Source organism: Nostoc sp. FACHB-280, assembly GCF_014697615.1.
Taxonomy (GTDB): Bacteria; Cyanobacteriota; Cyanobacteriia; order Cyanobacteriales; family Nostocaceae; genus Nostoc_B.
In genome coordinates, this window is the sequence record NZ_JACJSD010000011.1 from 115,343 (window position 1) to 173,013 (window position 57,671).

Here is a 57,671-nt window from a genome sequence, read left to right on the forward strand (position 1 = left end):
GTAACCAACGGTATCAGGAATATTGATTGTGGTTGCACCTGCGGCGATCGCAGTTTCTAACACCTGATACAAAAACTCTGGTTCTGTCCGACTAGCATCCATTGGCGAAAATTCAACATCATCGACAAAGGATTTGGCATAAGCCACCATTTCTTGAGCGATCGCCAACACTTCATTACGAGACTTTTTCAACTGATATTGCAGATGAATATCAGATGTCGAAATCATGGTGTGAATGCGCGGATGGGCGGCAGGTTTTAAAGCTTCGGCGGCGGCGTGAATATCTTTGCGGGTGGCTCTGGCTAAACTGCAAATAATTGGCCCGTCTGCTTTTCCGACTTGTTCTGCAATGGTTTTGACGGCTTGAAAATCTCCCGGACTAGAGACAGCAAAACCCGCTTCTATCACATCTACACCCAAGAGAGCTAGTTGATGAGCGATCGCTAATTTCTCTTCTGCATTTAGGGTTGCACCAGGGGATTGTTCGCCATCCCGCAAGGTGGTGTCGAAAATAATAACTCGGTCTGTTGTTTGAGATGCAATGCTCATAACTAGTCTCCCGTTTGGTTAAGGGAATTATCTGTAACTTTGGATATTGTATACAATATTTCCTAAATTGTATACAATATAAAATATGAACTTAAATGATTTAGCTGCCAATGTGCTGCAACAACAACGTAGCACCCCCGATTTAATTGCCGATGCTTTGCGGGAAGCAATTTTACGCGGCATTTTTCAAGAAGGACAATCTCTCAGACAAGATGAAATCGCCACACAATTTGGTGTGAGTCGCATTCCTGTGCGGGAAGCCTTGCGTCAATTAGAAGCAGAAGGCTTAGTAACACTGCATCTGAATCGTGGTGCGATGGTATCGGTACTCAAAGCCAATGAAGCGCAAGAAATTTGTGAGATTCGCAGTGCTTTAGAAGTCCAAGCCATACAGTTAGCGATACCAAAATTCAGCACAGCAGATTTAGAAAAAGCTGCGTTAATTCTAGAAACTACTGATCAAACCACTGATGCAGGTTTGTTAGCGCAACTTAACTGGGAATTTCACGCCGCACTTTACACCAGCGCAGAACGTCCGCGACTATTAGCAATGATCAAAAATCTGCATATAAATTGCGATCGCTATGTGCGTATGCAAATGGCACAAATGGACTATCAAGAACGTTCCCAAAAAGAACACTATCAACTTTTAGATGCTTGCAAACAACGAGATCCAAAAACTGCCGTGCGGTTACTAAAACGCCATATCGATACCGCAGGTGAACAGTTAGTTATGTATTTGTTGCAAAAATCATGAAAGTAATTATGCTATTTACATCTGGAATGAGCAGAATTTCACTTAAAAATCAGTTTACTTGCGGAGAGTAAACCCAATTTTATGAAACGTCGAAAACTAATTCAGTATGGTGCTATCAGTAGTACTTCTTTTTTCGTCCACACTGGGATTCTCAATTCTTCAGCACAATCTTCTTTAGCATCAGCCAGTAAAAGTGATCCGCCACACTTTGACTGGATAATTTTATATTGGATGCCTTATGACAATGATTTATGGGAAGTTGGCAATCCGATTATTGAAATGCTGACTCAAGGCATCCAATCTCCAAATATATTGGTGTTAGTGCAAGCAGATTTTAGTGGTAAACGGCAGCTTTCGAGATATATCATTACTCAAGCTAAAGTTGATGTGCAGCAAATAAATACTGCTAACAGTGCTAGTGATGAGGTTTTTGCAGAATATCTTGATTGGGCTAAATCGAAATTTCAAGCTCAAAAATGGGCGATCGCAATTTTAGGACATGGTGGACGTTTAGATGAAATTAGTCCTGATGAACATCCTATTTTTGGCTTGAGTCACCAAACAAAGTGGATGAATATTGAAAAACTCAGTCAAGTGATCACCAAGTTTAATAACAAATTAGGTAAGCGTGTAGAATTACTTTTTTTTCAAAACTGTAATAAAGGAACGATAGAAGCTCATTATACTTTTCGAGACACAGCAAAATATACTTTGTCTTCCCAACTAACTTTAGGAGCGCCGAATTATTATTATGTTTCCTTATTAGAATTTTTGGGGCGTTATCCAGCAATCAACGGTGGAGAATTAGCAACCAAAATCATAGAATTTGAACAAAGTGATATGTATTATAGCTACACTGTCACTCATAATCATAGATTGCGTGATTTACCAAAAATCATTAATCCTTTGATTGATTCAATTATGGCAGCAAATACAAAAGCCATTAACTTAAATGAAATCAAATTTTATTCTTATATGGAAGATAAGCTAGTTGATTTGGTCAGTTTTTTAGCAAAAATCACTGAACAATCAGGGGCAAATCAAACTTTATTGCAAAATTTTCGAGAATTTATACAAACATCAATAATTTATCAATATAAAAATAACGGCAGACTATTTAGTCTATCGCAAAGAAAAGAATATAATAATTTTTACGGATTGGGTTGTTTTTTCCCAAAAAATCAGCAAGAAATTCAGAAATATAGTTATCTAGAAATATTTAAAGATGTGAAAATGATGGCACTTTTTACCAAAATCCTCTCCCCATCAAGTTAATCAGTACTAATTTTCAATTGGGAAGTTGTGCAGTGTTCCATAGCTTATGCAGATATTAATTTCTTGCAACTTTACTCATGGCAACAAATATCTGCACAAAATATCGATTTTATTTTTGGAAAACTGCACAACTAATGGTTATTTATTATTACTAGCAAACAAGAACAATTAATCAATTTATTGTGGAATCCAGACTGTCCTTTATCTCAAGAGTCTGGTTACTCTAACATCATATTCAGTGCCTTTTGGATGTTCAGTTCTAGCCTGAATTCTTGCCATACCATCTGCTTTTTCTTTTGACTCAGCACTAATCTCGTATCTTGACGTTCCGCATTGATAGGCACTGTTAGCTTGATCGGCATATTCCTTAATATCAACCAACACCTCAAAAGTATGAACCATTGGAACCCCCTAGTGCAAATCGCACAGTGTGGAAATTAATATCCAGTATAGGAATAGCCATAAGTATATGCTGATTCAACAATACAATTCTTTATCAAAACTATTAATCAATAATGCCTGAGAGTGAATACTGATAAGCAACTAATAGCGATACTGCTCCAAATTAATGGACGAAGTATTATTAATAGAATTGGTTAACAAATATTGCAAAGTTAATACATAAATAACGAAAAGATAAGAAGAGGTGACAGGTGACAGAACTGAAAATCATCCAGATTTTGTTTGGTTTTGCGATCGCTTAAACAAAGCTACTAATTTATGTCATTCTGTTGTCTGATGATGGAGAATTACTGTTAATCTCAGTTCTCTATAAATCTTGTAGAGCAGTTGTTGACAACCTATAGAATAAATCTGTCTCTCTTGTCTCCTTCTTATGCCAATCTCAAATAGGGACACTTAGCGAGAAATGTAGCTGCTTTGTTTTCAGCATCTGGGTTGTGAATATGGGCTGGTGTTGGTCGAATAATGCCAGAAAACAAGTCATCTAGTCCGTAAGGTGTCAAAAACTCCCATTCGCCTTGGTTATTTAACCTCACACCAACAGCAGTAGCGGTGTGTAACCAATCTTGTATACCATCCTCAGTACTAGTATAAGTACGCCTACCTGGTCGCCACCGCGCAAAACTAGCCTGATTTTTGACATCAAACTTATAGTTGGGGAATTTCTCTGTAAGACTGGTTTTGGCTGCTAATTCCTGAGAGCGATCGCCATCTGCATCAAAAAAGCCAATATCAAAGTCATTGATGACTAAGGCGCAGTTTTCGCCAAACATTGACCGCCAAACGCTGTTGCGGACTGCACCTCCCGCTAACCACCAGTTAGGTAAGTTGACTTGGGCGATCGCGGGTAACACAGTTGCGATCGCTGTGTCAGTTAAAATTGCTTGTAAACGAGCATTCGTATTCATCGGCAACTTAAAGAATTCTTCGCTTGAATGTGAAGATATTATGAGTTATATGCGACACCGAGAAAACTCTGATCGAGATTTTTTGATAATTTTCATAATTCCCCAACTAAACCTACTGTTATTTGCGGAAAAGTAACGTTTACTTCAGTAGTTTACTGGGTGAAATTAAAACCCTATCTTACCCATTCACCGTACATTTCCCGATTACAACTGTGCTAGGCATCAGTGTAGGCTTGAGTTGCCAAACCCAGCTAATTGGCTGGTTAGTTCCATTCTCTGCCTATTGTTTATTCTTTTTATGTAAAAAAAATATTCCCGATTGTGCTAGACTTGACAAAATTACTGATAAATTACAGTTCTTTCACAAAAACGTGCCAATGCTCCAGATCAACCTCAAGAAAATTGCGGGTAATCACGTAGAGCAAAGCTCATTTACTGCTAATTATCACCAGTATTGTAAGCGATCGCTCGTTGATGAAAAGGCTCTAAAATTACGTTTCAGTCCTAAGCATAATCACAGATTAACGCTACAGTGGTTATCTGCCTGTAGGAATACAAGCTGAGGCGATCACTGTGTAAAAAATAGCCCTGATTTCAGCAAACAACATCTATCATCGTGATTGACAACTGTTGCACAATTACACTAGCTTTCTATTTCAGTACACATTGTGAGTTACACAGGTGCAATCAATAGCGTATCAATCACAAATTGTTTAAATATCTAGCATTTGTCCAGATAAAAATATCACATTTAAGTAAATTTTTCAGGAGTAAAAAGTTTTGATGAAATCAATTAATTCGGCAATAAATAAACTTAAAGAAGAAAATTTTCTCCCAAAACAAAAACTTAAAGAAAAGTAAAGTATTCAAGCTTTTACTCAATGTTAAGAACTGGTTAACTTGTTCTTAATAATTAATAAGAGACTGAATATATATCATGAACTTGGTACATAATTTTTATTATATGAATCATCATTTGTGATAAATTAACATGGTTTTCCCACAACAACAACAAACTTTTTTTAAATAACTAAGGAAACTCACAAATGTTTAGACAGGGTTATCGAGCAGACAACATTCGCAAAATTGACAATCAGAATGCTGGCAATAAATTTCCTAATATCAAAGAAAAATTGGAATTTTGGCGGATTACCTTTTTCGAGTCAGTGCCATTTTTGCTGGCTTGCACTGTATTTTTGAGTGTGATTAGCTTACACAGCCCTGTACTGCTTTTTTGTTTATTAATTGGTAGTTTAATTGTTATATCGATACAACAAATTGGGCAATTAGTCAACTTACCCAGTCGTTGGCGGATTGCCTTACAAATCTTGGCACCAATCGTAATTTTAAGCTTATTTTGGTTAGATTACTTGGCTGCCCCAGCCCAAGCCCAATTTTTTGGCAAAGCCGAAAGATTTTTCAAAACTAATCTGACACAAGGTGCTAATACGAATAGTGCTGGTACAGAAACAGCTGTTAGTTTAATATTCAATGTTCTCAGAGGAATTTATCTGCTTTATATTGCAGTTTCGTTGATTGGGGTAATTAATGCCGTGCGAAAAGATGAAGACTGGCAAAGTATTGCAAGAACCCCATTATTAGTTGTTTTGGCTGTCACAATTGCCGATGTCATGACAGGCTTCGTGATTGGTAATTAATGGTATGTCTGAAGAACGAGAGCAAGATTTTCGACCAGTCAATCAGATTTTAGGCGCACAACCATCATTAGGGCCAATTCCTGCCGATCAAATTTTTCCTTGGTTAGTAATTGCCCTAACTTCCTACTTTATTATCAATGGCGTTTTTGGTGGCTTGTTCACCGATGAATTTCAAAAATGGTTGTGGACATTTTTAATTGCTGGTTGGGGAATCGCAACTTGGTGGATATTATCTGGTGGTAGGAGTTGGCGTTTTTTAAGTAAATTTATCGGAGTTCCCACTTGGACTAGAGGCTTTGCTCGTTATCAAAGCTTGCTGGAAATTAATCATGAAGCAAAAAATCGGAAAAAAGAGCATCGGCACCCCAGGAAACGAAAGTAGATTAACGCCATTTGAAGACGCTTTACACCTAGCAACAATGCTCCGTATTGCAGTGGATGGACGTGATCTTGGCGCTTATATTTTAGCGAAAGGCACGCAAAGAGATAGATTTTGCTTTGTCTTTGGTTTTGAATGTAAAGGCATCCATACCACTTTAAGAAGTGAACAGATAAATACTATATTTAATAATATTGAATCTGGGCTAAAAGATATCCCTGAAGGCGAAAGAATGACCTTACATATAGGGTCTTTTAGTTCTGATAAACAGCGTCAGCAAGAACTAGCTGATTTAATTAAAACCACGCCATCGAATGACATTAAATATTTAATTATGGCAGAACGAGCCAGAATTAGAGAGTTAACTAATTCTGGCATTCGCAAACCAAAATTTTTACGTATTTATGTTACTTATACCGTAGAACCACATTCTACTAATGCCGATGATTGGATTGAAAAACTATTGGCTAGAGCAGAATCTTGGTGGTTGAAATTTAAAGGCGAACTGGAAGAAATCGAGAATCAACGCCTTGAAACTGTAATTACCGAGGCTTATAAACAAGGTTTTAGCCGTTGGGAACAGTTGTTATCTAACAAAATGGGGTTAGATATTAAACCTTTAAATGCAGAAGAACTTTGGGAAGAAGTTTGGTTGAGATTTAACGATACAACCCCCATAGAAATTCCGCAATTACTTACATTAGATGAAACTGGATTACATGAACAAGTTAACTCTGATTTAGCGAGTAGCAAATTGTTGGTCGAGAATGTCCACAGTACAACTTTACTGATGGAATCCAGTGTACCTCGTGCCGATCGCCGTTGGGTATATATCAACAATCACTACGTCGGCGCGATGACATTTCTGGAAAAACCCGGTGGTTGGCCGAATAAATTTTCCCAACTGCGGTACTTATGGGAATTATTAGCGAGAGAAAGCGTAGTTGATACCGAAATATTTTGTCAATTAACCGCCGCCAATCCTGCCATAGTCAAAACCACCTTACAACGAGTGCTGAAACAGTCAAATGTTTCAGCACTTTTGGCACAAGAAAAAAGTAAAACAATTGATGTCAATGCCCAATTAAAATTAAAAAAATCGGTCGCAGCCCAAGAACAATTGTATGAAGGAGCCGTACCGATTCATACAGGGATTGCCATTTTTGTGCATCGTCCCACCCAAGTAAAATTAGATGAAGCCATCAGATATATTGAAAACTGTTTTCAACGTCCAGCGCAAGTAATTCGAGAAACAGAATATGCCTGGAAAGTGTGGTTACAATCTCTGCCAATTGTTTGGGAAGGTTTGTTAGTTAAACCCTTTAACCGTAGACAATTGTATTTAACCAGTGAAGTGCCGGGATTAATGCCTTTAGTAATGACCAAAGCCGGCGATAAATATGGCTTTGAGTTAATAGCTGAAGAAGGTGGCACACCCATACATTTAGATATGTTTCACCAACACAAAAACTTGGCGTTGTTTGCTACTACCCGCGCCGGAAAATCTGTGTTGGTATCGGGAATTTTAACCCAGGCTTTAGCTCATAATATTCCTGTGGTGGCTCTAGATTTCCCCAAACCAGATGGGTCATCGACCTTTACCGACTATACCGAGTTTATGGAAGGGAATGGGGCGTACTTTGATATTTCCAAACAATCGAATAACTTATTTGAACAACCAGATTTGCGATCGCTCTCTGCGGAAGAACAACGCGATCGCCTCCTGGATTATGTCGCCTTTCTCGAATCAGCCTTAATGACAATGGTCTTAGGCTCATCCAGCGAAAATCAACTCCTCTCCCAAACTGTACGTTCTCTCCTCAACCTTGCATTAGGAGCCTTTTTTGCTGATGAAGGTATTCAAGAACGCTATCGCCTCGCCATCAACGGTGGATTTGGCAGCCCAGAATGGCAAAAAACCCCAACTTTACAAGATTTTCTCTATTTCTGTTCACCAGAACATCTGCGTCTCGATTCTGTGAGTGGTCGAGTCGAAGATGCACTCAGCCAAATTCAACTGCGCTTGCGGTTTTGGTTATCCAGCCGCGTTGGACAAGCTATTTCTGCACCATCCAGCTTTCCCACCGATGCTCAACTTTTAGTTTTTGCCCTGCGAAACCTCGCTGACAACGAAGATGCCGCCGTCCTTTCTTTAAGCGCCTATTCCGCCGCCTTGCGCCGCGCCTTAAGTAGTCCCGCTTCTATATTCTTCATTGATGAAGCGCCTATTTTGTTTGAATTTGACCAAATTGCCGACTTAGTAGGCAGAATTTGTGCCAACGGTGCCAAGGCGGGTATTCGCGTTATCTTATCAGCTCAAGACCCCGATACCATTGCTAAATCCAAAGCCTCATCCAAAATTCTGCAAAACTTATCCACCAGACTCATCGGACGGATTCAACCAGTCGCCGTTGATAGTTTCATCAATATATTGAAATATCCCCGCGATATTATTGCCCGTAATGCTTCTGAAAGCTTTTTCCCGCGCAAAGAAGGAGTTTACAGCCAATGGTTATTAGATGATAACGGCATCTATACATTTTGCCGCTACTATCCAGGTTACGAACAATTAGCGGTAGTTGCTAATAACCCCCATGAGCAAACTGCCCGCAGAAAAGTTATGCAACAACACAGTGATAAATACGAAGCTGTTTCTATTTTTGCCCGTCAATTATTAGCCTCTCTGCGCGGAGGATAAACTGTTAAGCATATAAGAAAGTACATTGGGACAGCAGGGAGCAGGGGGCAGAGAGCAAGGGAGAAAATTTACTAATTTTAATTTGCCTAAATTCAATTCCTCACACAATCTCAGGTAAAATTTATGCGGAAAACAACTTTATTCACATTCATCTTTTCTAGCTTATTAATTTTGCCAGCAATGGCACAACTCGGCAAAGTTTGGACTGATTTTCAATATTATTCTGTAGATTTACAAAACTATCTCAGAAGTAATGTTAATGAAACTTTTAGACCGCTAGATATTAGAACTCAAGGGGCGCTGAGTAATTACAGTGGTGACTTGAATTTACCTGATCCAGTGTCGGCTGGGAGACAAGTACGCAACGATATTATTATCAACTCCATCTCAGGAAGATATGAAAATAATTCCGCAGTCAATGGTGCAGGTGTGAGTAATGAAGTTAATCGCGTAGTTACTCGCGGTGCGGTAGTTGGGGTGCTAGGTAGAGAGGGACAAATACGCTTAAAAACTAAATTAGAAGATACAGAAAGAAGTATTGAAACTATTGCCCAGACTATTGAAGATGGTGATAGTTTTCTTGACAAAATTAAAGACCAGGTGTGTCAAGCAGTAAATAATCCAGCAATGCCCACTAGTCAAGCTTTATGTCAATCGAGTATACAACAAGACACAACTGTGAAAATTCTCCAAGAACAAGCAAAAATTAACGCGGAAAATCTTGCTCAAACTATCCAAACAAATCAGTCAATACAATACACTAATTTAAATTTAGCGAATATTTCTCAGCAAGTTGAAGAAGCAAACCGTTCTCGGCGTGTTGATTCGGCTACAGAAGCAGCCAGACTTTTACGAACTGCTTCACAGACAGATTTATTTGGACGCGAACCATAATCATTTATCATCAAAACAATGTGATTTAAAATGCAGCTTTATCTTGCACAAGTTTTTCCCGGCATTACAGATACTCTAGAAAATGGAGCAACAACAGCTAAAAGTATCGCTGAAAGCTGGGATAATCAATGGGTGAATTTATTACAAAATAACACTAGTAATAACTTGTATGGAGCCATCACCAATTTAGGTGTATTTTTTGCTGTTGGAACACTGTTGTTTTTTATGGTGCAATGGCTGAAAGATGTCATTTACAGTGAATATTCTCGCCCGATATCTGGGTTAATTTGGCCGTTTGTAGTGGTAGTTTTATTAAGTAACCCTGGCAATGGTAGCGCACTTTCTAACCTGACTTTGGGTGTGAGGAATTTTATTAATACAGTAAATCAACAGGTAGTCACCACAGCCGATGCTGAACAAACTTATCAGCAAGCCATTAGCATGAGTGTGGCGGAAGAAGTTGCAGGTTCCTTACTGCGTCCTTGTCAAGCACTGACTGGTCAACAACAAACTGACTGTTTAAATAAAGCAACTGAACAAATTGATGACCTTTGGCAAGAATATAGAAATAGATATGGTAATCGAACTTGGATAGATAGATTAGAAAATCAAGTTAATCAAATTAAGTTCGGTACAGGAATTATCACTGATGCAGCATTTAACGCTCTGTTAGGTAATACAGGACAAACAACTATTAAAAACTTTTTAATTTCATTACAATATGCTTTTCAAAATTTGCTAGAAGCTACGATGTTGCTGATAGCAGCTTTAGGCCCTATAGCCGTCGGCGCTTCATTATTACCTGTAGCAGGTAAGCCGATTTTTGCTTGGATTACCGGATTTTTAGCGGCGGGAATTGCCAAAATTTCTTTTAATATTGTGGCTGCATTAACATCCGCAGTGATTATTAATGGCCCAGGACAAGATATTAACACCAGTCCTGATTTAATGTGGTTTATTATCTTTTTGGGAATTTTAGCGCCGTTGTTATCGTTGTTCTTGGCTGCGGCTGGAGGGTTCGCAGTTTTCAGCGCGATTAATAATACTGAAAGTTTAGTGAGGAATAGAATTTAGCAAAAAAAGTATGAAGTCTGAAGTCTGAAGTATGAAATGAAGAAACTCTGATAGTAAATATAACCTTTCTTAACCTAGTGAGGTACAGACAAAAATAATTAACCGCAGATAAACGCAGATGGACGCAGATAGATTTTTTTCGTTAGTTAACTAGTAAATGCTATAAGGCTTTCAAGCAATTTAAAGACAGACTTTCTTCCCCTACTCACCACTCCCTACTCCCTACTCCCCAGATCGTATGGTCAATTTACTTAAAAAAAGACAAGCCAAACAAACAGGAAGTGTATTGACAACTTTTGCGATCGCCACTTTCAGTTTGCAAATCTTAGTGTTAATTTTATTTATTATTCAAGGTTTAAATATCCGACAACTGAGTCTGAGAAAACCACCTAACTTTGTACAGATGATTGATGGTAAGACACCCACCGCCACTGATGAGTTAGAACGGCACACGGAAAGCATCAGCCTGTTTGTCAGTAAAACCATGACTGCTATGTTTAATTGGTCAGGAAACTTACCACCCCAAAATATTGAAGAAGTTGCCAAACCTAAACCAGATCCAGGAATTCAAGTGCGAACTCTCAAAGGTGGTAACAGAAACGTCACCACTAGTACTTGGATAGCGAGTTTTGCGATTTCCGAAGACTTTCGTAAAGGTTTGTTAAGTGCGATCGCCGAACTCACACCCCCAGAAGTTTTTGCTAACAACAGCCAAAGCATCACCGCCCAACTAGTAATCAAGCGCCTTTATCCGCCCCAAAAAATTGCCCCTGGTAAATGGCGTGTCAGCATGGTAGCAGACTTAGTACAAACCAAACGCTCAGATAATCGCCGCAAAGTTACAGCATTTAATAAAGATTTATTAGTCCGTGCAGTTGATTATTTTCCCTATCCCTTGAGTGAAAATAGCACAGACTTACAAAAAGCCATATACAGTACCCGCACAGATAAATTAGAAATTTATGAAATTCGGAACTTATGTTTAATAGATGAATATAATTCACCAGATGATCAAACTAAGCAATGTCTTAATAATAAATCAAACAGTAATTTTCTCAGATAAATCTGCTAAATAATTAAGGCTCTCCCAGACTTGGGTTGATAAATTAACACTAAAAAATGGCTCAAATGATTGATATAACAAGGTTTCGCTAATATAAAAACAATGATTTAATAAAAATTTACTTTATTACTCCTGAATCCCAGACTATGTAAGGATTTAACCTGATATTAAGTATTAATTTGCTATAGCTAGTCTAGGAGAGCCATAATTAAATCCCATTACCTAATCCCACTAAGTAAGTCGAAGAAAAAAACTATATTAATAAAGATTAATTAAACTAAAATCCTCTTCCCTCCTTGGTTGGTGAGCGTAGCCGAACCACTGCCTCCTGCCTTTTCCAAACTACAAATATTTACGTCGCTCTACTTAAATATTATTCATGCAAATACTCAAAACCGAAAATAAAAAAAGCAACATTCTCCCCTTATTTGCCGTCGCTACTTTTGGGTTAAATATATTTGCCTTACTGCTGTTAATGTTTCATGGGTCAATGTTACAAGCTCTGAAACAACAACTAACGCCCCAAAGTTTGGTACAACTAATAGATGGTCAAGCCGTCACAGTAGATCCTAAACCCAGCTTTGAAAGATATCCCGAAACCATTCGGCGGTTTGTGGGCGAAACCGTGAGTTTAATGCTCACTTGGTCAGATCAACAACCACCGCAAACAGCTTGGGATATCAGTTCTCAGATGGTATCCAATAACATTAAACAAAAATTACTCTTAGAAATCACCAGTTTAAAATCTGGTTCACAATTTCAAACTATTAATAAAGGTAGTGAATATGTATTAGTGATTGATAGTATTTCCCAACCTACCAAAATCACAGAGGGAACCTGGAAAGTAGAAATGTATGCTCACCAATTAAGTTTTACTAATTATGACAAATTAGGAGTATCCAGTCCTTTTAATAAACAAATTCTCGTTCAGGTTGTTGATGAACCTTTAACATCATTACCCGATAAACCGCTATCCTGGCATTTAGCTGCTTACCGTCTTGGCGAAGCAAGGCTACAAATTTACAATATATGTGACATAAAAGACAAAAATTGTTCTTAAACATTTTTACCAAAGCCATATACCATGACTTCATATTCCATTTCTTCAGAAATAAACCCTCAAGGTCTCACAAATCGCGCTCATTCCGATTCACAAAAACAGGCAGAATCTGCTGATTGGGAATCAAAAATTGCCAGATTGGTGGGTTTTGAAGATGAATCAAAAACGGTGAACGTCGAAGCCACCGAAGAACCAGACATTCCCGAAGCTTTAATCGAAGAACCACAAGAAGTTAAAACCACCCAACCCCTATCATCAAATCCTTTTGCTAAATTAACTTTAGTTGGCTCTGCCACCTTAGTAGTAGTTTTGTTAGCTGGGGGCTTTTTATCGCAAATTATGAGCGGCGGTGGTCAAAAATCAGCAACTCGTCCTGTTTCCGTTCCCACTCCAGCCGCAGCCAATGCAGCACCCCGCCAGCAAGACTTACAACAACAAATCGAAGATTTAAAAACAAAATTAGCCCTATCCGAACAAGCCGATGATGTCGCCGCATCGCAACAAAGCTTGCGAAATCCAGCTAGATTGGTGTCATCGGTAGATAGTAGACCTGAGCGTACAGCTATCAGAAATGTCCGCCCAGCAGTCCAAGCACCAGCCCAGGTAGTGTATGTTCCACGTCAAGTTAATCAACCTCTAGCCAGACCTGCTGTTGTGCCACCGTTTATCCCCGAAACTCGCTCAGTCCCAGAATTACCACCACAAGCAGTTGTGACAACTCCACCTGCTCCACCAGACCCGCTACAAGAATGGTCAAAGTTAGCTAAATTAGGCAGTTATGGTCAAGTTTCCACCACTGGAACATCGGGAGTAAATATCAGTCAAGTTCCCCCAGTTGACAATAACGATAGAGTTACCTCACCAGAAGTCACACCGCCCCAAACCCAACCACAACCTCAAACACCTCCTGGGCTTGGTACAACCCAAACTCAAGGGCCGAAGACGGTAGCAGTTGGTACTAGTACTAAGGCTGTAGTTGCTACAGCGATTTTTGGCGAAACTACCAGAAGCAGAGGTAATGACAGAGATGATGATGAAGATAAAAATGTCTTTGTTATTCAATTAAAACAACCTTTAAAATCTATCGACGGTCAAGTTGCAATTCCGGCAAAAACAGAGTTATTAGCTGAAATTAAATCTTTGTCTGATCAAGGTTTGTTACAGTTGAATGTGACCAAAATTGTCTCGCAAAAAGACGGTGTTTTAACAGAAACAACCTTGCCTAAAAATGCGATTATTATTCGTGGTGTGAAAGGTAGACCTTTAATTGCAAATAAATTTCCTAATGCTGGTGGTGCGATCGCAAGTATGGATTTAGGGTTATTTGTATTGGGTGGTATTGGTAAAGCCGCAGAGTTATTTAACCGTACAGAGGCTCAAGTAGTCACAACAACTGCTACAGGTACGATTGTGAGTAATACTAACCCCAGACGTAACATTGCAGCTGGGATCTTAGAAGGTGGTTTTAACTCTGTCATTCCCCAAATTTCCCAACGAAACCAGCAAGAAATTGCTCGATTAACTCAACAAACTAACGTCTGGTTTATCTCTGCGGGTAAAGAAGTGGAAGTCTATGTCAATCAGCAATTACAGTTTTAATTTTGACTTAGTTTAGCGATCGCAGTCATGAAAAATGTTAAATTTCCTCCTTTCTTCTCTCTGGCCTCCTTAATTGTTTCCACCGGAGTCATACTGTTAGCTGGCCGAGCCATAGCCCAGAATACCGTTTTGCGCTCTATGCTTTCTTGTCAAGCACAAGGTTTAAGTGGTATAGAACCAACTATTACCGTATCTTATGTGCAAGGTACAAACTTAAGCTTTTTACCGGCTGGTGAAACAATTAAAAAAGTCTGGTTAAATGATCCATCACAAGTAACCATCGACTTTGACGGGCCAGTTTGTACCCAGTTCGGACAAAATCAAAATTTCAATTCTGGAGATTGTAAAAACTCCGCCGCCAATGTAATTCAAATGCGACGCATTCCCAAGTTAAAAATTCCTGGACTTCCCAACACAGATAAAACACTGTTAACCGTGATTACTGAAGGGCAAGGCAAAAGTAAGCTTTACACATTTCGCGTGCTGTATACAGATTCTGACCCTGGATATCATACCTTGGCAATTTATGGTGATGAAGCCACCACAGATAATAAATCGCCTTGTCTCAGATATCCACGCTAAAAACCAACACGGTTCAGATAAAAAAACAAAATTACAACAAAACCAGCAAATGATATGGCAGGGGGCAGGTAACAAGGTGAAAAGCTTTGTGGTGTCTAAGTTTTATGATTTATCGATGTCCTAACCAACTTAGCTACTGCTATAACTTAACAAAAAACGAAAAAGTAGTTTTGGAGGGGGTTTGGGGGACGCAACCGTCACCCAATCGGGGGCTGGGGGAGAATCCCCCAAATCTTGCTTATAGAAATCAACTCTCATCACCTTAACTGAACCGTATTGAGATAAAAATAGCAAGTCAATCATGTAGAGGCCAGACACTTATCCAACCTCACCCCTAACCCCTTTCTATTGCTTAGACTCCCCAGGCGCAGCAGCAGGGGCAGACTCAGATGATGGTCGAGAACGGCGCAGCGCATTCCTCAACTTACTAGCACTATCGGATGTGGTAGCAGAATCTGGACGACGACGGCGACGCACTCGTGGCGCGTTATTTTCACCACTGGATGTTGTTGCTTGACTCGGACGTGATGCTGGTGCAGCAGTTTCAGTACGTGGACGTAACCGACGACGCAACGGAGTACTTTCGGATGTGGTGGCTGCTTCTCTTATCGGTCTTCTTTCTGGGGGAACATCAACAATAGTTCCAGAAGTTAAACTGCGCCTACGTCTAGTAGTTTCGCTGGTTGTACTTTGATTAGCCGTGGCTGTCGCTTGATTTCTTTGTTCGGTTTCTCTAGCTTGTCTTTGTCGTTTACGTTCTTGGGCTTCTCGATATCTTCGGGAGCCACGAATTGCATAATCGGTAGAAATTGATACGCCTTGTCTACCGCTTTCACTTGGCTTCAACTTCCAATCACGAGCTTGTCTCAGGTGGGCTTCATCTAACTCTCGATTACCACTCGAACGAGTTAATCTCACATTAGTAACATTACCGTTAGCATCAGTATCAACGGCAACCTCTACCTTGCCTTCAATACCTCTGCGTCTGGCTTGTTCGGGATACTTGTTATCGCACTGACGGCAGGCGGCACGGCCATTACCGCTACTACGATTGGTCGATGCTGGCGCTGGTGCTTCGATTTTTGGCTGACTGGGAGCAACAGCTACTGGATTAGGATTGCTTGTACCAGTACCAGTACCGTTACCAGTTCCCGTACCTGTACCATTGCCACTCCCAGTCCCGGTGCCAGTGCCAGTGCCTGTACCGTTACCAATGCCAGTGCCTGTACCGCTGCCACTTCCAACACCTACACCTATACCACTACCACTCCCAGTTAAAATTCCCGTACCACCACTTGATCCTGAACTACCACCGTTATCAGTACTGCTTGATTCAGATGTAGTACTAGTGCTGGTCGATGTCTGGGTAGTTCTAGCTGTGGTAGCTGAAGGTTTATCTGATGAGACAGGCTGTTTTGGTTGTTGAACAGGCTGAACTTGAGGCTTTTCAACAAATTTTTGGACTGGAGCAATTGCTACTGACTGTTGTTGAGGAATAACAGGCGACCTTTCAGGAATCTGAGTTTCAGACTGAGATACAACTTGATCAGGCGGCTCCTTTTTTTCTTCTATCGGAGCTTTTTCTATTTCTGGTTCTGGAGTAGCTGGAGCTTCTACGATCGCTAATTCTATTGGTTCGTTATCATCAGCAGGTAATCTTGTCAAAAAGTTACCTATCCCAGAACCCAGCAATGCAACATGCAACGCCAGAGAACCCACCAAACTGTAACCCAGAACAAACTTCAGAGCCTGAGCTTCTTTAGAACGTTGCTCAATAGCAATGCTGGAAAAGCTCATAGTTATTGCCACCTATTATCACTAAACTATGTCATCTTATAATGACTCCTGACAAATATCAAGCTAAAAGAGTTTTGAGAAATAATGTCATTTGGTAGAGAAAAATAAAAAATTGGAGTAGGTAGTGCTACTCCAAAAAATCACGCGGTACGGTACCTGGGAAATTCAAATTTAGAAAGGACGGCTACCTGCGAGGCTAACTCGCTTCATCACGCGGCGTTCATTGGGATCAAAAGCTTGACGGTAGTGTAAGGTAGCTTGATTGTCCCAGTAAACAATATCGCCGACAGACCATTTGTGTTGGTAGTAAAACTGCGGTTGATTTAAATGTTCTCGCAACTGTTCGATGAGTTCTGCACCCTCTTCTGGTTCTAAACCAACAATTTCAACTTCTGTGGCGTAGTCCAAATAAAGAATTTTCTTACCACTTTCTGGGTGTGTTCTGACCAACGGATGGGGGAAAACAGGACTAATTAACGGAATATTGCGGTCAAGACGATATTTGGTTTTAGGTGCGTTACGTTCCCGTAAAAATGGATTGTAGGTAATTAACTGTAAATCTGCAATTCGGCGTTTAGTTGCTTCATCCAAAGTTTCATAAGCCAAATTCAGGTTTAACCAATAAGTATCACCACCTTGGCTAGGAACTTCCAAAGCATAAAGCAACGAACCAGCAGAAGGACGTGGAGTCCAATGGTGGTCAGAATGGAAGGCTAATTCTCCCGTACCTGTATAGCCACCATCAACATTAGAAACGTTAATTACTACTGGTGTGACACCTGGTTGAGAAGCCAACACAGGAACATCATCTGGGGGAACATATAAATCGCCAAAATAATAGGCAAAATTCACCAGTTGGTCATCAGTCAACTTTTGATTTTTGAAGATTAAAATGTGGCGATCGCGCAAAGTTTGTTTCAGTTGTAAAATTACTTCCGGTGCAACAGGTTGACTCGCATCCAACCCAGTTACTACCGCCCCCAAAGGTGCATCAATTTGGGTAATTTTTACTTCTGTTAACGTCAATGTTGGCATAATATCTCCTCACAGTTGCACGAAAAATCTCTACAAAATTCCCTATTCCCTATTTCTCACTTTTTCGCCAACACATCCGCAGGAGTGATTTTGGCATATTCTTCAGGAGTTAAAAATCCTTCTCTCACATTTACTTTTTTCGGTATTTGACCTAATGCAAACCATTTATCTGCAACTTCTTGTTGTTTAACAATTACTTGTTCGGTAATTGGTTTCAAGCCATAGTCATACTTTTCGTGCATAATTTCTAAAGTAGGCGCATCAAGCTGAGTCACTGGAGCTAGTAATTTTGCGACTTCTGCGCGATTCTCCTTAGTCCAGAGTTCTGCTTTTTCTAGCTCCTCAAAAAACACTTTAATGACATCAGGATGCTTTTGATAAAAATCTCTTGTGGTTGAATAAAAATTACCTGTATCGCGTAAATTTCCCCCATCTAAAAGTACGCGACCAACTTTCTTTTGTACGGCTCTAGTTACAAATGGTTCCCAAATAAACCAACCATCTACTTTGCCTTGGCTAAATGCTACGTTAGCATCAGGTGGAGGTAAGAATACAGACTGTACATCGCTTAATTTTAATCCACCTGATTCTAAGGCTTTAACTAAAAGATAGTGACCAATTGAGGCTTTTTGAAAAGCAACTTTTTTACCTTTCAAGTCAGCAATAGATTTCACAGGGGAGTTACTTGGAACCAACAGCGAGACAGCTTTACCACTAGGTTGCGTAGTACCTAGATAGACCAGAGGTGTGCCTGCGGCTTGGGAAAATACTGGTGGTGATTCTGCGGTTGATGCAATATCAAGTCCACCCGCATTTAACGCTTCTAATTGTTGTGGCCCCGCAGCAAATTCTGGCCATTCTACTTTATAACCTAGTGTTTCTAATCGTTTTTCTAAATTACCTTGTTTTTCTAAAACAGCTAGTGCTGAAAGTTGTTTTGACCGCACAATTCGCACCACTTTTTTTTCAGTATTAGTATTTGTTGGTGCAGCATTATTAGGTGCAGATGCTTGCGGTTGATTATTGTTAGATGGTGCATTGCAACTAAACAGAGTCGTTGATAATGCTAAAGAATAACCAGCTACAAATAGTAGAGAACGACGGTTAATTTTGAGATGTTTCAGGAAGTTAAATTTTTCGGGTGATATTGACATAATTCGCTGAGTAATGCCTGGATAAAAATTAAGAAATAGGGTGGATATTAATTACCCACCCTGTATTGACTCGATGAGGGACTGAAAACTCAATCAACTGTTAGGAGGCAACTTTTAAAAACTTATATTCTGGAAGGTTGTAGATTAATCAAAATCTATGACATTAACCCTCTTTTTAACTTGGAAATTTTACTTGGTTAATGCTTCCAAACCACATGAATATTAGCTGTAATTTCTTCTGTAAATTCTCCAGAAGGTTCAACTGCTAATAATGTCTCTTGTAAATCAGCTTCAAATGCTGGAGCATTATCACCAAAGAAAATCTTTAAGGCAAAAGCTGTTGTGTATAAATAGCCAAGGTAACTAGAGACTGTCCAAGTTTTTTGAAATGGAACTTCAAACACTTCTTGACGAGCAAAAGCAGAATTAGCAATTACCACTTCATGGGGCGGATCTACTGGTTTACGAACACCTTGTCCTCTTTGTCCAGTCCGACGTTCTTCACCTAGCCATTTTTTGACAACGCTAATAGCAGCTTGTTTCCAAGGAAGATTACTTGACCAAGGGTTTTCGTTAGTATTAATGAGGGCTATCCCACCATCATCAGCCAGTAACTCATAAAGTTTCTCTAATACTAATTCTCGCTCCATCCAATGAAAAGCTCTACCGATGGTAACTAAATTAAATATTCCTAAACTAGAGTCAATAAGTTCTGCACCTTTTTCTATCCAAGTAATATTATTTGCTCCTTCTGCTGCTGCTTGGCGTTGCGCTTCTTGCAACATTTCGGCAGAAGGATCTATCGCAATTACTTCAGAAAATTTAGTCCGCAAAGGGATAGCAATTAATCCTGGGCCACAACCTAAATCTAAAAGTCTGCCTTGACCGTTAAGCTTAAATATTTCTGTTAATTTAGCAAATAACTCAGGTGGATATTTCGTTCTGTACTGAGCGTAACCTTCCGCAGCACCTTCAAATAAGGTTGGGTCATAATTAGGAAGGGTTTTTAATGCTTGTACCATTATAAAATTTCCTTTTAAGTTAGGAAAATAGGATGGACATTTAATTATGCCCACCCTAGAGTTAACGAGTAGACAACTGTGTTGAAGTCAAAAGTAAAAAGGGAAAAAGCAAAGGTATGTTTTACTTTTGACTTAACTATTTCCTAATTCCTAGCGACCAGCACTAGTCAAATATTTTTCTGCATCTTTTTCAACTGCTGTACCTTTGAAAAAGTCGCGGTTGAGGCTGGTGTACAACTCTAAAGGATGGATGGAGAGGAAATAACGTAAATCTTCTGCGGTGATGATTTCTTGTTCTACCATTGCGTAAGCATTGGCAACAACAGCAGTAATATCCGGCACATCCCAGTGACCAGCATCGGAACCTAAGAAAGCTTTGACTCGATTGCCAAAAGGTAAGGCTGCTCGGTTAAATGCCTGTGATACACGGGTATCATCGGATTCTGTGCCGAAGTAGAAGTGATTCAAGAAGCGATCGCGTACATCTTCTGGTTTCTCAATTCCAGCTAAGGCAAATTCGTCTAGTTCACCTGGGTCTTCAGGAGCCAATAAGTGATGGTGGAATCCCAAACCATCGCCAATTTGATCCAACCGACCATGCACTAATTCGCCGCCATAACGCGCATAGTATTCGGTGAGGGCTTCTTTATCTACCAACCTGGGGTCATTCCCACTTAACAAATGCTGTTTGTTGCGGGTTTCCCAATGCCAGATAATATCAGCGTATAAACTAGCACCCCAAGCCGAACCACCTTCCATAAAGGCAAATTTCAAGGAGGGGAAGCGACGGGTAACACCACCAAAGAACAAAGATTTGCACAATGCTTCGGCAGCGATCGCAAAGTGGTTGATGTGATTATACTGGGCGTTAGTAACTGAGCGTTGAGTCGTCCAACCTTGGCTAGAAGCGTGAGTCGTTGGTATCACCTTTAATTCAACGCACTTCGCCCAAAATGGATCGTAATCATACTCACTATCCAAGCCAAAATTATCAATCCAAACCACCTCATTGGCTACTTCCGGGCCATACTTCTCAAAAGCCGGAATCGGACGGCGCACGTAACCAGGGATTTGAATTGTTTTCAGTCCCAAAACATTCACCGCATATTCCAATTCTTCAATCGCCTCTTGGGGCGTGTGCATTGGGATAGCTGCAATTGGGGTGATTCTATCAGCATAGGGACGGAAAATATCAGCGTGGTAAATGTTAATCGCCCGACAGACAGCCCGACGCATTTCTTCATTGCCAATATTTGGAGCCATCGTCGCCAAGTTAGGATAGACGACAGCAAAATCTGTACCTGATTCTTGCAGTCGTTCGTGCAGTAACTTCGGCAAGCTGATAGTAGCTAAATTTAAAGTATCTTTGGTAGGACGACCCCACCAGTTAGGCCGATTGGTGCGATATGCAAAACGCTCTTCCCAGCTTTGCTTGTACCACTTAAAGCGGGAAGCCCCTGGTAAATGCTCTTTGAATCGTTCGGCGATCGCACTTCCACCAACTTGTTCTAAATAATCTAAGACTGCTGGTTCAAATTCCTGGGTATGGACATCGGTATCGATGACCGGATAACCCAGCTTTTCCCGAATCTGCGCTGACCTAGATTTTTGTGGACGTTCTAAGGCAATGGTCATGATGGTTTACCTTAATTTAATTAAGAAGGCAGGAGGCAGAGGGCAGGAGGCAGGAGGTATGATTTATCTGTTAGGAAATTCACGCAAACAACTTCTCAAACTCTCCTTCGCGCCCTTTGCGCCCTTTGCGGTTCGTTAAACTGATTGACTTGCCAAATACTCTTGTGCTGCTGTTTCCACCGCCGTTCCCTTGAAGAAATCGCGGTTGAGGCTGGTGTACAATTCCAACGGATGAATCGACAAGAAATAACGCAAATCTTCTTCGTTCAAAATCCCGCGTTCGACAAAAGAATAGGCATTAGCCGCAACCGCAGTAATATCAGGCACATCCCAGTGACCAGAGTCAGAACCTAAGAAAGCTTTGATGCGCTCGCCATAAGGATTCGCCTTCCGGTTAAAGGCATGGGCAACACGGGTATCATCTGATTCTGTGCCGAAGTAGAAGCTATTTAAGAAGCGATCGCGGATATCTTCTGGCTGCTTCACTCCTGCTAACGCAAACTCATCCAGTTCACCAGGATCATGGGGTGCTACCAAATCAGCGTGGAAGCCTAAACCACTCCCCAAGCCATCCAAGCGGCCATGTACATGTTCGCCACCATAGCGGAGGTAATACTCTAAGAGTTCTTCGCGGTTGACATTGGCTGGGTTATTAAATTCCAGCATGTGGTCTTTGTTGCGAGTATCCCAATGCCAAATCAAATCGGTGTAGAGACTCGCACCCCAAGCCGAACCGCCTTCTAAAAAGGCAAATTTCAAGGTCGGGAAGCGATGAGTTACACCACCGAAGAACAAAGCTTTACAGAGTGCTTCCCCAGCAGAAGCAAAATGTCCAATGTGGTTGTATTGATAGTTGGATATAGAACGACGTTGTATCCAGCCCATACCACTAGAATGGGTGGTAGGAACAACTTTTAATTCGACACACTTCGCCCAGAAGGGGTCGTAATCATATTTACTATCTAAGCCGTAGGTATCAATCCAAATAGCTTCATTGGCAACTTCTTCGCCATACTTCTCAAAGGCGGGAATCGGACGGCGGACATGTCCGGGGATTTGAATAGCTTTTAATCCTAAGACTTTGACGGCATATTCTAATTCGGCGATCGCTTCTTCGGGGGTGTTCATTGGGATCGCTGCGATCGGTGTCAGGCGATCGGCATATTGGCGGAAAATGTCGGCGTGGTATGTATTTACCGCCCGACAAACAGCCAACCGCATTTCCTCGTTACCGATGTGGGGAGCCATTGTTGCCAAGTTAGGATACACAACTGCGAAGTCTGTACCAGCTTCTTGCAGTCTTTCGTGTAGTAACTTTGGCAAACTAATAGTGGCTAAATTCAGCGCATCATTGGTTGGACGAGTCCAAAATGGTGGACGTGCAGTCCGATAAGCGCGGCGTTCTTCCCAAGATTGTTTAAACCATTTAGAACGAGATGAACCTGGTAAATGGTCTTGGAAACGTTCAACAATTTTGCTTCCAGCAACTTGCTCTAAATAATCTAAAAAAGCCGGGGGAAATTCTTGGGTATGAACATCTGTATCAATGATGGGATAACCCAATTTTTCCCGAATCTGCGCCGATTTAGATTTTTGCGGCCGCTCTAATGCAATAGTCATAGGAATAATCCCGGTTATATGTTTTCAGTACATGGCGGGGATGGCAATCTTTTTTAACCCAGACTAGAGATGATGCAAGACTATTTCACCATCCAATCAGATAAAGCAAAGTCTGACTTCGCTAACTTTTGCGCTACCAGAAAATTTTTCGTACCTTCTAAAAGTTTTACGCCTTCAGATGGAAATGGTTCTTCAGGCACTTGATTGAGCGGGTACGATGTCTTGATAATGTTGACTGGATATTTACTAGTCTGAGCGTGATATTTGTAATATTCTTCGGAGTTAGCTTTTAAATCTTTGACAGAGGTTGTCAGGATTGTATTGAATTTTTGGGGAAAATCTGGCTTTTGGGCGAGAAACTTTTCTGTTGCAACTACTAATGATGTCCCCGACAAACCTTGATGATCTGCCGATGAATCAATTATCGGAAACCCTTGGGATTTGAGAAAAGGCCCCATATCACTAGAAGTTGCATAAGCCGCAATATCACCACGTTCTAAAGCAGATTTAGCTTCCGTACTCATTAAGTGAACAACTTTGACATCTTTAGCCAATTTTGTCTGATCTAATAAACCCAACAGGTAGCGGTGCATGTATGAGCCTTTTTGGGTAGCTATTTTCTGCCCTTTGAGTTCAGCTAAAGAATTTGCCCCGTTTTTCTTCGCTACTAGCCAAGCGGTGTTATTAAATTGAGTAATCCGCAGCAACTTGGTATGAATACCCCTAGCTTTCAGAACTACGGCTGGTGTATCCCCCAAAAAACCAACATCTATTTGTCCTGCCACCAGAGACTCATTCAAATCTGGGCCGTTACCAAATCTGGCAAAGGTAATATTCTGAAATCCAGATTTTTGCAGTTCTCGTTCTAATATTCCTTGCTTTTTTGCCCAACCTAAAGGCCCTGTAGGTTCTGCACTCCCCACATAGCCTATGCGTAAGGTAGTTACAGCCGGACTAACGTTTTCTGCTTGGACTTTAGAACTATTACTGCCTTGGCTACAAGCTGTTGTTAGTAGCAGCAGGAAGCAAACAACTACAGTTGATATTGTTTTTGGTCTGAAGAAACTATTTCCTACTGCGAACGACAGCATAACTGTTTAAGTTCTCCTTATTTCATCTGTTTTAAGACTTGAAATGTTTGGTCGGTTTTGGCAGTAGAAGTTTGCTGCTTTCCCCAACCAACATTTTTGCGGTAACTGCCTAATAATCCGGTAGCCGCCAATTCTGCCTCGTTAACTGAGGTTTGTAGCTCCGTGTCTGGTGCTACATAAAGAGCGTCAACGGGGCAGTACAATTCGCACATAAAGCAGGTTTGACAATCGCTTTGACGTGCAATTGTGGGCGGTGCATCAGGTACAGTATCAAATACGTTGGTAGGGCAAACGTTAACGCAGAGATTACACTGAATACATCGTGACTCGCTGACTAACTCAATCACGCTGCTGCTCCTGCTACTGATAAAGATTTATCGGTACTGCTGAGTGGTTGAGTTTTGACCCAAACTTGATCTAAACCACCGCTAATTAGGTAATGCTGTTGATTAGCATCTTGTTGGGGATAGTCTTGGTGTTTGTGCATACCCCGTGTTTCTTTGCGTTCCAAGGCACTGTTGTACATCCATCTTGCTGTCGCTACCATTGCGGCTGCTTCTCGCGCTCGGATGAGTTGACTGTCTTCTATTTGGGTATCGCGGATTATTTGCCACAGGTTATCCAGGCGGGAAAGAGAATCGGATAAGCCTTTTTCTGTGCGGAAATAATTGCGATTGTAGGGGAAGACTTCGGTTTGTACTGCTTGGATAAATTCGTTGATGTTTGGGCTAGAAGCGTTCTCAGCTTGTGGTTGTAATGCTGCTTCACCCACGCCGCGAACTAGGCGTTGAGTTGCTTGCTGTCCTAAGCTTAAGGCATACTGCGCCGCCGAATTTCCCGCCCAATAACCAGAGGAAATTGCCCAAGCTGCATTATGGCTACCGCCACCTGTAAACCCACCACAAATTAATTCGCGGGTAGCAGCATCACCAGCTGCATACAATCCAGGGACGGAAGCAGCGCAAGTTTCATCGGTAATCCGAATGCCACCTGTACCGCGTACTGTACCTTCTAGGCGTAAGGTAATGCGAAAACGTTGGGTAAATGGGTCAATTCGCGCTCTGTCAAATGGTAAGAAGAAGTTGGGCTGGGCAGAACGCATAGATGAGCGCATTTCTGGGGACGCTTGATCTAAAATTGCGTAGACAGGCTGTTGCAATAGGGTTTCAGCAATCACAGACCGTCCTCGTTGGGAACCTGCGCCGGGTATGGGCGTGCCATCTTCGTAGGTAAAGGTAGCCCAGTTGTAGAAGAGGGTTTTGGTGACTGAGGAAAAGGCAGGAGAGATGCCGTAAGCATTGGAAAACTCCATACCCGACATTTCGGCACCTGCTTCTGCCGCCATCAAGTAACCATCCCCAGTTAGGATGTTGCACCCTAACGCTTTGCTCAAGAATGCACAACCACCTGTGGCGATGATGGTTGCTCCTGATATGACTTTCCACTTTTCGTGAGTTTGGCGGTTAATCCCAGTTGCGCCGGCAACTTTGCCCTCTGCGTCTACTAAAAGTTCTAAGGCGGGGCTGTGGTCTAAGATTTTTACGCCTGCCCGTTGAATTTGCCGCCGCATTAGCCGCATATATTCTGGGCCTTGCAGCGATCGCCGATATGGTTTACCTTCATCATCGGTGGGGAAAGGATAACCCCAATCAGCTAATAAGTTGACGTTCGTAAATGTCTGATCCAAAACACGCTTCATCCAATGGCGATTAGCTAAAAATCCCCCTAATGATTCTCGACTCGCCATCGCAGTCTCTCGTGCTTCTGGTTCGGGTGGTACATACCAAACTCCATTACCAGAGGCCGCCGCACATCCCGACGTACCACAGTAACCTTTGTCTACTAAAACCACCCTCGCCCCGCCAGACGCAGCACTCCACGCAGCCCATGTACCTGCCGGGCCACCTCCAATTACAAGTACATCAGCCTCTAAATTGAGTGCAAAATTATTTACTAACGTCTTCAACATTCACCTTCTCTCCCCATTGATAGCTGCACACCGGAGAAAATTCTTTCCTACTCTGCTAACTGCTTACTAACAGCCTCAATACATCGGTTTTTGCGGCTAGTTACTAGCAGATTTACCCGAAACTATTAATACGGTAACTTGACCAATTTACCGTAGTTTTAACCATAACGAAGTCTCTCATGGTTCTCTAAAAAAAGCAAGCCTCTGTGATCAATTCCCAAGTAACTTTATGTGAAGCAACCTTTAGACCAGACAAGTACCTTGCTTTTTACATTAGTTTATGCAAATATCACAAGAGTAATCACAAACAACATAAAATCTATCGATTTACCGTTGTTTTAGTATCTAGTATCAAACATAGACCAAAAGTTAGGGCTATTTTTACATCATGGCTTGCCTAACTCAGCTATTTGTTGAGTTAGTGAAACCAGATATTAACTAGGTATTTCGAGATATTATCACTAGATTTACAAGCTGAATTATGCCAGTTAAAAATTTTTACTAAAAATGTATGATTTTTGCCAAACAGCGTTTATTTGTCATGAAATTTGTATAAAAATTTGAATTTTTCGCTTGACAAATACACTATAAAATCTGAAAGAATTAGTCATCAGCACAATTTTATTAATTCAATCAGGGCAATTGAATTAATAATTCATACAATTCGAGATTTTGTATTTTCGGAAACAAATTTATCTGTGGTTAATTATTCTGTAAGAATTCAGCACTCCTAAGTTCAAAAAAGATGTTCTGCAAGGAAATGAGCCTGTAGAAAGGTCAGCTTTTAAAAGAAATCTAAGATAATCAACTATTTAATTCATAAATATTGTTTTTCTGGGATTTTTCAGCGTTATACCTACTGAATTCTGGCTCCTGCATTCTTAAAAATTTGTTTTGCAGAAATTGATAGCTAACAATTGAATATTGCAACTTAATCACCGGGAAAATACAAATCCCAGGAATAATATACTCCCTATTTTTGCTCTTACATAAGGTTCTATTACCTTTTGCTAGAACATAAATCCAGAATTTTGCGAGAACAACCCATGTCTAAATTTTTGTGGAACTATTTGCTAGTTATCCCTACCGTCTTTTATGGATTTTTATTTCTGTCTTCAGTAGCAAACGCAGAGGTTTCTAAGGCAGTACCAACAGAAACCCAAGTAACGCAGGATATTCCAAAAGCAACGTCTTCACCAACTACTCAAAGTGAAGGAGTTAGCAATTCTTCGACTGAAATGACTGGACAAGTTACATCAGTTTCGCAACTATCTGATGTCAGACCAACAGATTGGGCATTTCAGGCTTTGCAATCTCTGGTAGAACGCTATGGTACGATCGCAGGCTATCCAGATGGTACATTTAAAGGCAACCGTGCTTTAAGTCGCTACGAATTCGCCGCAGGTTTAAATGCAGCACTTGACCGCCTGAGTGAGTTGATTGCTTCTAATACTGCTGATTTAGTTAAAAAAGAAGATTTAGCGACGCTGGAAAAACTACAAGCAGAATTCGCCCCGGAATTACAACAATTACGCGCAAGGCTAGATAGTTTAGAAGCGCGGACTGCGGAAGTAGAAGCAAATCAGTTTTCTACTACTACCAAACTAGTGGGTGATGCTGTCTTTATAGTAGCTGACACCTTTGGCGATCGCGCCAATAATCGCCCAGCCAATGATACAAAAGATGATACTCAAACCGTTTTTGGCTATCGCTCTCGGTTAATTTTACAAACTAGCTTTACAGGCAGAGACCAACTTTCAGCCATCTTATCATCCAATACTATTCCTAACTTAACCAGCAGCACTGGCACAGCCATGACGCGGTTCACATTTGATAGAGGTAATGATGAAGGCGTATTTCTAAGCCAATTAGTCTACCGTTTTCCTCTAGGGAAAAACGCCACTATTTGGGTGGGGCCAAGAGCATTGCAACCAGCTCTTTATGCTCCAACTTTAAACTCTGCTATTGGTGGACTGAATGGTGCTGTTTCTCGATTTGCCACATTTAACCCAACAGTTTACAGACCTGGTTTTGATGGTGCGGGTGCAGCTTTAGGTTACAAATTTAGTAATCAAATACAGTTGAGTTTAGCCTACACAGCCGATAACCTCCAGGCTAGTGTCCCTAATGGCACCGGTAACGGATTTACTGATGCTAATAACATCATCTTTAGTCAGCTAACTTTATCACCCAGTCGTCAGTTAGATATTGGTCTAACTTACGCACATAAATATTTTGGGACTAGAACTGGGTTTAACTTGACTGGTGGTACAGGTAGTGCTTTTGCCAGAAATCCGTTTGAGCAAAACTCCACCTCAAGCGATAACTTTGGGCTGCAATTTAACTGGAGAGCCAGCCGCCGCGTTGTTGTCGGTGGTTGGTTTGGTTATACATTAGCTCATCAAGAAAGTGGCCCTGATAACGATGCCACAATTATTAATGGCGCACTCACATTTGCTTTTCCAGACTTATTTAAAGAAGGTAATGTTGGTGGATTTATCGTGGGTGTACCACCAAAAGTTACGAGCAACGATTATCGGCCTAGAGCAAACGCCGCACGTCGAGAAGACCCAGACACTTCTTTACATTTAGAAGCTTTTTATACATTCCGTGTGAATGATAACGTGCGGGTGACACCGACTTTTTTTGTGATTACCAGTCCAGAACATAACAATGCTAACGATGCAATTTGGGTAGGTGCATTGCGGACTACCTTTAGCTTCTAAGACAAAAAAAGAAATTGTCAAATTTGGACTTGTGTTTCTCATGATTTACGGTATAATCATCACTATTAAATACGGTAACTCTACCGAAAAACCGTAGTTTATTAAGTTAGCTTAACAATAATGCAAATTCTTTGGTTTATACCTACGGCGCGTGACGGACACTATTTAGGAACACAACTTGGGGGACGGGATGCAACTCCAGAGTATTTACAGCAAATTGCCCAAGCTGTAGATAACTTAGGCTATACAGGCGCTTTATTGCCCACAGGGCCTTTTTGTGAAGATGCTTGGATAACAGCCGCCTCACTCATCTCTGTTACCAAAAGGATGAAGTTTTTAGTAGCGATTCGTCCTGGAATTAGTTCACCCAGCTTTGCGGCACGGATGGCAGCAACGTTTGACAGAATGTCGCATGGGCGATTGCTAATTAACGTCGTTACAGGTGGAGAACCAAAGCAATTAGCAGGGGATGGCTTGCATCTAAGTCATGACGATCGCTATGACTTAACTGATGAATTCCTCACAGTTTGGCGGGGAATTATGAGTGGGGAAACAGTGGACTTTAAAGGTAAATACCTTGATATTCAAGGCGGTAAACTGCTATTTCCACCCCTGCAAAAACCCTATCCACCACTTTGGTTTGGCGGTTCATCAGCAGCAGCCCAGCGTGTTGCCGCCAAACACGTAGATGCTTATTTAACTTGGGGAGAACCCCCAGAACAAGTAGCCCAAAAAATTGCTGAAGTTAAGCAACTAGCAGCAGCCCAAGGTAGAAGCGTGCGTTTTGGGATTCGCTTGCACGTCATTGTGCGTGAAACCGAGTCCGCCGCTTGGGATGCAGCCAACGATTTGATTAAATACATCGATGAAGATGCGATCGCCCAAGCCCAAAAAGCCTTTGCCAGTTCTGATTCCGAGGGGCAGCGACGTATGACACAACTACACAACGGCAGTCGAGAAACTCTAGAAATTAGCCCTAACCTCTGGGCAGGAATTGGATTAGTCAGAGGTGGTGCTGGTACAGCATTAGTTGGTGATCCCGATACCGTAGCCGCCAGAATGTTGGAGTATCAAAAATTAGGCATAGAAACCTTTATTTTTTCTGGATATCCCCATCTAGAAGAAGCTTATCGGACTGCCGAATTATTATTTCCGCACCTGCCGTTACAAACTGAACCGACACCATCCACACAACCAGTTTTGACTTCTATCGCCAGTGAAAAATTTGCGAAACAACTAACGAGTGCCTCATGACTATTACCTTAAAAAATACCAAAAATATCAGCATCTCGCTGAGTGAGTTATTCCAAAATCAGCAAGTCCAAAAAATCGTCCCTTGGATTGTGCCGATTAGTGTAGTCATACTTTGGGAGTTATCATCCAGAGTTGGTTTACTTTCTAATCGGATTTTACCTGCGCCAAGTGGTGTAGTAATTACAGCATTTAGATTAGCTGCCAGTGGCGAATTATTTCAACATATAGGAATCAGTGCCGGACGAGCAATTTCTGGTTTTTTAGTTGGGGGTAGTATTGGGTTTAGTTTGGGTTTACTCAATGGGATTTTTCCTGTTGCGGAGAAACTCTTGGATAGTTCATTACAAATGCTACGAACAATCCCTAACTTGGCATTAATTCCCCTAGTGATTTTATGGTTTGGTATTGGTGATCAAGCCAGATTATTTCTTGTCTCTATGGGGGTATTTTTCCCTTTATATTTAAATACATTTCATGGGATTCGTAGCGTCAATCCAGGTTTGATTGAAATGGGACGAGTCTATGGATTAAAACCCATACAACTTTTGTGGCAAATTATTTTACCAGGGGCATTATCTTCAATTTTGGTCGGTGTGCGCTTTTCTTTAGGAATTATGTGGCTAACACTGATTGTTGCAGAAACAATCGCTGCTGATTCTGGATTAGGTTACATGGCGATGAATGCCCGTGAATTTATGCAAACTGATGTTGTAGTTTTGAGTATTTTTATTTATGCCTTGTTGGGTAAATTAGCAGATGCAACTGCCAGATTTTTAGAAAGAAAATGGTTGGCTTGGCATCCTAATTATCAAAATGTCTAGTAATTCTCACTTCTCATCAAAAAAGAGAGTAGGGAGTAAACTTTCTCACAAACAAAAATGGACAATGTACTAAGGAGGTATTATGAGTATTCATCCACAAGGAACCCAACTAAGTATTTTAGATTTAACGAAGGCTTTCGGCAAAAAAACTGTTTTAAATTCCATTAATTTGGAAGTATCACCTGGAGAGTTTGTTGCCATTGTTGGACGTAGTGGTTGTGGTAAAAGTACCTTATTACGCCTTGTTTCTGGGTTAGAAAAAGCAAGTGCTGGTGGAATTCTGTTAGATGGAGAACCATTACGGAAATTGAGTAGTTCCGTCAGAGTGATGTTCCAAGATCCTCGGTTATTAGAATGGAAGCGTGTCATTCAAAACGTAGGCTTAGGATTACAAAATAATTGGCGTGAAAAAGCCCAGTGGGCATTAGAACAGGTGGGATTGGAAGATAGAAGTGATGAATGGCCATCTGTACTCTCTGGAGGACAAAGACAAAGGGTATCTTTAGCTAGAGCCTTAGTGAGTCAACCCCGCTTATTATTATTAGATGAGCCTCTAGGCGCGTTAGATGCTCTGACTCGAATTGATATGCAAAAATTGATTGAAAAACTGTGGCAAGAACAGCAGTTTACAGCTTTTTTAGTAACTCATGATGTGGAAGAAGCTGTAGCCTTAGCTGACCGTGTAATTGTCATTGACGACGGCAGAATTGCTCTCGATTTACCAGTTAATCTCCCACGCCCCAGAGATAGAGGTAATGAAGAATTTGTGAGCATTAGAGAAACAATTCTTGACCAGGTAATGAATCGAGAAGGCAGTTATGCTTACAAACAATTATTGCAGTTGGGCAGTTATTAATTAAAGACTAATGTGGTGATAGGAAAAGTAAAGGGTGTGACAAAGGAGTGTAGGGGTTGTGATGGTGTAGATAGAAAAATCTACGCCATCATATCCTGATCCCAGTCAAGTTTCCGCACAAGAAAAGACGACCCTGTAATTCGGTAACTTAAACTATGAAAATCATTTTGCCTATCGAAATCGCTGCCGAAATTGAACCGCATCTATCGGCAGAGACTAAGGTTGTACTGGTTGATAGTGATGGCAATCTTGATCAAGATGCGACGGATGCAGAGATTTATTTAAGTTGGTTTTTTCTCAAAAGCTATGTGTTACATAAAGTGTTAGCAGCAGCACCCGCTTTACGTTGGCATCATGCGCCGAATGCGGGGGTAAATCATATTTTGACTCCGACTTATTTAGAACATGACTTGATTCTGACGAATGGTGCAGGTGTTCATGCAATTCCGATCGCAGAATTTGTTTTAACTTATATACTTGCCCATGCTAAAAATCTGGCTGAATTGCAAGCGTTACAAGCAGAACACCACTGGAAAAGAGGTTTTCCGATTCAAGAATTAACTGATGCTACTTTATTAATTATTGGTGCTGGTGGTATTGGTCAAGCGATCGCTTCCCGCGCTAAAGCTTTTGGGATGAAAATTATTGGTACTCGTCGTCACCCACAAGAATTACCAAATTTCGATCAGGTTGTCGGTGTCGATGAATGGCGTTCATATTTACCAGAGGCAGATTATGTTGTAGTTGCTACACCTCTGACAGCAGAAACCCATAATTTAATTGATGAGACTGTATTGCGATCGCTGCCGCCTCATGCTTATCTGATTAATATTGCTCGTGGTGCGGTAGTGGATGAATCAGCATTAATCAAAGCCCTCACCGAAGGTTGGATTGCTGGCGCTGCTTTAGATACAGTAGTTACAGAACCATTACCAGAAGACAGTCCTTTGTGGTCAGTCCCCAATATTTTTATTACCCCTCACTGTTCTGGTCATTCTCCCAAAGTTAAACAGCGTTCGGTAGAATTATTTCTGGATAACTTCAACCGCTACCAAACTGGCCAGCCTTTACGCAATGTCGTAGATAAGCAAGCAGGGTATTAGAAAGAAATCTGAAGTTATAAAATTTTCACCCAACAAAGTGGAGCGATCGCATTACTGTATCATTCTTAGCGAATTATATGTAGGACTTACGCATCAAAACGAAAAATCAAGGGTTTTAGCGAGGTTGTAGGGGTTCAGGGGTATAAGGGTGTACTGATTCAAAATCCTTACCCCCAAACCCTTTCACCCTTACACCCAATCTCCACAGATAATCTTTGTGCATAAGTCCTGGTCTAAAATAAACCTGCTCTAGAGTGGCAAGAGCAGGCCAAGGAATTTGTATCAGGAATTCCGTGGAATAGTATTCAACATTATCCTCAGTTTTGCATGATCCGTTGATAATTCTTCACTTGCAAATCAATGCCAGTAATAGCAGTACCAACTACAACGGCATAAGCACCTAAATTTAAAGCGTGACGTGCCATTTGTGGTGAAGAAATGCCGCCTTCACAAATTACCGGCACTTTTAACTCCTCTAACATCTGAATTAAAAGTTCCCAGCTAGGCGGAGAATCATTATTAGTTTTGGGAGTATAACCATAAAGAGTGGTCGCCACAACATCTGCACCAGCAGCAGCGGCGGCTTTAGCGGCTTCAATGGTATCCACATCAGCAATCACTGGTTTCTCTAATTCCTGATGTATGCGGCTGATGATCTCTGCTACTGTCTCACCACCAGGGCGATGTCTAGTTGTAGCATCGATCGCAATTATATCGGCTCCAACCACAGCCACAGACGCAGCATGATGAAACTGGGGTGTAATGTATACATCGTATTTAGGAATGACTTGTTTCCATAACCCAATAATTGGCACTTGCACGCGCTCTCTTACTGCACGTATATGATTTGGGGTATCTATACGTACCCCAGCAGCACCATTATTAACCGCAGCCTGCGCCATTGCAGCAATAATAGTTGGTTCATGTAGAGGTGAATCAACAGGTGCTTGGCAAGATACAATCAGTCCGTTTTTTAAGGTATGAATTAAGTGGTCATTGGTCATTTGAGATAGAACTACTGTATATATAATCTCAATTATTCCAGTTGCTCTCTGAGAGATGGAGTCAAAATCATTAATCCTCTGACAACTTCTTCAGGACTAGCTGTGCCATCAATTACTTTTGGCATAATTTTCATCAATTCTAAAGCTAAATGGGTAGGAATCCCCCTAGCTTCTAATCGCCTCAATTCTAAGATATCAATGCCTGCGGCCAAGCCATCTAAATATTCTTCTACACTGACACCTAAGTCTTCAATTTCTGCCATAGTAGGATTTTTATTTTTGTTTGACTTTCATATTCACATTGATTACATATAGCAACTCTAAATCATTTACAAATATCTATCTTCCTTGTCTCCCTGATAGAAGAAGGCAGAAGGCAGGAGGAAAAGTCTTAATATTCCTGGCATTCAAGCGTTCAAATTGTCTCTGTGGTTCATCTCAAATAGGAATACTATAGTTATCTCACGGTGCTATGACTCAGCACTCAGAACTTTCGCAGACTGAGGCGGTATCCAGACAGTAAAGATAGAACCGATACCCACAGTAGATTCTACTTCAATTCGACCCCGATGTAGTTCGACAAGTTGTTTAGTTAAAGCTAAACCCAGTCCAGTACCTTCATAACGGCGACGATAAGGTGTATCTAACTGCTGAAATTTCTCAAACATTAATGGTAATTGCTCTTCAGAAATCCCAATGCCTGTATCTTCAACTTGAAAAACCGCAGTATTATCTTCTACCCAAATTCTCAGGGTGACACTGCCACCTTCTGGTGTAAATTTAATGGCATTGGTTAACAAATTCCATAAAATCTGTTCAATCCGCTCGGCATCAGCACTAAAGATATCGCGTCGAGGATCAATTTGTAAATCGAGTTTAAGTGTAACTTGTTGGTTATTAGCTTTATCAATTAAGGCAGAAATAGCACTTTCCGCTATCTTTGCTAAAGAAAATTCATTAATATTTAAAACTGTTTTACCAGCCTCGATTTGTGATAAATCCAGGATGTCATTGATCATTTCTAATAAATGTTCGCCACTGTCGTGGATGGTTTGCAGATAATCTCGTTGTCGTTGGCTCAATTCACCTATCGGCCAACGTAACAAAGTAGAAGACATCCCAATTACATAAGTTAACGGTGTTAGTAATTCATGGCTAATAGTGGCAAGAAATTCGTTACGTAAACGGCTTGCAGCTTCAGCAGCTAATAAAGCATCCCGTAAAGCCATTGTACGCTCTAACACTCGCTGTTCGAGCGTTTGTTTTTCTTGAGTGAGCGATCGCATTAACTCTGATTGATGAATAGCGATCGCTAATTGTTCAGCAATGGAAGAAAGTAAATTTCTCTCATTATCATTCCACTGGCGGGGTGCATCACACTGATGGGCAATTAACAAACCCCAAAGTTTTTCCTCAAACATAATTGGGGCTGCTAACTTTGCCCTAACACGATTAGCGCGAAGAAAATTCAACAAACACTCTTCTAGAGCATAAGTTTTTTCCACATCTTCAACCACTAAAGTAAAACCTTGGCGATACTTATCCCAACAAGGAGAATGGCGAGTAAAGCAAGTTGTCTCTTGGGAATGTAACACTGAAGGAATCTCATCCGTCGCTCTGACTTCATAAACGATACAACCACCATACTTTTGCCAGTCAGGGATGAGGGGTGGAGATGGACTTTGCCCATTGGCTGTGGAGTTTTGGGTATTGACCCTTGACCCTTCAAATTTATATATTACTAACCTGTCTAACTTTAAAAACTCACGCACTTGGGCGATCGCAGTTGCCATAATCACTGGCAAATCTAAACTTTTGCGAATCTGAGTTGTGACTTGATTTAACAATCGCTCTTGGGAGATTTGTTTTTGTAAAGCAATTTCAATCGCTTGACAAGCATTCCCAGACTGACTTGTATTCAGAGATTCTGTTACCGCCTGATTTTTTGCAGGTAGTAGATATTTTAATAACAACAGCGTGAATTGACTTTGGAGGGTAGCATCATTAGGACGGAGAATTTGACTGTAGTAGTCAAGATTTTGATAAGTCTCGGAATCATTAGCAAACAAATTCTTCAAGTTGCCAACAAAGGCGGCGATCGCTTCTGAATGAAACGTCAACCTAGTATTGAGTGCTGAGTTGAAAGTGCTGAGTGCTGAGTGCTGAGTGCTGAGTGCTGAGTGGAGATTTTCTTCTGCTTCTTGCGCCTCCTGCGTCAAAGTGCCTAGTAACAGCGCACTAAACTGTTCTGAAACCACCAAAGTGAATCTTTGACTTTGCCATTCTTCAGATATGACAATTCTTGCCAGCACAGCTTCTGTCAGCACTAGCACAGAATTTTCCACAGATTGAGCCATTTGCTGTAATAATTCCCCAAGTTGATTAAATACAACTAAAGGCAAATTTTGAGAAAAGCTCAAATCAGGTGAACTAAGCATTTTCAAAGTCTAGTGAGAGGGGTTGAAGAACCAGTTTATGGAAGAGCGTTAGCTCTGGTTTAGCAACTGGCTGTGCTAGGCTGAAATGTTCTTTAATCGTGTTCTAACCAACAGTTTAAGACGGTAAGGCGGGATCATGCACCGAATAAATGCTAAATCAGTCGGATGGAATCAGTCAGAAAGTTTAATGTTTTTAGAACAAACTCCCGCACCGTTTGTATTTATTACGGCTGCGGATACTGACATTCAAACTTTGGCAGCAGCAGTTACCAAATTACCGACGAACTTTCCTGCATTAAGAGTCGCTAACTTATTACAGTTACAACAACAAATCACTATTGATACATACAGCGAGCAAGTTTTGGAACTCGCCAAAGTAATTATTTTACGTCTTTTAGGCGGACGCGCATATTGGGGTTACGGTTTAGAAGTGGTGCAGGAAATTGTACAACGTAACGGTACAACCTTAATTGTAATGCCAGGGGATGATGCCCTAGACCCAGAATTAGTCGCTCAATCTACTGTACCTGTAGAGATTGTTAACCAAGTCTGGCAATACTTCAATGAAGGCGGTGTTAATAATTTTGTTAATGCTTTGCAATTTATTGCTGACACTTGTTTAGAAACATCCTTTCAACCCCTACCGCCGCAAATTGTTCCTCGTGTGGGGTTTTATGAGTGGGGAGGAGAGGGGGGTAAGGAAGACAAGGGAGACAAGGGGGACAAGGGGGAAGAAAATCAATTATTCCCGACTTCCAACTCCCCCAAAGTGGGTATTTTGTTCTACCGCGCTCATTATCTGGCGGGAAATACTCAGGTGATTGATGCTTTGTGTACAGCTTTAGCGCAGAGAAACTTACAACCAGTGCCAGTGTTTGTTTCTTCGTTACGTGACCCCAGTGTACAAGATGAATTGAGCGAAATTGTTCAGCCAAAAGATGCTGAACAAATTGCCATCCTGTTGAATACTACTAGTTTTTCTTTGGCACGTTTAGACACAGAAGCACCAGAAACAGAAATTTGGCAAAAATTAGATGTGCCAGTTTTACAAGTAATTCTCAGTGGTGGTTCGGTGGAACAATGGGAGTCGCTGTCCCAAGGTTTATCTCCCCGTGATATTGCCATGAATGTGGCACTACCAGAGGTAGACGGCAGAATTATTAGCCGTGCAGTATCTTTTAAAGCTTTGCAAACACGCAACTCAGACTTAGAAACAGATGTAGTTGTTTATGAACCAGTGAGCGATCGCATCGATTTTGTCGCTCAACTTGCCGCTAACTGGGTACGCCTCAGAACTAAACCACCCCAAGAACGGCGCATTGCCTTAATTTTGGCTAACTACCCAAACCGTGATGGTCGTCTTGCTAATGGTGTAGGTTTAGATACTCCGGCTAGTTGCGTAGAAGTTCTTAAAGCCTTACAAATTGCTGGTTATGCAGTAGATGACTTACCGAAAGATGGTAACGAATTAATCAAACGTCTTACAGATGGTGTAACCAATGACCCCGAAGCCAGAGAATTACGCCCAATTCAGCAAAGTCTTTCAATTGAAGCATATCAGGAATATTTCGCCTCATTACCAGAATCAGTTCAGCAAGGTATCAATGAACGATGGGGAGTCGGGAGTCATGAAACTATACCCATTCCCGGAATTCAACTCGGCAACATTTTCATTGGGATTCAGCCAGCGCGAGGTTATGACCTTGACCCTAGCTTGAATTATCACGCCCCAGATTTAGAACCAACCCATACTTATTTAGCCTTTTATTACTGGGTAAGAGAATGCTTTGGTGCGGATGCTGTGGTGCATCTGGGCAAACATGGCAATCTGGAATGGCTACCGGGAAAAAGCTTGGCTTTATCCAGCGATTGTTATCCCGAAGTAGCTTTTGGTGCAATGCCTCACCTCTACCCCTTTATTGTCAATGATCCGGGTGAAGGTTCTCAAGCCAAACGCCGCGCCCAAGCTGTGATTATCGACCACCTCACACCGCCAATGACCCGTGCAGAATTGTATGGGGCATTACAACAATTAGAAAACTTAATTGATGAATTTTACGAAGCCGAAAGCCTAGACCCTTCAAGATTACCAGCCATTCGCGATCGCATCCGTGAACTCGTCATCAAAGAAAACCTCCACCTTGACTTAGGACTAGAAAACAAAGAAGCCATCTTCAACTTTGAATTATCAATATTAAACTCATTAGATGGCTATCTATGCGAACTCAAAGAAGCCCAAATCCGCGACGGCTTGCATATATTCGGTCAATGTCCCCAAGGTAGACAACTGCGAGACTTAATAGTTGCGATCGCCCGCATCCCCAACCGCCATTCCATCGGCATCACCCGCGCCCTATCCCAAGCCTGGGGATTAGACATAGACCCCCTCACCGACGAATTTAGCTCCCCCTTCACCCTCCCAAACTCTCACTCCGCGCGGCAGTCGCTACAACGGGGAGGCAGTCCGTTGGGCGGCTTTGCCGACTTGAAGGAACTGCCGTGGGAACCCCCGCAACGCGCTGCCTTGCCTCCGCGCCTCTGCGTGAAACTTAACTCCTGTCGCACCATCGGCGATGTAGTCGAACTCCTAGAACAACAAGCCGCAGAACTAGTAGAACAACTCAGCACACCTCGGTTACTGAGCGCAGTCGAAGTACACTCAGCACTCAGCACTTCTCTTCACTGGATCAACACCAAACTCCTCCCCGCACTCCAACAAACCCCCGCAGAAATCACCAACTTACTGCATGGACTTGATGGCGGATACGTCCCCAGTGGGGCTTCCGGCGCACCCACACGCGGCAGACCAGAAGTTTTGCCCACAGGCAAAAACTTTTACTCAGTAGATATCCGTGCCTTACCCACCGAAACAGCCTGGGATGTTGGCAGAAAGGCAGCCGAGAACTTAATCGAAACTTATACCCAAGAGCATGGAGAGTATCCTAAAACACTAGGCTTATCTTTGTGGGGGACAGCAACCATGCGGACTGGTGGTGATGACATTGCCGAAGCTTTAGCCTTGTTGGGTGTGCGTCCTGTGTGGGATGGTGCGGCGCGGCGAGTCATCGATTTTGAAATTTTGCCCTTGTCAATCTTGGGTCGTCCGCGTGTAGATGTTACCTTAAGAATTTCTGGATTTTTCCGTGATGCGTTCCCCAATCTGATTGACTTATTTGAACAAGCAGCGATCGCAGTTGCCGACTTAGATGAATCGCCAGAGGAAAATCCCTTAGCAGCACAAGTGCAGCAAGATACAGAGTATTGGGTGACGCAAGGATTACCAGAATCAGAGGCCAAGTTGCGATCGCGTTATCGCATTTTTGGTTCTCAACCCGGTGCTTACGGTGCGGGACTCCAAGGTTTAATAGAATCGCAAAATTGGACTGATGACCAAGATTTAGCCCGCGCCTACATCAACTGGAGTTGTTACGCCTACAGCAGTATTACTGCCAATCAAGAAAAAGGCAAACTCACCGGAATTGCTGCACCAGAAGCATTTGGGCAACGTTTACAACAAATGCAAATTGTTCTGCACAACCAAGACAACCGCGAACATGATTTGCTCGATTCTGATGATTATTATCAATTTCAAGGTGGTTTAACAATTGCAGCCCGTTCTTTGCAAGGCAAAAATCCGCAAATTTACTTCGGTGATCATTCTATTCCCGCTAATCCCCGCATCCGCAAACTGCAAACAGAAATTGCGCGTGTATATCGTTCCCGTGTGATTAATCCTAAGTGGATTGCCGGAGTTATGCGCCACGGTTATAAAGGTGCCTTTGAAATGTCAGCAACTGTTGATTTTTTATTCGCCTACGATGCCACGACCAAATGCGTAGAAGACTATATGTATCAAGGGATAGCGGAGTCTTATTTATTTGATACTACCGTTTCCGAATTTATTCAGTACAATAATCCTCATGCGTTGCGTGATATTGCTGAAAGATTACTTGAAGCACACCAGCGTGGTTTATGGGAGAATGTCGATATACTGACACTGGAAAATTTAAGAAATTTAGTACATCAAGCAGAAGCAGCCATCGAAGAAAAATATATTCCAGACAAATCAACGGTGTAGGAATCTACTATGGACAACCTTGCATATTTGCACCTAGCTTTCGCCTATGAAGACTGTGAATCCAGTGATTTAGTGTTGCTGAGTGATTTATTAAACAAAGCCTCAGCCCCAGACTGGAGTAAACTTTCTGGTAAGGCTTGGAAGTATATGTTACCTCTGGCGCTTACCTTGTCTATTCTCAGTAGTGTTAATAGTGTCTTGGCTCTAGAGCGAGGAGATCAAGGCCCTTCTGTGAGAAGTCTGCAACAAAAACTCCAACAAGCAGGCTTTTATCAAGCGCCCATCACGCAAGTTTACGATTTTCCCACAGAAGAAGCTGTCCGACGCTTCCAAAAAGCTGCGGGTTTGCCTGTTGATGGCGTGATGGGTGCAAGCGCAATCCAAAAACTAGACAACTGGCGTAAGTCATCTACAACTAACCAAGCTAAAAAGCCAACAGTTGTGCGGACAACTCAAACCACAAGAGTTGCGGCTGCTAGTACATCTAGTACATCAGTCAACAAAACCACAACTCAAGCTACCAAACGCAGTAATTCTCAATACCTAATGAGAGGTGATGAAGGGGAACAAGTGAGAGTTCTGCAAGAAAAATTACGGGTAGCAGGTTACTACTACGGAAATGCGACAGGTATCTTTGGCCCAATTACCGAAGAATCGGTGAAGCGGTTCCAAGAAGCTTATAAACTAAACGTTGATGGGATTGTTGGCCCAGCAACTCTCAGCAAACTGCCAGGGAGCGGTGTAGGTTATGGTGAAGATAGAGATACTCCACCAAGACGTGCAGCTGATAAAGATAATCTTCGCATGGGCGATCGCGGTGAAGCCGTGAGAATGCTGCAAGAACAATTAATTAAAGCCGGATACTTACAAGGAGAACCAAACGGTTACTTTGGTTCTTATACTTCCGAGGCTGTACGCCGCTTTCAAGGTGATAATTACTTAGCTGCCAGTGGAGTTGCTGGCCCTACCACCAGAGCTAGGTTATATAGTAAGGTGAGCAATGCGCCCAAGAGCGACTTTAGTGTTTTAGAAATTCAACGACGGCTGCGAGACAAGGGCTTTTACAAAGGAAAGCTCAATGGTGTTATGGCAGAAGACACAAGAAAAGCCATTAAGCAAGCACAAGAATTTTACGGTGTCAGTCTCAGTGATATTAGAAGCGGACGTTTTTAACATCCGCTTTGGCTTGTCGATGTGAATCCCCAATAGGTTGCTTCCCTCCGATAACTCTGCCAATTTTAGATTTTTTAGTTCCGAGAAAATCCAAAATTGATGTGAGTACATTCCTTTAGTTATCCTGCCCCAATGCTATAGCGGCATTAATGCTCTTTGGCACTTGGGGCATACTGCATGAATGGTCATTTGACAGTCGAGTAAATGAAACCCTTCTTTTTGAGCAGTTTTCGCACCAATTTTTAAAATCGAATCGTTTTTAAACTCAATTGTACTGTTGCACCGGACACAAATTAAATGGTGGTGATGGTGCGGGTAAGGTTGGTTAATTTCGTAATGTTTATGACCTTCGCCTAATTCTAATTCCCGCAAAATGCCCATCCGTGCCATCAACTTCAACGTCCGGTAGATAGTTGAAAGGCTAATACCTTCGCCATCGGTTTCTAATCGATGGTAAAGATCCTCGGCACTGAGGTGTTCACCTTGTGGTAGCTCTTGAAAAATGTGTAAAATTGTTTCTCGTTGGGGAGTTAAACGCCAGCCTCTTTCATTTAACTCTGCTTTGAGTGAAGTAGTTGTGTAGACAGTCATACTAATTTTTCTCAACAAAGCCTATTAGTTGAGAATATAACAAATGTTCGGAGCAATTTGCAACAAACAATGCTTATTGACAATCTTTGTTAAGTTCCCATAAATAATCCGTAAAGTTCTTAAATCCCTACTTGAGTAGCGATCCCATACTCTCGGACAATTCAGCAGCAGTGTCTGGCAGTATAGCCAAGACTAGCTGCAAAAGTTTTTCATAAGCTAGAGAATTTTTAGCACTAAAACCCAAATTAACTGTGCTAAAACGGAGGAATCCAAAGTCAAAAATCTATGAAAGTGTAAAGAATGAAGGATAAAACTTCATCTTCATACGTCACGCTACCCTTCTTCCTAAGGGAGATGCTACGCGAACAAGAAGCCGCGCAAAGCGCGTCTACACACTTTACACTTCATACATCAATTAGCTCAGAGACTCTAGATAGTCGCGGATCAGATTACGACGCTTGGGTTGACGGAGCTTTTGCAAAGCTTTCGATTCAATTTGGCGTACTCGTTCCCGTGATAAATCCAGGGCGCGGCCAATTTCGGCTAAAGAATAAGGATGACCATCAGCTAAACCAAACCGCATCAGAATGACATCTCGTTCGCGGCTAGTTAAATCAGCTAACAGATTTTGCAAGTCTCTTTGTAAAGATTCTCGCATTAACATTTCTTCAGGAGTCACGCTATCGGTTTCTAGCAATTCTCCTAACTCTGTATCTTTATCTTTACCAACTTTGGTTTCTAGAGAAACAGAACGTGGCACTCTCAACAACACTTCTCTCACTTGAGATGGTGTCATTTCTAATTCAATTGCCAAGTCTTCTAAAGTCGGAGTCCGACCTTTTTCTTGAGCAATTTTGCGTTGCGCTTTTTTAATTTTGTTTAATTTTTCTGTAATATGAACTGGGAGGCGAATTGTGCGACTAGAAGTTGCGATCGCTCTTGTAATCCCTTGGCGAATCCACCAGTAAGCATAAGTACTAAAGCGATAACCTTTAGTGGGGTCAAATTTTTCTACGGCTCTTTCTAAACCAAGAGTTCCTTCTTGGACTAAATCTAATAATTCTAAGCCACGATTTTGGTATTTCTTGGCAACAGAAACCACAAGACGTAAATTCGCCTTGATCATGTGTTCTTTAGATTGCAGTCCTTGAGATTGAATTTGCTCCAATTCTTCGACTGTGATTTTGGCAATTTCAGCCCAACGGCGTTTACCTTCTGACAAAATCGGCTTGAGATCCGACACTTGCACACCAGCAGTATTAGCCCATCTTTCTAATGATGGACGGTGGCCAAGTTCCGATGCTAAACGCTCTTGAACTTCAATTAATCGCAAATAAGGCTCAACTACAGCATCACCTTGCTTGGCAGCATTGGCAAGTACTGTCCGCATCCGTAGGTAACGTTGAACTTTTTGAGCTTCTGAAACTTCTTCATCACGCCCCAACAACCGGACTCGTCCAATTTCCTGAAGATATAGACGTACCAGGTCTGTACTGCGGCGATTAGTATTTGCGCCAAAACTAGCAGGGTCAACAGAAACTATCTCCAAATCGTGAAGCTCTTCGACCGATAAATCACCGTCGTCAACCGTGATATCTGGGTCTAAAACCTGGCGGGACTTTTGGGAATTGTAGGCGGCATCCGGGTAAAAAGATGTTGCTGGCATATCGTCTCAATGGCTCCAGGTAACAATAGATTACGGTGAGTCAGCGCGGCGGGAGGACATAACCTCCGTAAGCGACTGCGTTCCCCGAAGGGTCAGCTAATCAAAATCAACTGTTGCTATTGTTCCCGTGATTTACGATGAAATAACACGGTAGAGGATTCCAATACAATTTTTTTTCAAAAACTGCACTAGTGTTTCCAACATTAATGCCGAAATCCTTCGGCCGTTGAACATTTGATTGAACCAATAGCTATTCAAATCTACAAATAAGCTTTAAATTCTGAGCTACCTAATCAGCATTTCGACGTAATTAGTATTAAATGTTACTTTTTTAACTGGTATAAACATCTGTCAGTAAATTTATGTTTAACATTGGGTTAGTCATATCTACATGGTTATCAAAGTAATTTCCTGACGATTTAGTATTTTCTGTCTAGGGATTTTTCGGGAATATGTGGAGATAAAAATGTATGGGTAGTGGTGATCTTAGGAATGTAGGTTTTTTACAATCTGGTTGACAATAGGACAAGGGAGACAAGGAAGATCAGCCAGAACAACCTACATTTGTTAGGGTGTAGGGAGAATAACTAATAAATAATGACCAATGACACAGGACGAATGACTATGAATGATATTCCGGCTTGATATCCCGTAGCATTAGTTCATCAAGTGCTTGTTGAGGAGTAACTTCACCTTGGAGTAAGCGATAAACTTGCTCTGTAATTGGCATATAAATATTTTGCTGCTTGGCTAATTGCATCAGAACTTGACAAGTGTTAACTCCTTCGGCCGTTCCTGGCAAATTAGCGAGGACATTTGTCAGGGTTTGACCACCAGCCATTTGATAGCCGACTTGGTAGTTACGGCTCAAAGGACTATTGCAGGTAGCTAACAAATCTCCCAGACCTGACAAACCATAAAAAGTTTCCGTCTTCGCACCTAAAAAATTGCCGATGCGAACCATTTCTGTGAGTCCACGGGTGACTAAAGCAGCTTTGGCGTTGGTTCCCAATTGTAATCCATCGCAGACACCAGCTGCGATCGCCATCACATTCTTGAGTGTTCCCCCTAATTCCACACCCAGGGGGTCGGGATTTGTATAAACTCGGAAACGTGGTGCAGAAAATATTAACTGTACTTTTTCTGCCGCAGTGGTGATGTTGCTGGCCACTACGGTTGCAGCTGGTAATGATTGTTGAATTTCTGCTGATAAATTTGGGCCAGATAATACCACTACTGGATGATCAGGAAATGCAGCTTGCCAAATTTGCGCCGGCGTAGCAGTAGTTTTTGGCTCTAACCCTTTTGTTGCTGTGACAAAAATTGTTTCTGGTGAAAGGGAGTAAGATTTTACTTGCAAAGCAACATCTCTTACCCCTTTCATAGAAATAGCAGATAGCACTATGTGAGCATCTTGAATAACAGCTTCTAGTGTTTCTGTGCCATGACGCGACCATAGTCTAACTTTGTGACCATTGGCCTCTGCTAGATTTGCTAAAGCTGTACCCCAAGCACCTGCACCTAAAATTGCAATGGTAGTTTCTTGCACCACTGTCAATACCATTTAAAAATTCATAACTAAAAACTTGTTCACACTCAGCACTCAGCACTCAGCACTCGTCGAGGATAACGTTCCATTAATTCCCGGACTTGTTCTGCATGATAAGAGCTTCTGGTTAAGGGAGAAGAAACGACTTGCAAAAATCCGAGTTCTTCACCAAAGGCTTGCCATGCGGCAAATTGCTCTGGAGTAACGAACGTATCGACTTGCAAATGTTTTTGACTGGGTTGGAGATATTGCCCAATTGTCAAAATATCACAATCGACTGCCCGTAAGTCTTGCATCACTTGGCGAATTTCGCTATCGGTTTCGCCCAAACCCACCATAATGCCAGATTTAGTGTAGAGCCAAGGTGCTATTTGCCGCGATCGCTGCAATAATTCGAGTGTGCGATCGTATTTTCCTTGGGGACGCACCCGACGATACAGGCGAGGAACCGTTTCTGTATTATGGTTAACCACTTCTGGATTAGCTTGTAGAATGATTGCCAAAGCATCCCAATTACCACACAAATCAGGAATTAATACCTCAATTGTGGTGTGAGGTGACACATTTCGCACCGCCGTAATGCACTCCACAAACTGCGAAGCACCACCATCTGGTAAATCATCTCGGTTAACAGAAGTAATCACAACATGATTCAGCCTCATACGCCGCACTGCTTCGGCTAATCTTGCTGGTTCTGTAGGGTCTAAAGGTTTTGGTTTTTTTTCAAAATCAATGTCACAGTAAGGACAAGCACGGGTACAAGCTGGCCCCATAATTAAAAAAGTGGCAGTACCTGCATTGAAGCACTCACCAATATTGGGACAGGATGCTTCCTCGCAAACCGTATTGAGTGCTAAATCCCGCAAAATTTCTTTAACGTTACCAACGCGCTCCCATTGAGGCGCTTTAACTCGCAACCAGTCTGGCTTTACTGTCACAATCTGCTTTTACCACTGAAAGTTATACAAATCTAATCCTAGCAAGCAATCTATATATATAGTTGTCATTGGTCATTTTGTTCTGATGACATCTATGCAGTTTTTTCTCCGCTAAATTTCTGGTTGCTCAACCTACTCCCTTTTTTGGGACATTTATGGTATTATAGTAAAAATATTACCTTTTTTTGGCGGGATGTAGCGCAGCTTGGTAGCGCACTTCGTTCGGGACGAAGGGGCCGCTGGTTCGAATCCAGTCATCCCGATTTAAAGCTTTAAGTTGAAATCATCATTGTAAGTAAACTGAAAAACTTGTTTCTTGTTCAGGGAACTTTCTATAGGTAATTCAGTCTAAAGGGGTGAATTATAGTATTGGTATGCCAAATGAAATAAAAATACTTTTCAAGTCAAGTTGAAATATCATTCAAAAGATATATTGACTTAGGGCAAGTTAATTTGAAATATTTTTATTGATAGAAATAATTAAAAGTATAGGAAGAGTTCAGTAGTTAGAAGGTGGGGAGATTGAGTCAAATTTATCTCAATCAATAGACTAATCATATTGAATTGTTCTTAAATTCTGGCTTCTGAAACCTGAGTGCTGAATTCTTACTCAGGATACTTTTTGCTATTTGACTACTTGTAGTTATTTTTCGACTATTACTAGGCAAAGATGTTGATTAATTGTGCGGCAAATAGCTGTATCAGTAATGTCATTACTGAACTAATGATTGATGTATTTATCACTTGAATATGCTATCAAATTATTCTCAGAATCTGGTAGATATAAGTAAGTAATTAATCTTCAGCAGTCACACTATTTGCCTATTTATATTACTTCACAATTGCTTTATAAAGTTAGCTATTTTTAAAACAAAGGATGAAGATATCACATTTACGTAACGGTAATTTCCACAAGGGTGATATAAATTGTTTTTAGTATGAACAGTTAAGAATCAGTGATTATACTATAAACAATGCCAACACAACTAAGTTCATCAGAAAAATTGAGTGTAGTAGCCTCCAGAGAGCAAATCTGTTCAGACTTGCAAGGAGAGGTGGTCATCCTTGATATTAAATCTGGTGCTTACTATGGTTTGAATCAAGTGGGAGCCAGTATATGGAATTTCATCCAATCACCAAAGACTGTCCAAGAAATTGAAGATGCCATCCTAGCGGAATATGAAGTAGATGCAGATGTCTGCAAAAATGATATCTCAATTTTGCTAGAAGATTTAGCGGCAAAAGGATTGATAGAAATAAACAATGAAGCGTCTGCTTAAATTATGGCAATTCAGCAACAGCGATCGCCAATTTTTATTGAAGACGTTCGTTTTGCTGGGGTTAGTGCGGCTAGGAATGTGGTTACTATCGTTTAATACTTTAAGAAAACTGATCAACAAAATCAGTAAACCAAATTTCCAGTTAGAACCAATTTCTCTGCACAAAATTGTTTGGGCAATAAATGTTAGCACGCGCTACACACCAGGTGGAGCCAAGTGCCTAGCGCGGGCTTTAACTTGCCAAGTATTAATGACTCGTTATGGTTACACACCAGAATTGCGAATCGGAGTTGTTAAAAGTGAAGCTGGCAATTTAGAGGCTCATGCTTGGATTGAAACTCAAGGGTATGTTGTCATTGGCTACCTTCCTGATCTCTCGCGCTTTACTCCATTGCCGTCTTTTTCAAGGACATAAATCATGAGCGGTATAGTTGGCATTTACAATCTAGACAATCAGGTAATTGAACAAAAAAAGCTGGTCTTGATGGTAGATGCGATCACTCATCGGGGGCCGGATGGTGCAGATATCTGGTGTGCTGGTGTAGTTGGCTTAGGTCATCGGATGTTGTGGACGACACCAGAATCACTGCTAGAAAAATTACCTTTTGTTGATCACACCGCTAACTTAGTCATTACAGCCGATTTACGCATAGATAACCGTGATGAACTAATTTCTGCATTATCAATTCATCACTGTCCACCAGAAAAAATCACAGATAGCCAGTTAGTACTAGCAGCTTACGAAAAATGGGGTGAACAATGCCCAACCAAATTGCTTGGTGACTTTGCATTTGTAATTTGGGATCAAAATCAACAGAAATTATTCTGTGCGAGAGATCATTTTGGCATCAAACCCTTATATTACTGCTATCAACCAGGTAAGAAATTTTACTTTGCTTCGGAAATGAAAGCACTTTTGTGTTTACCAGAAGTGCCGAAAAAGGTGAATGAAATTGCGATCGCTAATCACCTGCATCCATTCACAGAAGATAAATCGCTTACCTCCTACAAACATATACATCGATTGCCTCCGGCGCACACAATGACAGTGAGTGTCACAGGTAAATTAAAAACTCGCTCCTATTGGTCTTTAGAAATTGGGGAAGAGTTAAAACTCAACTCTGATGCCGAATATGCCGCCGCTTTCCGGGAGATATTTACCGAAGCAGTTCGTTGTCGTTTACGCAGTGCATTTCCTGTTAGTTGTCATTTGAGTGGTGGCTTAGATTCTTCTTCAATTGCTTGTGTAGCCAGAGATATCTTACAAACCAAAGGTATAAAACTTCACACCTTCTCTAACATCTTTGAAGAAGTTCCAGAATGCGACGAACGTCAATACATTAACCCTGTATTAAACCAAGGTGGATTTGTCCCCCATTACGTCCATGCTGATCAATCAGGCCCCTTATCAGAATGGCAGAACTACTATAAATATATGGAAGAACCCTTTATTGGGCCTAGCCATTTTCTCGTGTGGGGGTTAAATCGTGCCACCCAACAAGCAGGTATTCGGGTTTCTTTGGATGGTTTTGATGGTGATACAACCGTATCTCATGGTGTGACATACTTTGCCGAATTAGCACGTCAAGGCAAATGGCAGCAATTTATTCAAGAAGCTAAGGCCATATCTCAACACTTTAATACATCACTAGCAGCCCTTTTTTATCAATATGCCATTACCTACTTAAAAGAATTAATCAAACAGCGAAAATATCTCTCTTTTGGGAAAACGGCTTGGCAAATTGGACAGCATTTTCGAGTTTCGCGGCGGAGATTATTTGTCAAATATGGAATTAAACCCTTAGTTCCTGAGTATATCTTGAAGATTTGGCGATCGCTCCGTGGTTCCAAACAAAATCAACCCCAAGTCACTTCTTTAATCAACCCGCAATTCGCCCAACAAATCGGGATCAATCCCCTCACAGCATCTCCAGAACAATACCAAAGCCCTGCTATCACAGTTAGAGAAGAACAGTGGCGTACCTTAAATTCTGCCTTGTTCACCACAGTACTGGAACTGGGAGATTTATGTTCTGCGGCATTTTCTCTAGAGTCACGTCATCCTTTTATGGATAAACGCTTGATTGAATTTTGCCTATCTTTACCACCAGAGCAAAAGCTCCATCAAGGATGGTCTCGCTTCATTATGCGGAGAGCTTTAGATGGTATTCTTCCCCAAGAAGTGCAGTGGCGTGGCGGCAAAACCGATATGACACCAAACTTCCAACGCGGATTATTACATCTTGATCGCGGGTTACTAGATGAAGTGATGACTGGTGATGCTAGTAATATTCAAGAATTTGTGGATATCAACTTGCTACACAGATTCTACAACAACCTTATATCTACAACAGATGATATAAACGATGATTCAACATTACCAGTTTGGAAAGCTTTAACACTTTCTCTGTGGCTGAATCATACCCAAAAAACCATAAGTCGGACTAGGGGCAGTGCAGTTTCAGCCTGCTCCTACCTAGACTGATTTGGTGAATATCTCAAAGCCAATATCTAGTCCAGTCAGAAACCAACAAAACAAACAGGAGACTTAACAATGAAAAAAGCTTACACAGCTCCCCAACTCACAAACTACGGTAGTGTTCAAAGCGTTACTAATGCTTTTGGTAGAGCAGGTGGAACAGACTCTTTCTTCATTGGAACTAATCCTACTCCGATTCCTGGTTCAACCCTTGGACTCAGTGGTTCCCAAAATGGAGTACTCATTCCCCGCTAAAACCAAGAACGATAGAAAAATACCAAACTGGTAATTTTTCACATTCGCTCTTTGGCTAAATCATAACTAAAACAAACCATAGGTCTGACTAGGGGCAGTGCATCTTTAGCCTGCTCCTACCTAGACTGAATTTGGTAGGCTCTCCAAGCCAATAAGGCTGTGAGTAATTAAGATTGACCTACCCTAAGTGACTACGGCTAGATGTTCCAGTTAGAGATAAACGCAGCCAACAAAAGACAAAAATATGAAAAAAGTCTACGAAGCTCCTCAAATAACAAACTACGGTAACGTTCAAGATATTACTAATGCTTTTGGCAGTGATGGTGCAAAAGATACTTTTCAAATCGGCAATAATCCGACTCAGTTTCCTGCCGAAATACTAGGACTAAGTGGTTCTGCTGGTAATGGAATACTTATTCCCGTAGGTAGTGATCGAGGAAGATGAATATTTAACACTTGTCTTGGGCTGAATTATATCCCTATTAAAACCATAAGTCTGACTAGGGGCAGTTTATTTTTAACCTGCTCCTACCTAGGCTGAGTTGGTTACTCTCTTAAAGCCACTAGTTTAGTAAGAAATAAACAAAACAAACAGGAGACCCAAACAATGAAAAAAGCTTACGAAGCACCCAAATTAACAAACTACGGTAGTGTCGAAAATGTTACCCACGCTTTTGGTACACCAGGCCCAAAAGATACTTTCCAAATCGGTAACAATCCTACTCAGATTCCTGGTGAAGTACTAGGACTAGATGGTTCTCAAAATGGGGTACTTATTCCTCAACCATAGCCTTAGCAAAGATATAGGTGTAATAGCATCACTGATACTATTATCCCTAAATCAAATCTAGAGCTAGTAAATAAAGTAATCCTAAAAACTAGCTTTTTTTAGGATTACTGCAAAATCTCAATGAGATGTTTGGAAACATCAGGAATGCTTTTTCCTGATGGCTTCCTTTATTACAGATTGTCAGGGCTTTGTCAACTCAAAAGCGTTAGTAAAACTGAGTTTTGCGTAAATAAAATAATTATTCACTTCTTATCCAATAATATTTCCGATGCACGTTTACACCGCATACAACCTAGGCATTCACTCGGAATTACCCTTACCTGAACTCATCCCCAGTGACAAACCAGCAGATGTAGTGATCCGTTTTGGTAAGCTCAATGATCCACAACAAAAGCGTAGTGATGGAGGCAATTACCTATTAGCGAGAATTGACGAATTCGGTATGGTGTTGGTGAAAGATGGTAAAGAAATTGTTCTTGATCCCAACCCTGGTGTTGATGAAGCATTAACTCGGACTTTTCTCTTGGGTGTGATTATTTGCGTATTGCTCAGACAGAGGGGCTTGCTTGTACTTCATGCTAGTAGTGTAGTCATCAATGGTAGTGCAGTTGCCTTTATGGCTGACTCTGGCTTTGGCAAGTCAACCTTAGCGGAATGTTTTCACGCTCACGGCTACAGCATTTTGACAGATGATGTTTTGGCAATTCAAGTTGGTGAACAACAGCCGCTAGTCATTCCGGGTTTCCCCCAAATTAAGTTGTGGCCTGATGCTGCGGCTTCTTTTGGTCATGTTCCAGATAGTTTACCTTTACTAAATTCCCAAACTATTAAGCGGGTTCACCGACTCCAAGATGGTTTCTTTCAGAAATCTGTACCCCTGAAAAAGATTTATGTGTTAGCTGGCGGAACCCACCCAGAAATCGTTCCTTTAGAACCAAAACAAAGCTTTGGTGAATTAGTGCGACATTCTAGGGAAATGCAAGCCTTGACTGCACCAGAATTTCTCAAAGCACATTTCCAGCAATGTATGAGTGTAGTTCAAAAAGTGCCTATTTGTAGTTTACGACGGCAACGTTCTTTAGCTGCACTACCTGAGTTGGTGAAGCTAGTGGAAAATGATGTAGCTAAAAGAAACTTGTCTCCAGTTACAATCAAAGTTTAAGAAATTAAATTTAGTGCGATCGCCATTTTAAATATGCAACTAGGCAAAAAAATTCGAGATAAACTGCAAAATACTCTGCGACTTTTGCCGGCATTGCGTCTAGTATGGCAAAGTAGCCCCCGTTGGACGATCGCCCGTGTCGTTTTACTGACAATTCAAGGTATCTTACCTGTAGTTTCAATTTATCTCTCAAAACTGATTATCGATGCGGTCGCTGCTAACTTGAGCCTAGCAGATAAGACCGTAGCATTTCGGAATGTTTTAATATTAATTGCTCTGGCGGGTGGAGTTACTTTATTAACAACCTTGGCTAACTCCTTAACAGAACTAGTCACCACTGCCCATTCCCAACGGGTAACTGACTATATGCAAGGAATTATTAATGCTAAATCGATTGCGGCTGATTTAGAGTATTACGAAAATCCCTTATATTACGATACCTTACAAAGAGCGCAACAAGAAGCACCTTATCGACCACCACAAATTCTCAATCGTCTAGCACAAATTGGTCAAAATAGTATTTCGTTAGTAGCAATGATTGGTTTGTTGCTAACACTACATTGGGGAATTTTGGGGGTTTTATTTGTCGCTGCTTTGCCTGCAATGTTAGTGCGGATCAAATATAGCCGCGTGATGTATGATTGGCAGCGCAAATGGACACCAATGCAACGCCAAGGTTTTTATTTAGCGTGGATGTTGACATCAGACCAATTTGCCAAAGAAATTCGCTTATTTGATTTAGGTCACTATTTTAGTGATTGGTATCTGCGTATCCGCAGACAAATCTATAAAGAAAGCCTGAAAATTTTCACCAGGCGCTTTATTGCTAACTTTTTCGCCGAAGCGATCGCTGGAGTTCTCATATTTGCGATTTATGCTTTAATTATCTACCAAGCTATCAATGGTGTTCTGCGTTTGGGTGATTTAGTGCTTTATTACCAAGCACTCCAACGAGGACAAAACGATATTAAAAGTTTATTAGCCAACGTTTCGGCGCTGTACGAAGATAATTTATTTTTAGCTAATCTCTACGAGTTTCTCGACCTCCAGCCTAGATTGATTGAGCCGGTAAATCCCAAACCAATACCACGACCAATACAGTCTGGTATTATATTTCATAATGTAAGTTTTCAATATTCTACTACCACTCGTCAGGCACTACATAATATTAATTTGAGTATTAAACCAGGAGAAGTAGTAGCACTGGTAGGTGAGAATGGTTCGGGAAAAACGACTTTAATTAAATTGCTGTGTCGCTTGTATGATCCCTCCTCTGGCTACATCACAATTGATGGTGTTGATATTAAAGATTATCAAATCTCTGAATTACGCCGCGACATCAGCGTAATTTTTCAAGACTACGCTAAATACAACTTTACCGCCCAAGAAAATATTTGGTTAGCTAATATTGACCTGCCAGCTAATCGAGATAGTATTATAGCGGCAGCGCGTCGTTCTGGTGCGGATGATGTCATTAGCAAATTACCCAAAGGTTATGACACAATTTTGGGTAAATTGTTTGACCAAGGAGAAGAATTAAGTATTGGTCAATGGCAAAAAATCGCTTTGGCGCGGGCGTTCTTAAGAGATTCCCAGTTGATCGTTTTAGATGAACCTACCAGTGCGATGGACCCGAAAGCGGAATATGAAGTGTTTGAAAAATTCCGTCAACTTATCCAAAATCAGGCGGCGATTTTAATTAGTCATCGCTTGTCTACTGTCAAAATGGCCGATCGCATTTATGTGATGGAAAACGGCACAATTATTGAAAGTGGGACTCATGACGAACTGATCCAAATGGGTAATCGCTACGCCTACCTATATGAAACTCAAGCCCAGCAATATCGTTAATATTAGCAAAATAGACTAAATTACTGGCTCTACTCACTAATTGCACGACGCGCGTCTCGGCTCAAGGTCAGTTCTGTTTCTAGATTGAGAATCTGAGCTTTTGCATTAGCTCGTTCGGTGCGAAGAGTTTCTTGGAGATGTTGCACAGTTTTCTTTAACTGCTCAATTTTATTTTCTACATCAGTATGGGAAAACGCTTGGATTTGAGGTAAACCCTCACTATCTTGACCAAGAAGACGACATACAGCACCACACGTTGGGCAATTTATGACATTTGACATCACAACCTCCTATCTAATCTAAATTCCTGTTTTAATTACTGTTCAGCGAGCAATTTGTAAATCTCACGCTTGACCTGAACAAGCAATTCCCGGACTCGATTTGCTTGTTCTAAATTGCCACTGCGAGCAATTTGTACGACTGCATCATTTAACTCTGTTAAAGTTTGGCGCAACTCAATTAATTCCGAAGGCTTGTTTTCTGCAAAACTGTCATAAGGATTTTTTGAAGGAGATTGCTGTTGGCGATCGCTCAGTAACTGTCTACCACTATCTGTAATTGTGTAGACACGTTTACCTTCGACTTGTTCACTAGTCAAATAACCGCCTTCTTCCAACATCTGAAGCGTTGGATAAACTGAACCTGGACTCAGTTTGCGAAAGCCTCCACGACGATTTTCTAGCTCTTTAATCAGTTCATAACCATGCTGGGGACGCTCCGACAACAGCCCCAACAGCATAAACTTGATGTCACCGCGACGAGTGCGTGGCTCATCTCCCCAGTCACCACCAAATGAACCCCGGTGTCCATGTCCATGTCCATGTCGCCCACCCATAGCAAATTGATGGGCAAATCTATGCTGATGACGCTCCGATAAAAGTCCCAACAGTTTCAATTTGATGTCACCGCGCCGGTTGCGTGGCTCATCACCCAATAAATCTCTGTGTCCACGTCGTCCACCTCCCGAAAATTGCTGGGCAAATCCTTCTCCAGCATGGGCTGGTATAGGAAAACGTGAATGAAATTGTCTAAACATTATGTAACTCCTTGTGTTTGTTTGACGTATCACGATATATCGTTACTACTAAATAAAATATATTCCGATATATCGGATTTGTCAATAAATAATTTTCAACAGCAGTTGAAGTATAGATATATAGTCAGGGTGCAGAGGAGACATTATCATCACTTCTGCTTGTCTACCTTGTCTCCCCTGTCTCCCTTGTCTACTCAAAAAAATACTAGTTTTCCATCAACATCAAACGCAGAGGGTCTAAACGCACGTACCAAGGGAAAGGTTTGTCTTTGATATTCACCCATTTCTCTTTAAAGACCTCGGCTTGTAGGTGATAGTCTTGCAGATTATTGGGGGCATTGTGTAGTTTTAAAAATAATGTCATGCGGTGGGGTGTTTCACTGGTTCGCACCAACCAACAGGGAAAGGTATTAACGGGAGATTCATCTGCGGAAAAGATGAGGTGATGAGCGCGAATCCCGATGTGAGAGAGTTCATCAGGAATTGGTTGAACAACTTGCAAATGACAACCCCAATCTAGGGCTTGGATTGTTTGGGTTCCTTGAACAGCAGCACGAGAAAAGTTTTTACATCCAGTTAATTTAGCTACGCTCACACTAGCGGGATGCTCGAAAATTTCATATTTGGAACCGTGATGAACTGCTTGACCTTGTTCCAAGACTAATAAATTTGGACAAACGCGGTAAGCTTCATCCATGTTATGGGTGACAAATAAAGCCACACCTTGGTAATCGGCTAGAGTTTCGGTCATCTGTTGTTCTAGTTGACTCCGCAGATGAGTATCGAGGGCGGAAAATGGCTCATCGAGGAGTAATGCTTCTGGCTGACTGGCTAAGGCTCTGGCTAAGGCTACCCGTTGTTGTTGACCGCCGGAAAGTTGATGGGGATAGCGATCGCCCAATCCTGATAACTGCATCGCTACTAGTTGTTCTTCGATTTGCAGTCGGACACTTGACGCAGATAAGCCCTTGGGTAAGCCAAAAGCGATGTTTTCCGCCACTGTCATATTTGGAAACAAAGCATAATTTTGGACTAAAAAACCAATGTGGCGATCGCGGCTAGGTACATTAATGCCTTTTTCAGAATCAAACAACACCCTACCATTCAAAACTATTCGCCCTCTAGTTGGCGTTTCGATTCCTGCAATGCAACGCAGAATCATGCTTTTACCTGCGCCGGAACCGCCCAACAAGCCTAGTGGTTGTTCGTTGGTGCTAAAGGAAACTTGCAAATGAAAACTGGGCAATTTTTTTTCAATGTCTAAAAATAAACCGATTTCGGAAGTTGGCGCAGACACAGCATAAGACTGAGCGACTCGTCTTTCTGATTTTCTGGTTCCTGTTTCCTTGCGTCTTCCCTTTTCTTTGACTTCTTGCCAAAAATTTACCGCAATAATCCCCGATAGGGAAATTACCATAATTGCGATCGCCCAAAACCAAGCTTCATCCATTGCGCCTGCTTCCACCGCAAAATAAATCGCCATTGGAATCGTCTGAGTTTGTCCAGGAATATTCCCAGCCAGCATTAAGGTTGCACCGAATTCACCCAAAGCACGGGCAAAAGCCAAGGTCGTCGCTGCTACAATTCCCGGTAAGGCTAAAGGTAAACTAATTCGCCAAAAGATTCTAGATTCACTTGCACCCAGGGTTCTCGCCACCCGCAGCAGATTACCATCAATTTGTTCAAAAGCACCTAGGGCAGTTTTATACATTAATGGGAAGGAAACCACCGTCGCTGCGATCGCTGCACCATACCAAGTAAAAACAATCGTGAAATCAAAAGGTTCCATGAATTTCCCCACAGGCCCATTCTTGCCAAAAAATAACAGCAGTAAAAAACCCACAACTGTTGGTGGCAAAATTAGCGGTGCAACAAAAATACTCTCAATTAAAGATTTAGCCTTACCACGATAACTGAGCATCCAATAAGCCGCAGCAATGCCCACAAAAAAAGTAATAAATGTTGCCAATAACGCAGTTTTCAGTGATATCCAAAGCGGTGATAAATCCTGTGGCATACTCTTAGATAATTAAATATTTCCAACTTTTCCCAAGAGATAAGTAGGTAGACACAATTATTTAGAAGACGCATTTCGACTTCGCTCAATGCTCAATCCTTGAGAATAAGAGGGTTGAGCGCAGTCGAAACCCGGTAATTTTAAGTTAGGTTTAATTTAGTCCTACTACTTAATGGCAATAAACAGTAAACAATATTTTCTTCTTTGATTTATAGCAGGAGACAGTTAATAGGTGACAGGTGACAGGGTTCAAAGCTTTATTTTGTATAAGTTTCATGATTTATCAATGTCCTAACCAACTTGGCTGCTGCTATATTCTAAAT

At 41.4% G+C, this 57,671-nt stretch carries 48 protein-coding genes and 1 tRNA gene (1 of these 49 cut by a window edge); 27 read left to right on the top strand and 22 right to left on the bottom strand.

Annotated elements, in window-relative coordinates; translation table 11 throughout:
- Positions 1-549, bottom strand: partial view of a 2-isopropylmalate synthase gene (locus H6G75_RS10750; protein WP_190979927.1) — the start only. Its footprint begins 1,059 nt before the window's first position; 549 of the gene's 1,608 nt are visible here — the first part of the coding sequence; it begins with the start codon at positions 547-549; its stop codon lies beyond the left edge, outside the window.
- A gap of 85 nt (positions 550-634) precedes the next feature.
- On the opposite strand from H6G75_RS10750, the gene H6G75_RS10755 reads away from it, so the two are divergent.
- Both H6G75_RS10755 and H6G75_RS10760 read left to right on the top strand, forming a co-directional pair.
- Positions 635-1,306, top strand: coding sequence for a GntR family transcriptional regulator (locus tag H6G75_RS10755; RefSeq protein ID WP_190979928.1), 672 nt, complete (start codon positions 635-637; stop codon positions 1,304-1,306).
- Between the two features lie 81 nt (positions 1,307-1,387).
- Positions 1,388-2,581: a clostripain-related cysteine peptidase gene (locus H6G75_RS10760; protein ID WP_190979929.1), complete on the top strand. Its 1,194-nt coding sequence runs from the start codon at positions 1,388-1,390 to the stop codon at positions 2,579-2,581.
- 201 nt (positions 2,582-2,782) lie between these two features.
- On the opposite strand, the gene H6G75_RS10765 is transcribed toward H6G75_RS10760, so the two are convergent.
- Both H6G75_RS10765 and H6G75_RS10770 read right to left on the bottom strand, forming a co-directional pair.
- Positions 2,783-2,983 (bottom strand): hypothetical protein, encoded by a 201-nt coding sequence (locus tag H6G75_RS10765; RefSeq protein WP_190979930.1) that lies wholly within the window; start codon positions 2,981-2,983, stop codon positions 2,783-2,785.
- A gap of 431 nt (positions 2,984-3,414) precedes the next feature.
- Positions 3,415-3,951: a nucleotidyltransferase family protein gene (locus H6G75_RS10770; RefSeq protein WP_190979931.1), complete on the bottom strand. Its 537-nt coding sequence runs from the start codon at positions 3,949-3,951 to the stop codon at positions 3,415-3,417.
- Positions 3,952-4,997: 1,046 nt separating this feature from the next.
- Here H6G75_RS10770 and H6G75_RS10775 point away from each other — a divergent pair.
- From H6G75_RS10775 to H6G75_RS10815, 9 genes are all read left to right on the top strand, one after another.
- Positions 4,998-5,609 (top strand): hypothetical protein, encoded by a 612-nt coding sequence (locus H6G75_RS10775; protein ID WP_190979932.1) that lies wholly within the window; start codon positions 4,998-5,000, stop codon positions 5,607-5,609.
- Positions 5,610-5,613: 4 nt separating this feature from the next.
- A complete protein-coding gene (locus H6G75_RS10780) occupies positions 5,614-5,991 on the top strand; it encodes a hypothetical protein (RefSeq protein WP_190966649.1) in 378 nt (125 codons plus the stop codon).
- Positions 5,939-8,686, top strand: a complete 2,748-nt coding sequence (locus tag H6G75_RS10785) for a hypothetical protein (protein WP_190979933.1) — start codon at positions 5,939-5,941, stop codon at positions 8,684-8,686. The genes H6G75_RS10780 and H6G75_RS10785 overlap by 53 nt, the downstream gene beginning before the upstream one ends.
- A gap of 123 nt (positions 8,687-8,809) precedes the next feature.
- Positions 8,810-9,580 (top strand): hypothetical protein, encoded by a 771-nt coding sequence (locus H6G75_RS10790; RefSeq protein ID WP_190979934.1) that lies wholly within the window; start codon positions 8,810-8,812, stop codon positions 9,578-9,580.
- A gap of 30 nt (positions 9,581-9,610) precedes the next feature.
- The gene (locus H6G75_RS10795) at positions 9,611-10,654 is read left to right on the top strand and encodes a hypothetical protein (RefSeq protein ID WP_190979935.1); all 1,044 of its coding nucleotides are present in this window, start codon (positions 9,611-9,613) and stop codon (positions 10,652-10,654) included.
- A 238-nt stretch (positions 10,655-10,892) separates the two neighbouring features.
- Positions 10,893-11,717, top strand: coding sequence for a hypothetical protein (locus tag H6G75_RS10800; RefSeq protein ID WP_190979936.1), 825 nt, complete (start codon positions 10,893-10,895; stop codon positions 11,715-11,717).
- A 379-nt stretch (positions 11,718-12,096) separates the two neighbouring features.
- Positions 12,097-12,777: a hypothetical protein gene (locus H6G75_RS10805; protein WP_190979937.1), complete on the top strand. Its 681-nt coding sequence runs from the start codon at positions 12,097-12,099 to the stop codon at positions 12,775-12,777.
- A gap of 24 nt (positions 12,778-12,801) precedes the next feature.
- Positions 12,802-14,376: a TrbI/VirB10 family protein gene (locus tag H6G75_RS10810; protein ID WP_190979938.1), complete on the top strand. Its 1,575-nt coding sequence runs from the start codon at positions 12,802-12,804 to the stop codon at positions 14,374-14,376.
- 27 nt (positions 14,377-14,403) lie between these two features.
- Positions 14,404-14,958 (top strand): hypothetical protein, encoded by a 555-nt coding sequence (locus tag H6G75_RS10815; RefSeq protein ID WP_190979939.1) that lies wholly within the window; start codon positions 14,404-14,406, stop codon positions 14,956-14,958.
- A gap of 345 nt (positions 14,959-15,303) precedes the next feature.
- Here the strand turns inward: H6G75_RS10815 and H6G75_RS10820 are convergent, their stop codons facing one another.
- The 9 genes from H6G75_RS10820 to H6G75_RS10860 form a co-directional block, all read right to left on the bottom strand.
- A complete protein-coding gene (locus H6G75_RS10820; RefSeq protein ID WP_190979940.1) occupies positions 15,304-16,755 on the bottom strand; it encodes an energy transducer TonB in 1,452 nt (483 codons plus the stop codon).
- A 171-nt stretch (positions 16,756-16,926) separates the two neighbouring features.
- Positions 16,927-17,790 (bottom strand): TauD/TfdA family dioxygenase, encoded by an 864-nt coding sequence (locus H6G75_RS10825; RefSeq protein ID WP_190979941.1) that lies wholly within the window; start codon positions 17,788-17,790, stop codon positions 16,927-16,929.
- Positions 17,791-17,846: 56 nt separating this feature from the next.
- Positions 17,847-18,944, bottom strand: coding sequence for an aliphatic sulfonate ABC transporter substrate-binding protein (locus H6G75_RS10830; RefSeq protein WP_190979942.1), 1,098 nt, complete (start codon positions 18,942-18,944; stop codon positions 17,847-17,849).
- 197 nt (positions 18,945-19,141) lie between these two features.
- Entirely contained in the window at positions 19,142-19,966 is an 825-nt protein-coding gene (locus H6G75_RS10835; protein WP_190979943.1) for a class I SAM-dependent methyltransferase, read from the bottom strand.
- Between the two features lie 150 nt (positions 19,967-20,116).
- The gene (locus H6G75_RS10840; RefSeq protein WP_190979944.1) at positions 20,117-21,601 is read right to left on the bottom strand and encodes an amidohydrolase family protein; all 1,485 of its coding nucleotides are present in this window, start codon (positions 21,599-21,601) and stop codon (positions 20,117-20,119) included.
- A 135-nt stretch (positions 21,602-21,736) separates the two neighbouring features.
- Entirely contained in the window at positions 21,737-23,221 is a 1,485-nt protein-coding gene (locus H6G75_RS10845) for an amidohydrolase family protein (protein WP_190979945.1), read from the bottom strand.
- An 80-nt stretch (positions 23,222-23,301) separates the two neighbouring features.
- Entirely contained in the window at positions 23,302-24,312 is a 1,011-nt protein-coding gene (locus H6G75_RS10850; protein WP_190687155.1) for an ABC transporter substrate-binding protein, read from the bottom strand.
- A 17-nt stretch (positions 24,313-24,329) separates the two neighbouring features.
- Positions 24,330-24,659: a 4Fe-4S binding protein gene (locus tag H6G75_RS10855; protein ID WP_190979946.1), complete on the bottom strand. Its 330-nt coding sequence runs from the start codon at positions 24,657-24,659 to the stop codon at positions 24,330-24,332.
- Positions 24,656-26,281: an FAD-dependent oxidoreductase gene (locus tag H6G75_RS10860; RefSeq protein WP_190979947.1), complete on the bottom strand. Its 1,626-nt coding sequence runs from the start codon at positions 26,279-26,281 to the stop codon at positions 24,656-24,658. The genes H6G75_RS10855 and H6G75_RS10860 overlap by 4 nt, the downstream gene beginning before the upstream one ends.
- A 1,046-nt stretch (positions 26,282-27,327) precedes the next feature.
- Here H6G75_RS10860 and H6G75_RS10865 point away from each other — a divergent pair.
- The 5 genes from H6G75_RS10865 to H6G75_RS10885 all read left to right on the top strand — a co-directional run bounded on the left by H6G75_RS10865 (position 27,328) and on the right by H6G75_RS10885 (position 33,041).
- Complete coding sequence (locus tag H6G75_RS10865) at positions 27,328-29,007, top strand: iron uptake porin (RefSeq protein ID WP_190979948.1); 1,680 nt, start codon at positions 27,328-27,330, stop codon at positions 29,005-29,007.
- A gap of 120 nt (positions 29,008-29,127) precedes the next feature.
- On the top strand, positions 29,128-30,261 hold the full coding sequence (gene ssuD / locus H6G75_RS10870) for an FMNH2-dependent alkanesulfonate monooxygenase (protein ID WP_190979949.1): 1,134 nt from the start codon (positions 29,128-29,130) through the stop codon (positions 30,259-30,261).
- On the top strand, positions 30,258-31,082 hold the full coding sequence (gene ssuC, locus H6G75_RS10875; RefSeq protein ID WP_190979950.1) for an aliphatic sulfonate ABC transporter permease SsuC: 825 nt from the start codon (positions 30,258-30,260) through the stop codon (positions 31,080-31,082). Before ssuD ends, ssuC begins: the two co-directional genes overlap by 4 nt.
- Before the next feature lie 82 nt (positions 31,083-31,164).
- Positions 31,165-31,938, top strand: a complete 774-nt coding sequence (locus tag H6G75_RS10880; protein ID WP_190979951.1) for an ATP-binding cassette domain-containing protein — start codon at positions 31,165-31,167, stop codon at positions 31,936-31,938.
- A gap of 155 nt (positions 31,939-32,093) precedes the next feature.
- Positions 32,094-33,041 carry a D-2-hydroxyacid dehydrogenase gene (locus tag H6G75_RS10885; protein WP_190979952.1) on the top strand — a complete coding sequence of 316 codons (948 nt, stop codon included), beginning with the start codon at positions 32,094-32,096 and terminating at the stop codon, positions 33,039-33,041.
- Positions 33,042-33,358: 317 nt separating this feature from the next.
- Here H6G75_RS10885 and H6G75_RS10890 read toward each other — a convergent pair whose 3' ends face one another.
- The 3 genes from H6G75_RS10890 to H6G75_RS10900 all read right to left on the bottom strand — a co-directional run bounded on the left by H6G75_RS10890 (position 33,359) and on the right by H6G75_RS10900 (position 36,483).
- Positions 33,359-34,045: an N-acetylmannosamine-6-phosphate 2-epimerase gene (locus H6G75_RS10890; protein ID WP_190979953.1), complete on the bottom strand. Its 687-nt coding sequence runs from the start codon at positions 34,043-34,045 to the stop codon at positions 33,359-33,361.
- Positions 34,046-34,077: 32 nt separating this feature from the next.
- Positions 34,078-34,308, bottom strand: a complete 231-nt coding sequence (locus tag H6G75_RS10895; protein WP_190979954.1) for a hypothetical protein — start codon at positions 34,306-34,308, stop codon at positions 34,078-34,080.
- A gap of 207 nt (positions 34,309-34,515) precedes the next feature.
- Entirely contained in the window at positions 34,516-36,483 is a 1,968-nt protein-coding gene (locus H6G75_RS10900; RefSeq protein WP_190979955.1) for a GAF domain-containing sensor histidine kinase, read from the bottom strand.
- A gap of 136 nt (positions 36,484-36,619) precedes the next feature.
- Between H6G75_RS10900 and cobN the strand changes: the two genes are divergently transcribed.
- Together cobN and H6G75_RS10910 are read left to right on the top strand one after the other, a co-directional pair.
- Positions 36,620-40,561 (top strand): cobaltochelatase subunit CobN, encoded by a 3,942-nt coding sequence (gene cobN, locus H6G75_RS10905; RefSeq protein ID WP_190979956.1) that lies wholly within the window; start codon positions 36,620-36,622, stop codon positions 40,559-40,561.
- Positions 40,562-40,570: 9 nt separating this feature from the next.
- On the top strand, positions 40,571-41,734 hold the full coding sequence (locus H6G75_RS10910; RefSeq protein WP_190979957.1) for a peptidoglycan-binding protein: 1,164 nt from the start codon (positions 40,571-40,573) through the stop codon (positions 41,732-41,734).
- Between the two features lie 135 nt (positions 41,735-41,869).
- Here H6G75_RS10910 and H6G75_RS10915 read toward each other — a convergent pair whose 3' ends face one another.
- The 4 genes from H6G75_RS10915 to lipA form a co-directional block, all read right to left on the bottom strand.
- Positions 41,870-42,325, bottom strand: coding sequence for a Fur family transcriptional regulator (locus H6G75_RS10915; RefSeq protein WP_062295370.1), 456 nt, complete (start codon positions 42,323-42,325; stop codon positions 41,870-41,872).
- Between the two features lie 415 nt (positions 42,326-42,740).
- Positions 42,741-43,991 carry an RNA polymerase sigma factor SigC gene (gene sigC, locus H6G75_RS10920; RefSeq protein ID WP_190590036.1) on the bottom strand — a complete coding sequence of 417 codons (1,251 nt, stop codon included), beginning with the start codon at positions 43,989-43,991 and terminating at the stop codon, positions 42,741-42,743.
- A 622-nt stretch (positions 43,992-44,613) separates the two neighbouring features.
- Positions 44,614-45,540 carry an NAD(P)H-dependent glycerol-3-phosphate dehydrogenase gene (locus tag H6G75_RS10925; RefSeq protein ID WP_190979986.1) on the bottom strand — a complete coding sequence of 309 codons (927 nt, stop codon included), beginning with the start codon at positions 45,538-45,540 and terminating at the stop codon, positions 44,614-44,616.
- 47 nt (positions 45,541-45,587) lie between these two features.
- Positions 45,588-46,478, bottom strand: a complete 891-nt coding sequence (gene lipA / locus H6G75_RS10930) for a lipoyl synthase (RefSeq protein WP_190979958.1) — start codon at positions 46,476-46,478, stop codon at positions 45,588-45,590.
- Positions 46,479-46,667: 189 nt separating this feature from the next.
- On the opposite strand from lipA, the gene H6G75_RS10935 reads away from it, so the two are divergent.
- From H6G75_RS10935 to H6G75_RS10975, 9 genes are all read left to right on the top strand, one after another.
- Positions 46,668-46,741, top strand: a tRNA-Pro gene (locus H6G75_RS10935).
- A gap of 711 nt (positions 46,742-47,452) precedes the next feature.
- On the top strand, positions 47,453-47,758 hold the full coding sequence (locus H6G75_RS10940; RefSeq protein WP_190979959.1) for a lasso peptide biosynthesis PqqD family chaperone: 306 nt from the start codon (positions 47,453-47,455) through the stop codon (positions 47,756-47,758).
- Positions 47,742-48,173, top strand: a complete 432-nt coding sequence (locus H6G75_RS10945) for a lasso peptide biosynthesis B2 protein (protein ID WP_190979960.1) — start codon at positions 47,742-47,744, stop codon at positions 48,171-48,173. The genes H6G75_RS10940 and H6G75_RS10945 overlap by 17 nt, the downstream gene beginning before the upstream one ends.
- 3 nt (positions 48,174-48,176) lie before the next feature.
- The gene (locus H6G75_RS10950) at positions 48,177-50,243 is read left to right on the top strand and encodes a lasso peptide isopeptide bond-forming cyclase (protein WP_190979961.1); all 2,067 of its coding nucleotides are present in this window, start codon (positions 48,177-48,179) and stop codon (positions 50,241-50,243) included.
- A 69-nt stretch (positions 50,244-50,312) separates the two neighbouring features.
- Positions 50,313-50,492, top strand: a complete 180-nt coding sequence (locus H6G75_RS10955) for a lasso peptide (protein ID WP_190979962.1) — start codon at positions 50,313-50,315, stop codon at positions 50,490-50,492.
- A 244-nt stretch (positions 50,493-50,736) separates the two neighbouring features.
- Positions 50,737-50,937 (top strand): lasso peptide, encoded by a 201-nt coding sequence (locus tag H6G75_RS10960; RefSeq protein WP_190979963.1) that lies wholly within the window; start codon positions 50,737-50,739, stop codon positions 50,935-50,937.
- Positions 50,938-51,099: 162 nt separating this feature from the next.
- Positions 51,100-51,282: a lasso peptide gene (locus H6G75_RS10965; RefSeq protein WP_190979964.1), complete on the top strand. Its 183-nt coding sequence runs from the start codon at positions 51,100-51,102 to the stop codon at positions 51,280-51,282.
- A gap of 268 nt (positions 51,283-51,550) precedes the next feature.
- Positions 51,551-52,444, top strand: a complete 894-nt coding sequence (locus tag H6G75_RS10970; RefSeq protein ID WP_190979965.1) for a serine kinase — start codon at positions 51,551-51,553, stop codon at positions 52,442-52,444.
- Positions 52,445-52,477: 33 nt separating this feature from the next.
- Positions 52,478-54,295 (top strand): ABC transporter ATP-binding protein, encoded by a 1,818-nt coding sequence (locus tag H6G75_RS10975; protein ID WP_190979966.1) that lies wholly within the window; start codon positions 52,478-52,480, stop codon positions 54,293-54,295.
- Positions 54,296-54,324: 29 nt separating this feature from the next.
- Here the strand turns inward: H6G75_RS10975 and H6G75_RS10980 are convergent, their stop codons facing one another.
- From H6G75_RS10980 to modB, 3 genes are all read right to left on the bottom strand, one after another.
- Complete coding sequence (locus H6G75_RS10980) at positions 54,325-54,576, bottom strand: hypothetical protein (RefSeq protein WP_190979967.1); 252 nt, start codon at positions 54,574-54,576, stop codon at positions 54,325-54,327.
- A gap of 35 nt (positions 54,577-54,611) precedes the next feature.
- Positions 54,612-55,331: a PadR family transcriptional regulator gene (locus H6G75_RS10985; RefSeq protein WP_242051505.1), complete on the bottom strand. Its 720-nt coding sequence runs from the start codon at positions 55,329-55,331 to the stop codon at positions 54,612-54,614.
- A gap of 205 nt (positions 55,332-55,536) precedes the next feature.
- A complete protein-coding gene (gene modB, locus H6G75_RS10990) occupies positions 55,537-57,348 on the bottom strand; it encodes a molybdate ABC transporter permease subunit (protein ID WP_190979968.1) in 1,812 nt (603 codons plus the stop codon).
- Positions 57,349-57,671: the final 323 nt, after the last annotated feature.

Bases quoted from the DNA above. Each gene is read 5' to 3' on its own strand.
- H6G75_RS10755 (WP_190979928.1), top strand. From the start codon at position 635: ATGAACTTAAATGATTTAGCTGCCAATGTGCTGCAACAACAACGTAGC.
- H6G75_RS10760 (WP_190979929.1), top strand. From the start codon at position 1,388: ATGAAACGTCGAAAACTAATTCAGTATGGTGCTATCAGTAGTACTTCT.
- H6G75_RS10765 (WP_190979930.1), bottom strand. From the start codon at position 2,983: ATGGTTCATACTTTTGAGGTGTTGGTTGATATTAAGGAATATGCCGAT.
- H6G75_RS10770 (WP_190979931.1), bottom strand. From the start codon at position 3,951: ATGAATACGAATGCTCGTTTACAAGCAATTTTAACTGACACAGCGATC.
- H6G75_RS10775 (WP_190979932.1), top strand. From the start codon at position 4,998: ATGTTTAGACAGGGTTATCGAGCAGACAACATTCGCAAAATTGACAAT.
- H6G75_RS10780 (WP_190966649.1), top strand. From the start codon at position 5,614: ATGTCTGAAGAACGAGAGCAAGATTTTCGACCAGTCAATCAGATTTTA.
- H6G75_RS10785 (WP_190979933.1), top strand. From the start codon at position 5,939: ATGAAGCAAAAAATCGGAAAAAAGAGCATCGGCACCCCAGGAAACGAA.
- H6G75_RS10790 (WP_190979934.1), top strand. From the start codon at position 8,810: ATGCGGAAAACAACTTTATTCACATTCATCTTTTCTAGCTTATTAATT.
- H6G75_RS10795 (WP_190979935.1), top strand. From the start codon at position 9,611: ATGCAGCTTTATCTTGCACAAGTTTTTCCCGGCATTACAGATACTCTA.
- H6G75_RS10800 (WP_190979936.1), top strand. From the start codon at position 10,893: ATGGTCAATTTACTTAAAAAAAGACAAGCCAAACAAACAGGAAGTGTA.
- H6G75_RS10805 (WP_190979937.1), top strand. From the start codon at position 12,097: ATGCAAATACTCAAAACCGAAAATAAAAAAAGCAACATTCTCCCCTTA.
- H6G75_RS10810 (WP_190979938.1), top strand. From the start codon at position 12,802: ATGACTTCATATTCCATTTCTTCAGAAATAAACCCTCAAGGTCTCACA.
- H6G75_RS10815 (WP_190979939.1), top strand. From the start codon at position 14,404: ATGAAAAATGTTAAATTTCCTCCTTTCTTCTCTCTGGCCTCCTTAATT.
- H6G75_RS10820 (WP_190979940.1), bottom strand. From the start codon at position 16,755: ATGAGCTTTTCCAGCATTGCTATTGAGCAACGTTCTAAAGAAGCTCAG.
- H6G75_RS10825 (WP_190979941.1), bottom strand. From the start codon at position 17,790: ATGCCAACATTGACGTTAACAGAAGTAAAAATTACCCAAATTGATGCA.
- H6G75_RS10830 (WP_190979942.1), bottom strand. From the start codon at position 18,944: ATGTCAATATCACCCGAAAAATTTAACTTCCTGAAACATCTCAAAATT.
- H6G75_RS10835 (WP_190979943.1), bottom strand. From the start codon at position 19,966: ATGGTACAAGCATTAAAAACCCTTCCTAATTATGACCCAACCTTATTT.
- H6G75_RS10840 (WP_190979944.1), bottom strand. From the start codon at position 21,601: ATGACCATTGCCTTAGAACGTCCACAAAAATCTAGGTCAGCGCAGATT.
- H6G75_RS10845 (WP_190979945.1), bottom strand. From the start codon at position 23,221: ATGACTATTGCATTAGAGCGGCCGCAAAAATCTAAATCGGCGCAGATT.
- H6G75_RS10850 (WP_190687155.1), bottom strand. From the start codon at position 24,312: ATGCTGTCGTTCGCAGTAGGAAATAGTTTCTTCAGACCAAAAACAATA.
- H6G75_RS10860 (WP_190979947.1), bottom strand. From the start codon at position 26,281: ATGTTGAAGACGTTAGTAAATAATTTTGCACTCAATTTAGAGGCTGAT.
- H6G75_RS10865 (WP_190979948.1), top strand. From the start codon at position 27,328: ATGTCTAAATTTTTGTGGAACTATTTGCTAGTTATCCCTACCGTCTTT.
- ssuD (WP_190979949.1), top strand. From the start codon at position 29,128: ATGCAAATTCTTTGGTTTATACCTACGGCGCGTGACGGACACTATTTA.
- ssuC (WP_190979950.1), top strand. From the start codon at position 30,258: ATGACTATTACCTTAAAAAATACCAAAAATATCAGCATCTCGCTGAGT.
- H6G75_RS10880 (WP_190979951.1), top strand. From the start codon at position 31,165: ATGAGTATTCATCCACAAGGAACCCAACTAAGTATTTTAGATTTAACG.
- H6G75_RS10885 (WP_190979952.1), top strand. From the start codon at position 32,094: ATGAAAATCATTTTGCCTATCGAAATCGCTGCCGAAATTGAACCGCAT.
- H6G75_RS10890 (WP_190979953.1), bottom strand. From the start codon at position 34,045: ATGACCAATGACCACTTAATTCATACCTTAAAAAACGGACTGATTGTA.
- H6G75_RS10895 (WP_190979954.1), bottom strand. From the start codon at position 34,308: ATGGCAGAAATTGAAGACTTAGGTGTCAGTGTAGAAGAATATTTAGAT.
- H6G75_RS10900 (WP_190979955.1), bottom strand. From the start codon at position 36,483: ATGCTTAGTTCACCTGATTTGAGCTTTTCTCAAAATTTGCCTTTAGTT.
- cobN (WP_190979956.1), top strand. From the start codon at position 36,620: ATGCACCGAATAAATGCTAAATCAGTCGGATGGAATCAGTCAGAAAGT.
- H6G75_RS10910 (WP_190979957.1), top strand. From the start codon at position 40,571: ATGGACAACCTTGCATATTTGCACCTAGCTTTCGCCTATGAAGACTGT.
- H6G75_RS10915 (WP_062295370.1), bottom strand. From the start codon at position 42,325: ATGACTGTCTACACAACTACTTCACTCAAAGCAGAGTTAAATGAAAGA.
- sigC (WP_190590036.1), bottom strand. From the start codon at position 43,991: ATGCCAGCAACATCTTTTTACCCGGATGCCGCCTACAATTCCCAAAAG.
- H6G75_RS10940 (WP_190979959.1), top strand. From the start codon at position 47,453: ATGCCAACACAACTAAGTTCATCAGAAAAATTGAGTGTAGTAGCCTCC.
- H6G75_RS10945 (WP_190979960.1), top strand. From the start codon at position 47,742: ATGAAGCGTCTGCTTAAATTATGGCAATTCAGCAACAGCGATCGCCAA.
- H6G75_RS10950 (WP_190979961.1), top strand. From the start codon at position 48,177: ATGAGCGGTATAGTTGGCATTTACAATCTAGACAATCAGGTAATTGAA.
- H6G75_RS10955 (WP_190979962.1), top strand. From the start codon at position 50,313: ATGAAAAAAGCTTACACAGCTCCCCAACTCACAAACTACGGTAGTGTT.
- H6G75_RS10960 (WP_190979963.1), top strand. From the start codon at position 50,737: ATGAAAAAAGTCTACGAAGCTCCTCAAATAACAAACTACGGTAACGTT.
- H6G75_RS10965 (WP_190979964.1), top strand. From the start codon at position 51,100: ATGAAAAAAGCTTACGAAGCACCCAAATTAACAAACTACGGTAGTGTC.
- H6G75_RS10970 (WP_190979965.1), top strand. From the start codon at position 51,551: ATGCACGTTTACACCGCATACAACCTAGGCATTCACTCGGAATTACCC.
- H6G75_RS10975 (WP_190979966.1), top strand. From the start codon at position 52,478: ATGCAACTAGGCAAAAAAATTCGAGATAAACTGCAAAATACTCTGCGA.
- H6G75_RS10980 (WP_190979967.1), bottom strand. From the start codon at position 54,576: ATGTCAAATGTCATAAATTGCCCAACGTGTGGTGCTGTATGTCGTCTT.
- H6G75_RS10985 (WP_242051505.1), bottom strand. From the start codon at position 55,331: ATGTTTAGACAATTTCATTCACGTTTTCCTATACCAGCCCATGCTGGA.
- modB (WP_190979968.1), bottom strand. From the start codon at position 57,348: ATGCCACAGGATTTATCACCGCTTTGGATATCACTGAAAACTGCGTTA.